The organism is Stenotrophomonas sp. SbOxS2, from assembly GCF_013416715.1.
GTDB lineage: Bacteria > Pseudomonadota > Gammaproteobacteria > Xanthomonadales > Xanthomonadaceae > Stenotrophomonas > Stenotrophomonas lactitubi.
Window position 1 is genome coordinate 1 of record NZ_JAAVXD010000008.1, and the last position, 56,913, is coordinate 56,913.

Genomic DNA, 56,913 nt, shown 5'->3' on the forward strand with positions numbered 1-56,913 from the left:
TGAAGTGCAGGTGGCCTGAACTCCCTTTGGGAGTGTCCAGAAGTACTTGACCACCACAGGTTTACGGCGTGTCCTGCAAAGGCCCACCCGTCCCGCCCATCACGTATCAATCAAAGCGCAAACGGAACGCTCGAAAAACCTTATTCCGCCAGCATCGCCGTCAGCTTCTCCCGCGCCGGGCCGGCCAGCTTCGGGTTGTCCAGCGCAAAGCGGATCGTCGCCTCGACCAGCCCCAGATGGGTGCCGCAGTCGAAACGGGTGCCTTCGAAACGATAGGCATCGACCTCGTCGGTCTTCAGCAGTTCAGCGATCGCATCGGTCAGCTGGATTTCGCCGCCGGCACCGGTCCGGGTCTGCTCAAGCAGCTCGAAGATCTTCGGGCTCAGCACGTAGCGGCCGACGACCGCCAGATCGCTCGGCGCGTCTTCCGGCTTCGGCTTCTCCACGATCTGCGAGATACGCCCCTTGCGGCCATCGAACGCCTCGGTGGCGACGATGCCGTAACTGGCCGTCTTGTCGTGTGGCACGTCTTCCACAGCGATGACGCTGGCGCCGCTGGCCTCGTTGAGGTCGGCCATCTGCTTCAGTGCACCCGCGCCGCGGTTCCAGATCAGATCATCCGGCAACAGCACAGCGAACGGCTCGTCACCGATGACCGCCTTGGCGCACAGTACCGCGTGGCCCAGGCCCAGAGCCTCGGCCTGGGTGACGAAGATCGCGCGCACGCCTTCCGGCAGCACATGGCGGATCAATTCGAGCTGCTCGTGCTTGCCCGCGCGCTCGAGCTTCTGCTCCAGCTCGTAGGCCTTGTCGAAATAGTCGGCGACAGCGTGCTTGTAGCGATTGGTGATGAACACCAGGGTGTCACAGCCCGCTTCGATCGCCTCATCCACGGCGTACTGGATCAGCGGCCGATCGATGATCGGCAGCATCTCCTTTGGCACCGTCTTGGTCGCCGGAAGAAAACGCGTGCCCAGACCTGCTACTGGAAATACTGCCTTGCGAATGCGCTTGCTCATTGGTGCCTGCTGGCCTCACGTGCCGGAAAGGGCACAACCTTAGCGGAAGAAATGTAAGCATCCTGTTCGATTGGCGAGAATTCCGGCATGGTCGCGAACAGGATTTCCTGGATCGTATCGATGTCGTACCTGGCAATCGCCTCGCGCAGCTTGGGCACGTTGCCCAGCACGACGTCACGCGAGAACGCACGTACGCCGGCTTCCAGGATCTTCGGGTGCGCGGTCGGCCGGTAGTCCTCGTCGGAATAGAACAGCGTCTCGTGCAGCTTCTCGCCCGGGCGCATGCCGGTGTAGATGATCGGGATGTCCTTGTAGGGCTGCTTGCCCGCCAGGCGGATCATCTGTTCGGCCAGCACCCGGATCGGCACGGGCTCGCCCATGTCCAAGGTATAGATCGCGCCGTGCGACGCCGACGCGGCCGCCTGCAGGATCAGCTGGCAGGCCTCGGGAATGGTCATGAAATAGCGGCTGACCTCCGGGTCGGTCACCGTAACCGGGCCGCCCTTGAGGATCTGCTCGCGGAACAACGGCACCACGCTGCCGGCCGACGCCAGCACGTTGCCGAAGCGCACGGTCACGAAACGGGTGTGCGTGGACTTCTGGTCCAGGCTCTGGCAGATCATCTCCGCATAGCGCTTGCTGGCGCCCAGCGCATTGACCGGGTCCACCGCCTTGTCGGTCGAAATGAACACAAAGTGCTCGACGCGGGCTTCCAGGCAGGCGCGGGCCACGTTCTCGGTGGCCAGGATGTTGTTGCGCACGGCTTCGCGCAGCTGACGCTCCAGCACCGGCACATGCTTGTAGGCGGCCGCATGGAAGGCGGTGTCGACCGGGTGCAGCGACAGCGCATGACGGATCACCGCAGGATCGCCACAGTCACCGAGCACGGCTTCGATCTCGACATCGGGGAAGCTGCGGCGCAGCTCGCCCTCGATGGTCAACAGCAGCAGTTCACTGATCTCCAGCAGCACGATACGACCGGCACCATGGCGCGCGCACTGGCGACACAACTCGGACCCGATCGAGCCACCGGCACCGGTGACCATCACCGTGCGCCCACCCAACCAGCCGCGGATGAGGTTCCAGTCCGGCATGATCGGCTTGCGCCCAAGCAGATCTTCGATGGCCACTTCCTTCAACTGGCCCGGCAGCGACTGACCCTGCAGGATGTCGCTGAGCTTGGGCACCGTGCGGAACGGAATGCCGGTGCTCTCGCAGATGGCCACCACGCGCTGCATGCCGACGGCATCCAGCGAGGGCATGGCGATCACCAGCAGCTTGGCCGCGGTCTCCCGGGCCACCGCCGGTGCGTCGTCCAGCGTGCCCAGGATCGGCAGGCTCTGCAGCTTGGCGCCACGCAGGTGCGGTGCATCATCGAGCAGGCCAACCGGCTCGAAATTGCCGGATCGGCGCAGGTCGCGCACCAGGGTCTCAGCGGCTTGGCCGGCGCCGAGAATCAGCACGCGGCGCGCGGACGAATCGGACTGCAGCGACTGGTAGTCCTTCCACGCCCGGTACAACAGGCGCGGCGCGCCCAGCAGTGCCGACAGTGCGAACGGATAGATCACCAGCACCGACATCGGCACGCCGTTGAAGCGCTTCCAGGCCAGCACCAGAACAATGGCGATCAGGCCGATGAAGCTGGCCTTGAAGATGTTCAGCAGGTCGCTGACGCTGGCGAAGCGCCACAGCCCGCGATAGAGGCCGATACGCCAGAACACCAGGCCCTGCAGCGCCAGCACCAGCGTGGTGTCCACGTTCCACAGCGGCAATGCGGGAGCGTCGGCAAGGATCGAGTAACGACCTGCATGCAGCAGCTGCCAACAGGCCCATACCATGAACAAGTCGTGGCAGACGATGGCCGTACGCGGCATCAGACCGAGGATTCTGTCCCGCCAGGGTGAAGACATAGATCGAGTAATTCCTTATCGGTGGCGCAATCCATTGCGCAGGAGGAGCCACAGCAGGGTCAACGCGGCAAACCACGCGACCGCTACGGCAGCCTCCCACCTCGGCTGCAAATTGGTGCAGATATTGAACACTGTAATACTGAACAGGCCCAAAACAAAGTACATCCCTGTCACCTGGGCATGGCTGGCTCCTGCCTGGACCGCGCGCTGGTAGACGTGCTGGGTGTGGGGTTCCATCCAGCGTTGCCCGGAAAGCATGCGCGCCAACAGCGTGAAGCCCGCGTCCACAAGGAAGGCGGACAACGGCAGCAGCAGCAGGATCCAGTTGATGTCGGTGTGCACTGCAGCGACGGCCAGCACCACCGCCACGGCATAGCCCAGCGCGCCACTACCGACATCACCCATGAAGATCCGGGCCTGCGGAAAATTGAATGGCAGAAAACCCAGGCACGCCAGGCCAAGCACGATGGCCACCAGCGAATAGGGCCAGGGCAGCACCATCGCGAAGCCCAGCGCAACGATGACTGCCTGGCTGCTGGCAATCCCGTTGATCCCATCCATGAAGTTCCAGATGTTGATCAGCGAGGCGGTGAAGAACAGCACCAGCAGGCTCAGCAGCCAGCTGCCCCCGTGCATCTTGACCAGTCCCGCCAGCAAGGCGGCGGCGAGGAAATGCACCAGCAACCGGCGCATGGCCGGGAGCGGCCGATGGTCATCCCACCAGCCAATGCCGGCAACCAGCGCCAGGCCAAGGCTGGCGACAGCCAGGCTGACTGCAGCGTCCGGCCAGACGCAAGCGGCCACGGCCGCCGCAACCAGCAGACTGATCACGATGGCGATACCGCCACCACGCGGGGTGGCGACGCTATGGCTGCGGCGCTCGCCGGGCTGGTCCAGCAACTGCCTGCGCAGTGCGTACACGCGCGCCGCCCAGGTCAATGCCGCGCTGAGCAGGGCCAGGCCCAGCAGCGCGGCCATCACAAGCCACGGCATGGTTCAGAGCACCGCGTAATTCAACAACGGCTTGACCGTGCCCCACTCCTTGCAGCTGGGGCATTGCCAGTGGTGGGTACGCGCGCCGAATCCGCAGCGGGTGCAGCGGTAGGCAGGATTGCGCACCAGCAACTGGTCGGTGATGTGCTTGAGGTCGTGCAGGGTCGCGGTGGAATCTGCGCCCTCGGCCAGGGTGAGGTCGATCAGTGCCGATTCGCCACGCACCGACGGGCGATCCTTGAGCTGGCGGCCAAGATAGGCGCGGGCAGGTGCGACACCCTCCTGCTCTTCCATCAGGCGGGTCAGCGCCAGCACCGGGGCGATGCCGCGGTAGTGCTCGGTCATCTCGGACAGGAAGGCGCGCGCGCCGCCCAGGTCACCGACCTTGCGGTAGTTTTCCATCAGCGCCGGCAGTACTTCCGGCAGGTACTCCGGATCGTTGCGGGCAGCACGCTCGAAGGCGCGCACGGCGGCCTCGGCGTTGCCTGCATCGGTTTCCAGGCGGCCCTCGATGATGCCGGCACGGACCGACATCGCATCGGCCTGGTAAGCGCGGGCGATGGCCGCCCTCGCCTCTTCCAGCTTGCCAGCGCCACGGAAGCGCTCGGCAAGCTCGCATTCGAACTGCCCGATCAGCTTGCCCATCGGCTCGCCGGTGACATCTTCGAAGCGGGTAGCGTTGTCGATCGCCTTTTCCCAGTCACGCTCGGCCTGGTAGATGCCGATCAGGTGCTTGAGCGCCTGCGGTGCGCGCTGGTCCAGCTGCGCCAGTTCGGTGAACACCGTTTCGGCACGGTCCAGCAGGCCGGACTTCATGTAGTCCTCGCCCAGTGCCAGCAGGGCCTGCACGCGCTGCGCGTCACTCAGGTCCTGGCGGTTGACCAGGCCCTGGTGCAGACGGATCGCGCGGTCCACTTCACCACGGCGGCGGAACAGATGGCCCAACGCGACCTGGGTCTCGAAGGTTTCCTTGTCCAGCTCGGCGATGTGCAGGAACAGTTCGATGGCCTTGTCCGGCTGCTCGTTGAGCAGGTAGTTCAGGCCACGGAAATAGGTGCTGGACAGGTGGCTGACCTGGTTGTCACCGTGGCGTTGACCGCCGCGGCGTCCGATTACCCAGCCGGCCAGCGCCGCCAACGGAAGACAGAGGAAGAACCAGAACCACTCGGAAACGAATTCCATCTTCGATCAACGTCCATCAAAAGATTGGGAGGGGGCCACCGGCGCCGACGGTGCAGCCGCCGACTTGTTGGCACGGCGCAGCTGGCTGTAGAGCGGAATGACCACGCTTACCAGCACCAGGCCAGCACCGACCACGACACCGATCAGCAGGGCGGCAATCAGCGCCACGCCGACGGACGTGTTCAATTGGGTAAACAGCAGGTTGATCGACATGGCCGTCATGTTGACCGCACCGATGATCAGACCAAGGATGAGAACCGCCAGCAGGACCAGCAGACGAAAAACTTTCATGCGACAGCTCCATTGGCAGGAGGCCGTAGCTTATCCGACTCGTGGTGGGATTCGCACGAAGTCGCGCGACGGATGGCTCAGGCCGGATCTGCGTCCAGCGGCAGCACACTGCTGACCCGCTCGCGCAATTCCTTGCCTGGCTTGAAATGAGGGACATGCTTGCCCGGCAGGGCAACCGATTCGCCGGTCTTCGGGTTGCGACCCAGGCGCGGCGGACGGTAGTGCAGCGAAAAGCTGCCAAAGCCGCGGATCTCGATGCGATCGCCGGCCGACAGTGAGCCCCCCATCATTTCCAGCAATGACTTGACCGCCAGATCGACATCATCGGCCTTCAGGTGCGCCTGACGGCGCGCGAGGATTTCGATCAGTTCGGATTTGGTCATTACCGGCTCACATCAGGGGCATCTCAGCCTGAAACGGCCCGGGCAGTGCCCGGGCCGTCCAGGAAACAACGAACAGCGTAAGGCCGATATTACTCGGACTTGTTGCCGTTCAGCTGTGCACGCAGCAGCGCGCCCAGCTGGGTGGTGCCGCTGGAAGCCGAAGAGGACTGGTATTCCTCCAGCACTTCGCGCATTTCAGCGTCGTCCTTGGCCTTGATCGACAGCTGCAGGGTACGACCCTTGCGATCCATGCCCACGAACTTGGCTTCAACCTTGTCGCCGACCTTCAGGTGCTGGGTCGCGTCGTCGACGCGCTCGTTGGCGATGTCGCGAGCTGCAACATAGCCTTCGATGCCGTCGGACAGCTCGATGATCGCACCCTTGGCGTCGACTTCCTTCACCACGCCTTCGACCTTGGAGCCCTTCGGATTGGTCGCCATGTACTGGCCGAACGGATCCTGCTCCAGCTGCTTGACGCCCAGCGAAATGCGCTCGCGCTCCGGATCGACGGCCAGGACCACTGCGTCCAGGTTGTCGCCCTTCTTGAAGTTGCGAACGATGTCTTCGCCAGTGGTCGCCCAGCTGATGTCGGACAGGTGAACCAGGCCGTCGATGCCGCCGTCCAGGCCGATGAAGATGCCGAAGTCGGTGATCGACTTGATCTGGCCCGACACCTTGTCACCCTTCTTGTGGGTGGCAGCGAAGGTTTCCCACGGATTGGCGGCAACCTGCTTCATGCCCAGCGAGATGCGGCGACGCTCCTCGTCGACGTCCAGGACCATGACTTCAACTTCGTCACCGACCTGCACAACCTTGGACGGGTTGACGTTCTTGTTGGTCCAATCCATCTCGGAAACGTGCACCAGACCTTCGACGCCCGGCTCGATTTCGACGAATGCGCCGTAATCGGTGACGTTGGAGACCTTGCCGAACACGCGGCTGTTGGCCGGGTAACGACGGGCGATGTTATCCCACGGATCTTCGCCCAGCTGCTTCAGGCCCAGCGAAACGCGGTTGCGCTCGCGGTCGAACTTCAGCACGCGCACGTCCAGCTCGTCGCCGACGTTCACGACTTCGGACGGATGGCGCACGCGCTTCCATGCCATGTCGGTGATGTGCAGCAGGCCGTCGATACCGCCCAGGTCCACGAATGCGCCGTAATCGGTCAGGTTCTTGACGACACCCTTCAGGATCGCGCCTTCCTGCAGCTTGTCCATCAGCTGCTCGCGCTCTTCCGAGTGCTCGCTTTCGACGACAGCGCGGCGCGAGACCACGACGTTGTTGCGCTTGCGGTCAAGCTTGATGAGCTTGAATTCCAGCTCCTTGCCTTCCAGGTAGGCCGGATCGCGCACGGGGCGCACATCGACCAGGGAACCCGGCAGGAAGGCGCGGACATCCTTGATGTCCACGGTGAAACCACCCTTGACCTTGCCGCTGATGCGGCCGGTGATGGTTTCGTTCTTTTCCAACGCTTCTTCCAGCTCGTCCCACACCATCGCGCGCTTGGCCTTCTCGCGCGACAGGACGGTTTCACCGAAGCCGTTCTCGATCGAGTCGAGGGCGACCTTGACGATGTCGCCTTCGGCAACATCGATTTCGCCAGCGTCGTTACGGAACTGTTCGATCGGCACGATGCCTTCCGACTTCAGCCCGGCGTTGATCACCACGACGTCGCCGCGGACTTCAACAACGGTACCGCTGACGATGGCGCCCGGCTTCAGCTTGGCCAGGTTGGCCTGGCTGGCTTCAAACAGTTCGGCAAATGATTCGGTCATTAGATTTACTCTGTTGGACACATGGGTCGGCTGGCTTCCCTTCAGGGAATGGCTGCCGCCCGCCTGTTGGTCGACCCCGGAAATGCAGGTCGTGTGTGGAAGTAGGAAAACCGCCACGCATCATTGCGCGACGGAGCTTTTACAGCACTGCAAATGCGCGACCTCCACCGATGCTGCTGGCAGAGCTCCCGCGCGAACGGATCAGGCAGCCGGAACCGGAAGCAGATCCATCACTCTGGCAACGACATCTTCGATGCCGATGCCTGTGGTGTCGATGAGGACAGCATCGTCTGCCGGCTTCAGGGGCGCCACGGTACGCTGAGCATCACGGGCGTCGCGGGCCATGATCTCGCGCAGGAGGTCTTCAAAGTTAACAGAAACCCCCTTGTCTTTCAACTGCTTATGCCGGCGCTCGGCGCGCTCCTCGGCACTGGCGGTCAGGAAGACCTTATAGGGGGCGTCGGGGAAGATGACGGTGCCCATGTCGCGGCCGTCGGCGACCAGCCCCGGCTCCATCCTGAATGCGCGCTGGCGCTCCTTCAGGGCGGCCCGGACCTCGGGAATGGCGGCAATGGCCGACGCCAGCGCTCCGGTGGTCTCCAGCCGCAGCTCGTCGGTGGCATCGGTGCCATTGACCAGGACCCGCATGGCATCGCCCTGCTCGACGAACTGGACATGGGTATCAAAGGTGCAGCGCACCAGCGCGGAGGCATCGGAGGTGTCGATGTCGGCCCAGCTGGCCGCCACGCCGACGGCGCGGTACAGAGCGCCCGAATCCAGGTAGTGCCAGCCCAACCGGCGCGCCACGATGCGGCTGATGGTACCCTTGCCAGCCCCTGATGGGCCGTCGATGGTCAGGACGGGAACGAGTGGATTCATGGGGGTCCTTGCGCGTGTGAAGGGGGCATTCTAGCCCCTGCCAGACACCCCGCAACGGGCCATTTGTGCAACCACTTGAAACCATGGGGAAAAGCCCGGTAGAATGGCGGGCTTGAACGAGCGTCAACTGCCGATTGTCTTTCGCATATCGCGGCCACGCTCCACCCGAACAACTACTGTTTACGCCGAGGTATGCCATGAAAGTTCTGTCCTCCCTGAAGTCGGCGAAGGCCCGTCACCGTGACTGCAAGGTCGTGCGTCGTCGTGGCAAGATCTTCGTCATCTGCAAGTCGAACCCGCGTTTCAAGGCGCGTCAGCGCTAAGCCCAACGGTCCTTGTGACCGCGGCTGGCCCCACGCGGGGCCGACCCGATGCAAAAAGCCGCCTTCGGGCGGTTTTTTGTTTATGCGGTTTTTTCCTGCCGTTTTTGCTGTAATCGCTGTTCTTGACCACTGGGGAGTAGATCGAGATGACGCGTTACCTGTGCACCCTGGCCGTACTGGCCACCCTGGCTGCCGCCACCCCGGCGCTGGCCGATACCCTGCTTGTCGACCGCGCCCGCGAAAAGCCGGCCGGCGCCCTGCCCGTCCGCGGCCAGAGCATGCAGCAGGTGCAGTCCCAGTTCGGCGCGCCGGCAGAGCAGCTGCAGCCGCGCGGCGGACAGAAACGGCAATGGCCGACCATCCACCGCTGGGTGTACCCGCAGTTCACCGTCTACTTCGAGAAGCAGAAGGTGATCGACGTGGTGGCAAACCAGGCGGATCCGAACGAAATCGGCCCCAAGCCGCCGATCCGTTGACCCCCATGCCCGCCACCGGCGGGCGCGTGTAGCGAGACCATGAACCAGACCCTTCGTTTTCCTGCCGAATGGGAAGCCCAGAGCGGCGTCCTGATTGCCTGGCCCACCGCCGACACCGACTGGGCCGAGCGCCTGGGCCAGGTGGAAGAGACCTACATCGCCCTGGTTGCGGCGATCACCCGCTTCCAGCCGGTGCTGATCTGCGTGGCCGACGATGACGTGGAGACCTATGCCGAGATGCGGCTGCGCTCCAACCGCATCGACATGGACAAGGTCCACTTCACCACCGCCGCGTACGACGATACCTGGCTGCGTGATTCGGGCCCGATCACCCTGCGCCGCGCCGACGGCAGCTTCCAGCTGCTGGACTTCCGCTTCACCGGCTGGGGCGGCAAGTTCGATGCCACCCTCGATGACCAGCTGGTCGGCGTGCTCGACCAGGCCGGCGTGTTCAACGACGCGACGGTGCGCAGCATTCCGTTCGCACTGGAAGGCGGCGGCATCGAGACCGATGGTGAAGGCACCCTGCTGACCACCTGGAAGTGCCTGCACGAACGCCATCCCGACCGTGACCGCGACAGCCTGAGCGCCGACCTGGCGAACTGGTTGCAGCAGGAACGCGTGCTGTGGCTGGATCATGGCTATCTGGAAGGCGACGACACCGACGCCCATATCGACACCCTCGCCCGCTTCGCCTCGGCCGACAGCATCGTCTACCAGGCCTGCGACGACGCCAGCGATTCGCACTACGCCGAACTGCAGGCGATGCGTGCCGAGCTGGCCGCACTGCGCACGCGCGAGGGCCAGCCGTACCGCCTGTTCCCGTTGCCGTGGGCAAAGCCGGTAATCGATGAAGGCCGTCGCCTGGCTGCTTCGTATGCCAATTACCTCATCGTCAACGGTGCGGTGCTGATGCCAGCCTATGGCGACCCGGCCGACGACCTGGCCCGCGATGTGCTGGCACAGGCCCACCCCGGCCGCGAGATCGTGCAGGTGCCCTGCCGCTCGCTGATCTGGCAGAACGGCAGCCTGCACTGCATCACCATGCAGCTGCCCGCGGGGCTGTTGAAGGCATAAAGCCACGCGGTAGCGCCGGGCCATGCCCGGCGAGCGCAGCGGCATCTGGAAAATCCGCCGGGCATGGCCCGGCGCTACCGGTTGCGTGCACCATTCAGCAGCCAACACGCTGTCATGCCGCATCCGCGTTAACATGCGGGTTTTCCCCCGCAGGATCGCCCCGCATGAACTCGCGCAGCCCTCTTACCGTCGCCCTGATCCAGGAGCGCAACCACGGTGATGCCGCCGCCAACCTGGCGGTGATCGAAGCGCGTGTTGCCGACGCTGCGGCACAGGGCGCGAAATTGGTGCTGCTGCAGGAACTGCACAACGGCCCCTACTTCTGCCAGCACGAATCGGTCGATGAATTCGACCTGGCCGAGCCGATTCCGGGCCCGAGCACCGAGCGCCTGGGCGCGCTGGCGAAGAAGCACGGCGTGGTGCTGGTCGGCTCGCTGTTCGAGCGCCGCGCTGCCGGCCTGTACCACAACACCGCCGTGGTCTTCGAAAAAGACGGTACGTTGCTGGGCAAGTACCGCAAGATGCACATTCCGGACGACCCGGGTTTCTACGAGAAGTTCTACTTCACCCCAGGCGACATAGGCTTCAAGCCGATCGACACCTCGGTCGGCCGCCTTGGCGTGCTGGTGTGCTGGGACCAGTGGTACCCGGAAGCGGCGCGCCTGATGGCGCTGGCCGGTGCGGAACTGCTGCTCTACCCCACCGCGATCGGCTGGGACCCGGATGACGTGCAGGACGAGAAGACCCGCCAGCGCGACGCCTGGGTGCTGAGCCACCGTGGCCATGCCGTGGCCAACGGCGTGCCGGTGCTCAGCTGCAACCGTGTGGGTCATGAAGCTTCGCCGCTGGGCGCCTCGGGCATCCAGTTCTGGGGCAACAGCCACGTGCTGGGCCCGCAGGGCGAGTTCCTGGCCGAAGCCGGCACCGACGCGACGATCCTGATGTGTGAGGTTGACCTGCAACGCAGCGAGCACGTGCGCCGCATCTGGCCGTTCCTGCGCGATCGTCGCATCGACGCCTACGGCGATCTGCTCAAGCGCTACATCGACTGACCCGGAGCCCGCGCATGGCCGTACTCATCCGTGATGCCGGCCCTGCCGACATCGCTGCGATCACCGCGATCTACGCGGTGGAAGTGACCGACTTCGTCAACACCTACGAGTACGAGATTCCCGACCAGGCCGAGATGCTGCGCCGCATGCGCGACATCATCGACCGCGGCTTCCCCTACCTGGTGGCCGAGGTCGACGGCCAGGTTGCCGGCTACGCGTATGCCAACACCTACCGCACGCGCATCGCCTACCAGTGGACCGTTGAGAATTCGGTCTATGTCGATGCACGCTTCCAGGGCCGTGGCGTCGGCGCCAGCCTGCTGCAGGCACTGATCGATGCCTGTACCGCGCGCGGCCATCGACAGATGGTGGCGGTGATCGGCGAACCGACCAACACTGCTTCCATCAAGCTGCACGAACGCTTCGGTTTCCAACTGGTGGGCGTGTTCCGTGGCCTCGGCCGCAAGCACGGCCGCTGGCTGGACACCGTGCAGATGCAGCGCGCGCTCGGCGATGGCGCCGATTCCGCTCCTTCCAATGAATGATTCCATGACCGAAACCCTTCCCGAAACCGGCGACGATCTGTTTGCCGGCCAGCCCGTGCGCGTCGTCGAACGCGATGGCGTGCGCTACACCCTGCTGGGCACTGCCCACGTTTCCCATGCCAGCGTCGAGGCGGTGGAGAAAGCCATCGACAGTGGACGTTTCGATGCGGTGGCGGTCGAGCTGGACCCGCAGCGCCTGCAGGCACTGAGCGACCCGGACACGCTGGCCAAACTGGACCTGGTGGAAGTGATCCGCAAGGGCCGCGTCGCGTTGTTCGCCGCCAACCTTGCGCTGTCGGCCTACCAGCGCCGCTTGGCCGAACAGCTCGGCATCGAGCCGGGCGCCGAACTGAAGCGTGCCGTGGACCTGGCGCGCGAGCGCAATCTGCCGGTGCACCTGATCGACCGCGAAGTGGGCCTGACGTTCCGCCGCGCTTCGCAGCGACTGGGCTTCTTCGGCAAGCTGAAGCTGGTGGCCGGCCTCGGCGCCGGCCTGTTCTCGTCGGAGGACGTGGGCGAAGACGAGATCGAGAAGCTGAAGCAGGGTGACATGCTGGAATCGAGCTTCGGCGAATTCGCCAGCGAGAGCCCGGCCCTGTACGAAACGATCATCGGCGAGCGCGACCGCTACATGGCGACACGTCTGCGTGAAGCGCATGATCCGCAACAGCGCGAAGTGCTGGCGGTGGTCGGTGCCGGTCACCTGGCCGGCCTGGCGCGTTACCTGGAAACCGATACCGAGGCGCCCGCGCCGTTGCGCGAGCAGCTGGAAGCGGTGCCGAAGAAGCGCAACATCCCGTGGTTCACCCTGGCGATCCTCGCCATCGTGGCCACCGGCATCGGTGTCGGCTTCTATCGTGGTGGACTGGGCGTGGGCACCGAGCTGCTGGCGACCTGGGCGATGTACACCGGCGGTCTGGCCGGCCTGGGCTGCCTGGTGGCCGGCAGCCACCCGCTGAGTATCCTCACCGCGATCGTGGTGGCGCCGTTCAAGCCGTTCCGCCTGAGCATCCCCACCGGTGCGTTCGCGGCACTGGTGGAGGCGCGCCTGCGCAAGCCGACCTACGAGGATTTCCTCAAGCTGCGTGATGACGCGCAGTCGTTGAAGGGCTGGTACCGCAACCGCGTCACCCGCGTGGTGCTGACCTTCATGCTGACCAACCTGGGCAGCATGCTGGGCCTGTGGCTGACTGCAGGCAAGGTGTGGAGCAAGGTGGCGAGCTGATCGCGGCACCTCGCCGGGCATGGCCCGGCGCTACCGGTAGGTGCCAACCTTGGTTGGCACGACATTTACACGATATGGCAATGAAAAAGGGGGAGACCGCCCCACTACGACCGGTCTCCCCCCACCACAAACACGTTGTGTCGTGCATTACAGCCGGGCAGCGCCCGGCTCTACCCTCTCCAGCCCACGGGCGCGCTGGATCAGGCGCACCACCGCATTGCGCAGGTCATCCAGCACCGCGTAGATGGTCGGCAGGAACAGCAGGCTGACCACAGTGGAGAAGGCCAGGCCACCGGCAATCGCACGCGCCATCGGTGAGTACTCCGGCCCGTTGCCGAACATCTGCGTATCGGTCAGCGAGATCGGCACCATCGCCAGGATCGCCGTGCCCATGGTCATCATGATCGGGCGCAGACGCTCGCGCGAGCCTTCGACCAGCGCCTGGGTACGCCCCATCCCGCCCCGGCGCAGATTGTTGATGTGCTCGATCATCACGATGCCGTTGTTCACCACCACGCCCATCAGCACCAGGATGCCGATGAAGGACATGATCCCGAACGAGGTGCCGGTGATCCAGAACAGCCAGAACACGCCGAAGATCGAGAACAGCACGCCGCTCATGATCGCCGCCGGGAACAGCAGCGATTCGAACACCGCGGCCATCACCACGTAGATCATCACCAGCGCGATCAGCAGGTTGAACACCATCTGCTGCATCGCCTCGTTGTCATCACCGTAGTCACCGCCGTCGAAGGTGAAGCCGTAGCCGGCCGGGAAGTTCATCGGCTTGAGCACCGCTTCCATGGCCTTGCGGCCGTCCGGCGCGGTGACCTTCTCGGCAAGGTTGGCCTTGATGGTCAGCGTGGTCTGGCGGTTGGTGCGACCGATCTGGGTCGCCGATGAACCCACATCGACGCTGACCAGGCTCAGCAGCGGCACGCTGCGGCCATCGCCGGTGCGCACGCTGAAGCCTGCGAGGTCTTCGGGGCTGCTCTGTTCGGCGCCGGCAAAGCGTACCCACACCGGCACTTCGTTGTCGCCACGACGGAACTCGCGCATCGGCGCGCCACGCAGCGCCAGGCCGACGAAACTGGCCACCTGCTCGGCATTGAATCCGAACGCCGCCGCACGCTCGCGGTCGACATGCACTTTCAGCTCGCCGCCCTTCTCGCCATTGTCGATGCGCACATCGCGCAGCTCGGCGCGCTGTGCCAGCAGCGGCAACACTTCCTGGCCGATCTCCTGCAGCATGGCACTGGAGTCGCCGACCAGCTGTACCTGCACGCCCTGGTTGCCGCCACCGCCGCCACCATCACCGCCCTGGTTGCCGACGAAGTAGTCGGTACGGGCAGACTTCGGCAGGCCCTTGCGCAGCTCCTCCTGCAGCGCCTTGATGTCCTTGGCGTACTTCTCGTCCAGAGTGACGACGGTCGAACTGCCTTCCTGTTCGCTGTACCAGGAATAGACCTGCTGCACGTGCAGGCGCTCGCGGTTCTCCTCGACCCAGGCTTCGACGCGGGCCACTTCCTCGGACATCTGCCGGTAGGTGTAGGCGCCCTTCCACATGTAGCCGATGAAGATGTCCTTGCCACCATCACCACCGAACATGTCGATCTTGGTCAGTTTCATCGGCACCAGGCTGACCAGCACCACCAGCAGGATGCCCAGCAGGCTCCAGCCACGATGGCGCAGCGACCAGTCCAGCAGCCGCGCGTACTGGCGCTGCAGGCGCGCGATCACGCCGGTCTGCGAATGCACCAGCTTCGGCGTGGCCATGCGTGCGGACAGCATCGGGATCAGGCTGACCGCCACCAGCCACGAGGCCAGCAGCGAGACCGAGATGGTGATCGCGATCTGCGCCATGAAGATGCTGATGTTGTTGGTTTCGCCGAACAGGTTGGGCACGAACACGATGCAGTGGCACAAGGTGCCGGCGCTGAGCGCGATGGCAACGTTGCGGGTGCCGATGATCGAGGCCAGGCGTGGCTGGTCCGGCAGCCGCTCGCGTTCCTGGTAGATGCTCTCGACCACCACCACGGCGTTGTCGACCAGCATGCCCACGGCCAGCAGCAGGCCCATCATGGTCAGGATGTTGAGGGTGACGCCGGCGAAGTACATGAAGCCGAGGGTGATGGTGAAGCAGATCGGAATGGCCAGGGTCACCATCAGCGTGGAGGGCCAGTGGCGCAGGAAGAAGAACAGCACCGTCACTGACAGGATCAGGCCGACGCCGCCGGCCTCGGCCAGTTCCAGCAGGGACGAGGTCACTGCCTTGCCCTGGTTGTCGATCACCTTGATCTGCACATCGCGCATCGAGTCCTGCGCGCGGATCGCTTCAACCTCGGCAAGCGCGCCGCGTGAGACGTCCACCAGGTTGGCGCTGCGTTCCTTGTAGATGTCCAGGCCGACGGCAGGATTGCCATCGAGGCGGCGGCCGTAGCTCATCCGCGCCGGCTTCAGCCGCACATCGGCAATATCACCCAGGCGCAGGCCCTTGGCATTGATGACCAGGTCACGCATTTCCTGCAGGTCGGTGATCTCGCCTACTGGCTGTACGCGCACGCGCTGGCCGTTGTCATCGATCTGCCCGGCCGAGATCGAGAAGTTCAGCGTGCGCAGGCGATCACTCAGCTCGTTGATGCTCAGGCCGTGGGCGTTCAGGCGGTTCGGATCGATCGCGATCTCCACCTCGTTCGGCGGCGCGCCGGTGATCTCGACCCGGGCCACGCCCGGGATCCGCTCGATACGCCGCTTGAACTCGCGGTCGAGCATGTCATAGGCAGTGGTCAGGTCGGTGGTACTGGCCAGGCGCACCTTCAGCACCGGTTGGTCGCTGCTGGACCACTTGAACACGTTGTAGCGCTGCACGTCGTCGGGCAGATCGCTGCGGATCGCATCGATACGCTCGCGCGCGTCGGAAGCAGCGATGGCGATATCACGATCCCAGTCGCTGAACTCGATGAAGATCGACGCGGCTTCGGACGTCGCCGAGGAGCGCATGCGCTTGATGCCGGTCATCGTCGCCAGTGACTCCTCCACCGGGCGGATGATGGTCCGCTCGACTTCTTCTGGGGTGGAGCCGGTATACGGAATCTGCACGAACAGGAACGGTGCGGAGATGTCCGGCAGCGCTTCCAGTGGCAGCCGGAACGAGGCGATCAGTCCGACCACCACCAGCGACACGAAACACATGATGGTGGTGACCGGCCGACGGATGGAGAACTCGGCAATGCTCATGCCGGTTCCTCCGCGCCCGCTGCACTGCCCTCGGCGCCGCGCAGGCCCTCACCGGCATGCTTGCGGCCACGTTCGCGGTAGTAGGCATCACCGCGCCGATCCATCAGGTCGTACACCACCGGGATCACCAGCAGGGTCAACAGCGTCGACACCAGCAGGCCACCGATCACGGTGATCGCCATCGGTGCGCGCACCTCGGCGCCCTCGCCCATTGCCACCGCCAGCGGCAGGAAGCCGAACAGCGTGCACAGCGTGGTCATGATGATCGGCCGCAGGCGCGAGCGGGCGCCTTCCACCAGCGCCTCGTGCTTGGCCACGCCGGCCTCGCGCAGCTGGTTGACCTTGTCGATCAGGATGATCGCGTTCTTGGTGACCAGACCGACCAGCAGGATCAGGCCGATGAACACCACCACCGAGATCGGCTTGCCGGTCAGCATCAGTGCCAGGATCGCGCCCACCAGCGCCAGCGGGATGGTGAACAGGATCACGAACGGATGCAGCAGCGATTCGAACTGCGAGGCCATCACCAGGTAGACGAGGAAGATCGCCAGGCCGAAGGCGAAGATCAGCGACTTCGCTGCCTGTGCCAGTTCCTCACCCTGGCCACCGATGTGCAGGCCCACGCCGGCGCCCAACGGCTGTTCGGACACCATCTGCTGCACTTCGCGCATGGCCGCGCCAAGGTCGATGTCGCGCAGGTTGGCCGAGACCACGGCAACCCGGGTCTGGTCGGCGCGATGGATCTCGCTCGGGCCGGTGGTGGCGACCACATCAGCCACTGCGTCCAGGGTGACCGGACGGGTGCTGCCCGGATTGACGATCAAGCGGCGGATGCTCTCCACACTGGCACGGTCGGTTTCCTGTGCGCGCACCAGCACGTCGATCTTGCGGTCACGGAAGCTGTAGCGGGTGGCCACATCGCCGCGCACCTTCTTCACCACCACGTCGGCGATCTGGCGGGTGGTCAGGCCCAGCGCACCGGCACGCTCCTGGTCGAAGCGGATCTGGATTTCCGGGAAGCCCTCTTCCACGGTCGACTTGACGTCAGCGTAGTGCGCGTTGCCACGCAGCAGCGCCGCCAGGCGCTGGCCCGCCACTTCCAGGGTGGCCATGTCCTGGCCGCGCAGTTCGATCTCCAGCGGCGTGGAGAAGCTGAACAATGCCGGCCGCGCGAAGTCCACCTGCGCACCCGGGTGCTGACCCATGGTGTCGCGCAGGCGCTCGGTGATCTCCGCTTCGGTCTGCGGATTGCCGCCGCCTTCCATCACGATGGTCAGCTTGCCGATGTTCTCTCCACTTTCGGTCGGGCTGGCATCCAGGCGGGTACCGCTGCCGCTGACGCCGTACAGCGATGCCACGCCTTCGCCCTTGCCGTGTGCCAACTGAAGCTCGCGCACCAGCGCATCGGTCTGCTTCAGCGGCGTGCCCGCCGGCAGCTTCACCGTCATTTCGAAACGGTCCTGCGCCAGCTGCGGGATCAGGTCGGCGCCGAGCATCGGCACCAGTGCCATCGTGCCGACGAACGCCAGTGCCGCCAGGCCCAGCACCTTGCCGGGGTGGGCCAGCGCGCCGGGCAGCAACCGCAGGTAGCCGCGCTCGGCACCGGCGTACGGCTTCATCGCGATGTCGCTGGCCTTCCGCATCACCGGGCCGACCACCGCAGCCACGCCGCGGCAGAGGCGCACCACCAGCCACGCCAGCGCGTAGAAGCTCCAGCGCATCGTTGCCATCACACCACGACGGCCGAGCGCGACCGGCTTCTGCCAGCGGCTCTGCGGCTGCCACGGCTCGGCCGCAGCTTCTTCCGGGAATGCCAGCGGCGGCCGGCCCTTCAGCGAGCTCAGCATCGGAATCAGGGTCATCGACACCAGCAGCGAGATCGCGATGGCGATGGCCACGGTCAGCGCCTGGTCGCGGAACAGCTGGCCGGCGATGCCGTCGACGAACACCAACGGCAGGAACACCGCGATGGTGGTCAGGGTCGAAGCGACCACGGCCATGCTCACTTCGCGGGTACCGGCGATGGCCGCCTGCAGGATGCCGAGGCCGCGTTCGCGCGCCTTGGCGATGCTCTCCAGCACCACGATCGAGTCATCCACCACCAGGCCCGTGGCCAGTGCCAGGCCGCCCAGCGACATCACGTTCAAGCTCAGCCCGAGCTGGCCCATGAAGAAGAACGTGGCGATGATCGAGACCGGCAACGACAGGCTGATCACGAACGTGCTCCAGCCGTCGCGCAGGAACAGGAAGATGATCAGGATCGCCAGCAGGCCACCGATCACCGCGTCCTTCTTGACGTCGGCGATGGCATGCTCGATGAAGCGCGACTGGTCTTCGATGGTGGTCAGTTCGGCATCGGCCGGGAACGTTGCCTTGATCTGCTCAAGCCGCTTGCGCAGCGCCTCGGCGGTGGCAACGGTATTGGCATCGCCTTCCTTGTAGATCGCCAGTTCGACCGATTCCTTGCCGCCCAGGCGGATGACCGCTTCGCGCTCCTTGTAGCCCTGGCGCACGGTGGCCACGTCCTTCAGGCGCACCGGCACACCGTTGGCGACCACGCTGGAGCCGCCGCTCGACGACGCGCTCTGGGCGGCCGACGCAGCAGCAACCGCCGCAGCCGAGCCGGTCGAGGCCGCAATGTTGAACATCTGCTGCAGCGCCGAGTCGGCCGCGCTGCCATTGGATGCCTGGGTGGTGACCAGCAGGTTGCGGATCTCTTCCAGGTCGGCGAACTGGTTGACGGTACGCACCAGGAAGCGCTGCGAGCCCTCCTCCAGGCGCCCGCCGGAAATGTTGATGTTCTCTTCCTTCAACCGCTTGATGACGGTGTCGATCGGCAGGTTGAGCTGGGCCAGTTTCTGCTGGTCGATGTCAACCTGGATCTCGTCTTCCAGGCCACCGCCGACCTTGACCGCCGCCACGCCGGTGACCGGCTCCAGCTTCTTCTTCAGGTCTTCGTCGGCATAGCGGCGCAGACCGGTCAGTTCACGGATCGCTTCTTCGTCGGTCGCGGGCGCGGCCTTGGTCGACAGCACCAGGCGCATGATCGGCTCGGTGGAGGGATTGAAGCGCAGCAGCACCGGCGCCTTGGCTTCCAGGGGCAGGTTCAGCGCTTCCATCTTGTCGCGCACTTCCAGGCTGGCCTGGTCCATGTTGGTGCCCCAGGCGAACTCGAGCACCACATCACTCTGGCCGGTGCGCGAGACCGACTTCAGCTTGCGCAGGTTCTTGACCACGCCCACGGCTTCTTCAACCGGCTGGGTGATCAGGGTTTCGATTTCAGTCGGCGCCGCACCGGTGTACTCGGTGCGCACGGTCAGCGTCGGATAGCTCAGGTCGGGCAGCAGGTTGACCTTGAGGTTGCCCAGCGCGATCAGGCCGAACAGCAGCAGGGTGACCGTGCACATGGCGATGGTGACGCGACGGCGGGTGGCGAACTCCACCAGGCCGCCACGCATGCCTGCGGCGGCGCCGTCGCTCCCTGGCGAGGCACCGGGGTCGTGGCCGGACGCGGTCATTGCGTGCTCCCGGCCTTCTCTGCCGGCTTGGCCAAGGTGGCTACCGTCTTTGCCTTGGCCTTCGGATCGGCGATCACCTGCACCGCCGTGCCATCGCGCAGGGCGACCTTGCCGGCGGTGACGATCTGGTCGCCAGCGGCCAGGCCCTCACGGATTTCCACCCACGGTCCTTCGGCATAACCGAGCTTGACCGGCACCCGCGCGACCTTGCCCTCGCGCACCCGGAACACCGCCGGCTCACCATCGTCCAGCAGTGCCAGGCGCGGCACCACCAACGCATCGGCACGCTGGTCGTAGTCGATGCGGATGCGGCCGAACATGCCCGGCTGCAGCGACTGCGCGGCGCCATCGAAGGCGCTGACCACGCGGAAGGTGCCGCTGCCCGAATCCACTACCGGCGCGATGCGGTCGACGACACCGGTGAAGGTCTGGCCCGGCAGCGCATCGGCCGACAACGTGACCGGCTGGCCTGCGCGCAACGTCGCCAGCTCACGCTCGGGCACGTTGAGGGTGGCTTCCAGCCGCGAGTTGTCGACGATGCGGAAGATCGGCGTGTTGATCTGCACGAAGTTGCCGGTCTTGATCGAGCGCGAGGCGATCACGCCGGAAATCGGTGCGACCACGGTGGTGTACGACAGTTCCAGCGTGGCCAGGCGGTACTGGGCGCGCACGTTTTCCAGGTCGTAGCGCAACTGGTCGACGCTGGCCGCACTGACCAGCTGCTGGGCGACCAGCTTCTGCGCACGCTGATAGTCGTTTTCCAATTTGCGCATCTGCGCTTCGCTCTGCGCTACGGCCAGGCGCGCGCGGTCCGGATCCAGCCGAACCAGCGGCTGCCCGGCGCTGACCCGCTGCCCTTCCTCGACCAGCACTGCCAGGGCAACGCCCGAGGTCTTGGCAACCACCTGCGATTCGGCGCGCGGCTCCAGTGCTGCGGTTCCGGTGTAGCTGGCGGCCACCGCGCGATGGCTGGCCACGGCCACTTCCACCGGCACCGCCTCGACCTTCTTCTCGTCCTTGGTCTCGGCCGCCTTGGCCTCGTTGTTGGGCCCAGCGGCGCAGCCGCTCAGCAGCAGGGAGGTGGAGAGCAGCAGCGCGGCAGCGCAGAGTCCGCTGCGGGGGCCGGGCAGGAAGGTTTGGTGCGACATCGTCAGATCCCTGGAGGATGCGTGGGCAGGTGTGGTAGCAAAGTAATGCACCACTTCACGGCAACACCATATCCCAAAGGTCATGGTGTCTTCACGCCGCCGGTCGGGCCGACCCCATTTCAGCTAGATGAAACCTGAGGCTATACTCGGGTCGTTCCGTACCCCACGCCGGAACGACCAGACCCGAATCCCCGGAAAAGACACCATGCGCCCGCAGCCGCTCGCCGCTTGTCTCGCTCTGGCCGTCCTCCTGCCCCTCGGGGCCGCCGCACAGCCCGCTCCTGCTTCTGCTCCTGCAGCACCCGCCCCGGCACCGGCTACGGCCCCTGTGCCGGCGGCCGCCACGCCCACCGGCAGTTTCGACAATGGCCGTGTGCTGGCCTATACCTGCCAGGGGTGCCACGGCATCACCGGTTACAAGAACGCCTACCCCAGTTACCGGGTACCGAAGATCGGTGGCCAGACCCAGCAGTACCTGACCCAGGCCCTGACCGAGTACCGCCAGGGCAAGCGCCGGCATCCCACGATGCAGGCGCAGTCGATGAGTTTCAGCGAACAGGAGATCGCCGATCTCGCTGTTTACCTGTCCACCGTCAAGTAAGGCCCGCCCATGTCGAAAGCCGCGCATCCCCTGCGTCACGCCATCGCCCTGTCCGTCGCCCTGCTGCTGGCGGCCTGCTCGCAGTCACAGGTGGAGAACAGCGAGAAATCCGCCGGCGATCCCGGCCATGCCAGCGGCGAGCACGGATCGTCTTCATCCGCTGGCCTGCCTGCCGGGCGTGAAGCCGCCGGTGAGGCCCGCGCCAAGGTCAAGAGCAAGGCCACCAGCCAGAGCTGCATCGATTGCCACGGTGCCGACGGCAATGCGCCGATCGATCCGACCTACCCGAAGCTGGGTGGGCAATACGGCGATTACCTGGCGCACGCGCTGCAGGCCTACCGTGCCGGTGACCGCCAGCATGCGTTGATGACACCGCAGGCGAAGGACCTGAGCGATCAGGACATCGCCGATCTGGCGGCGTACTTCGGCAGCCGCACGAGCCAGTTGCGGGATCTGCACGGGGTTAAATGACCGCGCTGCGCGGATCGTGACTGCTGCTGCAATCTGATGCGTTCATGAGCGTTACTTTTCTTTGCGCGCAAAGAAGAAAAGTAACCAAAAGAAACGCTCCGCCATCCGCGAGCCGGTGCTACGCACCGGTACCCTGCGGTGCTCGGCTCGCTACAAGGCGGAATCAGATCAGAAGCCACAGCCGCTCGCCAAGGCGAGACGGCCGTGGTGGCAGTGGTGGCCGATCAGCCTTCCAGCTCTTCCCAGCGCGCGTACGCGGCGTCCAGTTCGGCCTGCACCTTGGCCAGCTGCTGGGTGTGCGCGGTCACTTCGGCGCTGCTGCGCGTGTAGAACGACGGATCGTTCATCGCTGCAGTCAGGCCTTCAACATCGCCTTCGAGCTTTTCGATCGTCTTCGGCAGCTGTTCCAGCTCGCGCGCTTCCTTGTAGGCAAGCTTGCGCTTGGGCGCAGCCGGTTCCGCAGCCGCAGCCGCCACCGGCGCAGCGGCAGCGGGCTTGGCCGCGGCAACCACCGCAGGCGCTGCGGCCACGCTGGCCGCGTAACGCTGCCAGTCGCTGTAGCCGCCCACGTACTCACCGATCACGCCATCGCCTTCCATCACCAGCGTGGAGGTCACCACGTTGTCGATGAAGTCACGATCATGGCTGACCAGCAGCAAGGTGCCGTTGTATTCGCCCAGCAGCTCTTCCAGCAGCTCCAGGGTTTCCACGTCCAGGTCGTTGGTCGGTTCGTCCATCACCAGCAGGTTGGACGGCTGCGCGAACAGCTTGGCCAGCAGCAGGCGGTTGCGCTCGCCACCGGACAGGCGGGTGATCGGCGCGCGCGCACGCTCGGGGGTGAACATGAAGTCCTGCAGGTAGGCATGCACGTGCTTGCGCTTGCCGTTGAACTCGAGGAAATCGCGGCCTTCGGCCACGTTCTCGATCGCGCTCCAGTCTTCGCGCAGCACCGCACGGTACTGGTCGAAGTACGCAACCTGCAGGTTGGTGCCGGCGTTGACCTCACCCTTCTGCGGCTGCAGTTCGCCCAGCAGCAGCTTCAGCAGCGTGGTCTTGCCACTGCCGTTGGGGCCGATCAGGCCGATGCGGTCGCCACGCAAAATGGTGGTGGAGAAATCACGGACCATCGTGCGATCGCCGAAGGCGAACGAGATGTCCTTGATGTCGATGACCTTCTTGCCCGAGCTCATGCCCTGGGCCGCTTCCATCTTGACGTTGCCACTGAGGTCGCGGCGTGCGGAACGCTCGTTGCGCATCGCCTTCAGGCGGCGCACGCGGCCTTCATCACGGGTGCGGCGGGCTTTGATGCCCTGGCGGATCCACACTTCTTCCTGCGCCAGCAGCTTGTCGAATCGCGCGTTTTCCTGCGCCTGCGCATTGAGGCGTTCTTCGCGACGGCGCTCGTAGTTGGCCCAGTCACCCGGCCAGCTGGTGACCTGGCCGCGATCGATCTCGACGATGCGGGTGGCCAGCGCGCGCAGGAAGCGGCGGTCATGGGTGACGAACACCACGCTGCCGTTCCAGTTCTTGAGGAACATTTCGAGCCAGTCGATGGCTTCGATGTCCAGGTGGTTGGTCGGTTCGTCCAGCAACAGCAGGTCGGGGCTGGATACCAGCGCACGGCCGAGCAGCACGCGGCGCTTCATGCCGCCGGACAGGCGCGCGAACTCCGCGTCGCCATCGAGATCGAGCTTGGTCAGCGTTTCGCTGACGCGCTGGTCCAGGCCCCAGCCGTTGGCGGCATCGATCTTCGCCTGGACGTTGCCCAGCGCTTCGCCATCGAATACTTCGGCGTGGCTGAGGTGATGGAATTCGGCGAGCCATTGGCCCAGTTCGCCCAGGCCATCGGCGACGACGTCGAACACGCTGCCGGCGGCGCCGTGCGGCACTTCCTGCTCCAGGCGAGTCACGCGCACGCCCTGCTGCACGCGCACTTCGCCGTCATCGGGCTTGTGGTCGCCGGACAGCAGCTTGAGCAGGGTCGATTTGCCGGCGCCGTTGCGGCCGATCAGGGCAATACGCTCGCCCGGCTCGATCGACAGTTCGGCTTTTTCCAGCAACAGCGGGCCGCCGACGCTGAAGTCGACGTTTTGCAGAGTAATCAGAGGCATCCGACCATTGTAGCGGGTTGCGGGGCTTGGCCGGGCGGCGCCCGGCCCCCGCGGGGCAACGGCCGCAGCAACAGCAACAGCCTGAAGCGGGCTTGCAGTGGGATGGCCGGGTGATGTGGGGCTGCAGGACACGCCGTAAACCCTCCATGGGGGCTCGATGGCGCCATCCATGGCGCCAACGGTCCTGCAGCCCCACATCACCCCGCCTCAGACAGTTTCCCGCGATCTGTCGGAATCGCATGGCCTGCTCTTGGTGGGTGTCGACCTTGGTCGACACGTAGATCCACGCCATGCCTAGATGATCGCTGCAGGATCCATCAATGGATGCAATCGACTGGATTGCGGCGGATTACTCCACTTCCCCCAACAACGCCTGCAAACCCGGCAACCATCGCTTGCCGGGGTGGCGTACCAGCCACAGCGTGCGCTGCAGGGCGGGTAGCGGGGTTTCCAGAATGCGCAGGCGGCCCAGGGCCAGCGGTTCTTCCAGGGCGTGGCGGGACAGGCAGGCCAGGCCGAGGCCGGCGATGGCGGCCTGCTTGATGGCTTCGGTGTTGCCCAGCTGCAGCGCCTGCGCGAAGCCGCGCAGATGCGGCAGCAGCGCCTGTTCAACGGCCTCGCGGGTGCCTGAACCGGGTTCGCGCAGCAGCCAACGCGCTGCGCGCAGTTCATCCAGCGACCAGCGCGGAGGCGCATCCGCCGCTGCCACGATCACCAGCGGGTCCTGCTGCCAGGAAGTCACCTGCAGCCCGCGCTCGTGGCACGGGCCTTCGATCAATCCTGCATCCACGTCCAACCGTTGAACGGCCGCCACCACGCCTGCGCTGTTGTCGATGCGCAGATCGACCTCGGCCTGCGGCGCCTGCCGCAGCAGTTCGGCGATACGCGGCGGCAGCAGGTAGTTGCCGATGGTGGTGCTGGCCGCCAGTACCAGCCGCAGTGGTGCGCCTTGGGCCGGGTCACCGCCCGCCGCCAGTTGCCGCTCCAGATCGGCGGCATTGACCAGCAGCGCCCGCGCCGGTTCCAGCAATGCCCGGCCGTGGCCGTTCAACGCCAGGCGACGGCCGATGCGGTCGAACAGCGGCGTGCCGAAATGCGCCTCCAGTTCCTGCAGCGCGGCGCTGCTGGCCGATTGCGAGAGGGCGATGGCCTGGCCGGCAGCCGTGGTGCTGCCGTGATCGGCGATGGCGACGAAGACCTGCAGCTGGCGAAGGGTCAGGCGCACATTCAACCTGCTAGATAGGTAATTTTCACCAATATTATTCGTTTTACAGGTCACTGGGGCGAGCGCACGCTGGCATGGCCTCTCCAGACCCTTCAACTGCCATGAACGCCCCCGCTCTCTCCTCCTGGTCCCTGCCTGCCCTGCGCCAGCGCTGGCAGCCACGGGTGCCCGGCCTGCTGCTGGTCGGCCTGGTCGCGGCCGCTTCGCTGTATCTGGCCGAGCTGCCCTGGCTGCAGGCGCACGGCCTGAGCGCGCTGACCGTGGCGATCGTCGCTGGCATCGTGGTCGGCAACACGTTCTATCCACGGCTGGCCCCTGCCAGCGCGGCGGGCGTCGGCTTCTCCAAGCATTGGCTGCTGCGCGCGGGCATCGTGCTGTACGGCCTGCGGCTGACCTTCCAGGACATCGGCCACGTCGGCGTGGCCGGCGTGCTGATGGACGTGCTGGTGGTGGCGAGCACCTTCGGCCTGGCCTGCTGGCTGGGCGTGCGCGTGTTCAAGATGGAGCGCGAGGCCGCCATGCTGATCGGTGCCGGCAGCGCGATCTGCGGTGCGGCCGCCGTCATGGCCGCCGAACCGGTGGTGCGCGGCCGTGCTGCGCAGGTGACGGTGGCGGTATCGACGGTGGTGGTGTTCGGCACGGTGGCGATGTTCCTGTATCCCGCGCTGTACGCGCTGGTGCAGGCACATGGCTGGCTGGCGATGGACACACAGCAGTACGGCCTGTTCACCGGCGCGACCGTGCACGAGGTCGCACAGGTGGTCGCCGCCGGACGCGCGGTGAGCGAGCCGGCCGCCGATACCGCTGTCATCACCAAGATGGTGCGGGTGATGCTGCTGGCACCGTTCCTGATCGCGCTGCCGCTGGGGCTGGCGCGTGGCGGCAAGGCGGCGGCGGACGGTGGCAAGGCCCGGATCGTGGTGCCGTGGTTCGCGTTCGGTTTCGTGGCGGTTGCCGGCCTCAATTCGCTGCACCTGCTGCCGGCCGGGCTGCAGGCAGGACTGGTGCAGCTGGATACGGTGCTGCTGGCGATGGCGATGGCCGCACTGGGCCTGACCACCCACGTCTCGGCCCTGCGCCAGGCCGGTCTGAAGCCGCTGCTGCTGGCGCTGATCCTGTTCGTCTGGCTGTTGTTCGGCGGCCTGGCGATCCACCAGGGTGTGCTGGCGGTGCTGGGCTGATCGACCCTCCCCGCTTGCCGGGATCATCGGCAGGTCGTACAAGACCGTACCCTGCGCTGCACCGGATGGACGCCATGAGCATCAATGACTTTCCAAACTTCCGCTACCACCCGGACCCGGTTGCGACGGGCAACGTGGGGCCGTCCTCGGCTGCCTGCAGGGTCTGCCAGCAAGCGCGTGGATACGTGTACCTGCGCGATGCCATCCACGCAGGGCGCGAAGATTATTCAGAGCAGATCTGCCCTTGGTGCATTGCCGATGGCCGTGCAGCGTCGGCACTGGGTGTGGCATTTGCCTGCAGTCTGGACGTCGACCAAGAAGTACCCGAAACCGCTTTGGAAGAGCTGTCCCTGCGCACGCCAGGCTATGTCAGCTTTCAAGGGGAAAAATGGCTGGCACATTGCAGCGATGTCTGCCGCTTCCTGGGCGACGCCACCATGGAACAGGTGAGTCAGGCCTCGGCAGCGACCATCGCGGCATGGTGCACGACCAATGACGCCGACAAAGCGGTTTGGCTGGAGCTCGCCAGCGACTACGTGCCCGGTGCAGATATCGGCTTCTACACGTTCGAGTGCCTGCACTGCGGCCTGATCCAGTTCCATGTTGACGCGGCCTGAGTCTCCTCCTGCTCCTGTCCAACGTGGATCGTTAGACTCGGGGCATGCCCGTATCTCCCACACTGCTGCCGATCCCGTTGCGCCTGCTGGATGATCGCTATGGGCCGGGCAACGTCGACGAAGCCGAAGACACGCTGATCGGGATCGTGCAGGCGGTGATGGGCGAGCAGGCGACCTGTTCGTTCGACTTCGATACACAGCACGCCAACCCGTGGTTCCACCAGCTGCTGCTGGAGCCCACGGCTGCGGGAAAGCCGGCCACCCCGGAGCAGTTGCAGGCGATGGCTGATCGGCTGGTGGCCCTCGGACTGGCCTGAGGGGACGCTCGGCCAAGGTGCCGACCAAGGTCGGCCGCTACCGGGCGCCCCTCAATCGTGAACGGCGGCGGGACCGGGCGCGCGCACAGGTACAATGCGCCATGACTGACTTCTCGACCCTGCCGCTGAGCCCGGCCCTGCAGCCCGGCCTGGATGCCCTCGGCTACACCACCCTCACGCCGATCCAGGCGCAGAGCCTGCCCGCCATCCTCGATGGCCGCGATGTCATCGCCCAAGCCCCGACCGGCAGCGGCAAGACCGCCGCCTTCGGCCTGGGCCTGCTGCAGTCCATCGACCCCAGCCTGATCCGCGTGCAGGGGCTGGTGCTGTGCCCCACCCGCGAGCTGGCCGACCAGGTGGCCAAGCAGATCCGCAAGCTGGCCACCGGCATCCCCAACCTGAAGCTGCTGCTGCTGACCGGCGGCACGCCGCTGGGCCCGCAGCTGGCCTCGCTGGAAAGCCACGATCCGCACGTGGTGGTCGGCACGCCCGGCCGCGTGCAGGAACTGGCGCGCAAGCGCGCGCTGAATCTGGGCGCCGTGCGCACGCTGGTGCTGGACGAAGCGGACCGCATGCTCGACATGGGCTTCGAAGAACCGATCCGTGAGATCGCCGGCCGCACCCACCGCGATCGCCAGAGCCTGCTGTTCTCGGCCACCTTCCCCGACACCATCCGCGCCATGGCCCGCGACCTGCTGCGCGATGCCGTGGAAGTGACCGTGGAAGGCGCCGACCAGGCGCCGGCCATCCGCCATCTGTTCTGCGAGGTCGAACCGGCCCACCGGCAGAAGGCGCTGGCTGGCCTGCTGCTGAAGTACACGCCCGAATCGGCCGTGGTGTTCTGCAACACCCGCAAGGACGTGGACGAAGTGGCCAACTCGCTGCAGCAGTTCGGTTTCTCCGCGCTCGCCCTGCATGGCGACATGGAGCAGCGCGACCGTGAGGAAGTGCTGCTGCGCCTGGCCAACCGCAGCTGCAACGTGCTGGTTGCCAGCGACGTCGCCGCACGCGGGCTGGATGTGGAAGAGCTGGCCGCGGTGATCAACTACGAGCTGCCGACCGACGTCGAGAGCTACCAGCACCGTGTCGGCCGTACTGGTCGTGCCGGCGCCAGTGGCCTGGCGATCAGCCTGGTGGCAGGCCGTGAAAAGAACCGCGCAGACGCCATCGAAGCGCAGCGCGGCGAGCCGCTGGATTGGCAGAAGACGCCGCTGGCGACATCGCGCCCGGCCGAGCTGCCGCAGGCGGCGATGCGCACCCTGCGTATCGATGGCGGCAAGACCGACAAGCTGCGCGCGGGCGACATCCTCGGCGCACTCACCGGTGACGCCGGCCTGTCGGCCAAGTTCATCGGGAAGATCGCGATCTTCCCGACCCGTTCCTACGTGGCGATCGCCCGCGAGCAGGTCAACAAGGCGGTGGCGAAGCTGGAAGCCGGCAAGATCAAGGGCCGACGATTCCGCGTGCGGATGATGTGATTGAAGGAGCGCTGCCAATCGCGGTTGGCAGCGACATGACCTGGTAGTGGCCAACCTTGGTTGGCCCATCCATCCGGTGCCAACCAAGGTTGGCAACTACCGGTTTGCCGCGACTCGCTCGGGTAGATGCCAACCTTGGTTGGCACCTGCGAAATCAGAACACCAGTTCGGTGTGCAGCGGCAGATCCGCTTCCCAGCGGCCACGGCCACCCAGGCCGTCCAGCTCGACCAGCACGCCGGCGCCGACGACTTCCACGCCCAGGCGGCGCACCAGCGACAACGCAGCAACCAGCGTACCGCCGGTTGCCAGCACGTCATCGATGATCGCCACGCGCGCACCGGCCGGCAACGCGTCGGCATGCACTTCAATGCAGTCGCTGCGGTATTCCAGGGTGTATTCCTCGCGCAGCACCTTGCCCGGCAGTTTGCCCGGCTTGCGCACCGGCACGAAGCCCACGCCCAGTTCCAGCGCCATCGCCGCACCGAGGATGAAGCCGCGCGATTCGATGCCGACCACCGCGTCCAGCTTCTGATCGCGCCAGCGATCAGCCATCGCCACGATCGCGCCACGGAAGTCCTCGCTGTGAGCGAGCAGCGGCATGATGTCCTTGAACAGGATGCCCGGCTTCGGGAAATCAGCGATGTCGCGCAGGCGCGAGGCCCAGGCGGGGACGGCCACGGTGGCGTCGGTCATTGCAGCTACCAGCTTGTATGGCGGCATAGGGTAACCGGTTCGCCCGTGGCCTGCCCGTTCCCGGCACCACTGCGCCGCTGCGCCGCTGCGTTCCACCGATGGCGCCGTGGAGCATCACACCAAAATCGCACATGCGTGCGATAATCGCCCTAACCGGTCATTCACCCAGCCTGCGGCATAAGCAGGCCGACGCCTGCCCGCCGTCACGGCCCGCAGCCGCCAGGGATACCGTTGGCCCCCGCCACGCTTGGCGCGCGCGGGGCTTCCCCGCCTCCGCGCGGGTTTTTCGCAATGAGGTTCATGCAACGTGGACGAGACGACGAGAGTTCCGGCCCTGTGCCGTGTGCTGGTGGTCCTGCTCGGCATCCTGGTGACCCTGTTCGGCCTGGCTCTGCTGGTCGGCGGTGTTCGCTTGGCACTGCTGGGGGGCAGCTGGTATTTCCTGCTGATGGGCGCGGTGTCAGCGATTGCCGGCGTACTGCTGGTGATGCGCCGGCCGAACGGTGCCCTGCTCTACGGTCTGGCTTTCGTGGCCACGTTGCTGTGGGCGCTGGTGGATGCGGGCTGGAATTTCTGGCCGTTGGTGTCGCGGCTGGTGATGCCGGCGGTGCTGGCCCTGCTGGTCGCCCTGGCCTGGCCGGTGCTGCGCCGCAGCCGAGGCCAGGTTGCCGGTCGCGGCGCCTATGGGGTGGCGGCCGTGCTGCTGGTTGGCCTGCTGGGCACTGCGGTGTCGGCGTTCCAGCCGCGCCCGGTGCAGACCGCACAGGGCACGCCGCCACCGGTGGTGCCGGTGGCCAAGGGTGCTGAACAGCGCGACTGGATGCACTGGGGCAACACCACCGCCGGCACCCGCTTTGCCGCGCTGGACCAGATCACCCCGGCCAACGTGAAGGAACTGCAGGTTGCCTGGACCGCGCGCACCGGCGATGTGCCGGAAAGCAACGGCTTTGGTGCCGAGGACCAGAACACCCCGCTGCAGATTGGCGACAGCCTGTTCCTGTGCACGCCGCACAACCAGGTGATCGCCATCGATGCCGACTCCGGCAAGCAGCGCTGGGCCTTCGACCCAAAGGCCACCGCGCCGAACTGGCAACGCTGCCGCGGGCTGGGCTATTTCGACGCAACCACCGCACCGTCTGCTGCAGATGCAGCAGCTCCGGTACCCGCGCCGCTGCCGGCCAACGAGACGGCCAGCACGGGCCCGGCGCTGTGCGAGAAGCGCATCCTGATGACCTCCATCGATGCGCGCCTGTTTGCGCTGGATGCGAAGACCGGTGCGCTGTGCCCGGACTTCGGCAGCAACGGCGTGGTCGACCTGAAGGTCGGCATGGGCGAGATCAAGCCGGGCTTCTACACCCTCACCGCCGCACCGTTGGTGGCGGGCGAACTGATCGTGGTCGGTGGCCGTGTGGCCGACAACATCGAAGTGGGTGAGCCGTCCGGCGTGGTGCGTGCCTACAACGTGCGCACCGGCGCACTGGCCTGGGTCTGGGATCTTTCCAGGGAAACCCCGGATGTGCCGCTGGATCCGTCGATCCACTACACGCGCGCCACGCCGAACGTGTGGACCTCGATGGCCTATGACCCGCAGCTGGGCCTGGTCTACCTGCCCACCGGCAACACCACCCCGGACCAGTGGGCCGGCGAGCGCACCCCGCAGGATGACAAGTACAGTTCGGCAGTGGTCGCGCTGGACGTGGCCACCGGCAAGGAGCGCTGGGTCTACCAGACCGTGCACCACGATCTGTGGGATTACGACCTGCCCGCGCAGCCGACCCTGACCGACGTGCCCGACGGCAAGGGCGGCACGCTGCCGGCCCTGCTGCAGATCACCAAGGCCGGGCAGATCTTCATGCTCAACCGCCAGACCGGCGTGCCGATCAGCGAAGTGCGCAACATCCCCGCGCCGCAGGGCAATGCGCAGGGCGAACGCTATGCCGCCACCCAGCCGCTGTCGGTGGGCCTGCCGCAGATCGGCGCGCAGACGCTGACCGAGTCGGACATGTGGGGCGCGACCCCGATCGACCAGATGCTGTGCCGCATCCAGTTCAAGCAGTTCCGCTACGACGGCATGTACACGCCGCCGGGCGAAGACCTCGCGCTGCAGTGGCCCGGCTCGCTGGGTGGCATGAACTGGGGCAGCGCCTCGGTCGACCCCACCACCGGCTACCTGTTCGTCAATGACATGCGCCTGGGCCTGTGGACCAAGCTGATCCCGCGTGCGCAGATGACCAGCGGCGACGGTGGCGTGGAGATGGGTGCGGCCTCGCAGACCGGCACGCCGTACGGCTCGCTGCGCGACCGATTCCTGTCCAAGCTGGGCATTCCCTGCCAAAAACCACCGTTCGGCACGATGTCGGCGATCAACCTGGCCACCCGCCAGCTGGTCTGGCAGGTGCCGGTGGGCACGGTGAAGGACACCGGGCCGATGGGTATCAAGATGGGCCTGCCGATTCCGATCGGCATGCCGACCCTGGGCGGTTCGCTGGCCACGCAGTCGGGCCTGCTGTTCTTCGCCGGTACGCAGGATTACTACCTTCGCGCCTATGACAGCCGCACCGGCGAGGAAGTGTGGAAGGCCCGCATGCCGGTCGGCAGCCAGGGCACGCCGATGACCTACGTCTCGCCGAAGACCGGTCGCCAGTACGTGGTGATTTCCGCCGGTGGCGCACGCCAGTCACCGGACCGTGGCGACTACGTGATCGCCTACGCGCTGCCCGAGCGCAAGTGACCGGCGCCACGCGGCGCAGCCTCGCAGGCTGCGTCGCGTGGGTACCGGTTGCTGGTTCGAGCCCTTACCATGCGAGGTCGAACCCGATGAAAGCTGCTGCCATGCCTGTCGTTCCTCCCAGCCGTCGACCCAAGCGCCCCCCTGCACCACCGCAGGATCGCGGCCTGGCCCATGAGCTGATGCAGCAGATCCAGGACAACCAGGGCGATCCGGACTTCATGACGTCGCTCGGCCGCGGCCTGGCCGTGCTGAGCGTGTTCTCGCAGCACCCGCGCGAAGTGACGATGTCGCAGATCAGCAGCGATACCGGCATTTCCCGCGCTGCGGTACGGCGCGTGCTGTACACGCTGGAAAAACTTGGCTACGTGGGTGAGCAGGGCCGCGGCTACGTGCTGCTGCCGCGCGTGCTGGGCATGGGCGGCGCCTATGTCGCGTCGTCGTCGATGACCGCTGCTGCACAACCGGTGCTGGATGCCCTGCGCGATGCCGTGCACGAATCCTGCTCGCTGGGCGTGCTTGATGGCGATGACATCCTGTACGTGGCGCGCGCGGAAACGGTACGCATCATGTCGATCGGCCTGCGCGCGGGCAGCCGCCTGCCAGCCTACTGCACCTCGATGGGCCGCGTGCTGCTGGCCTCGTTGCCGCGCGACACGCTGGAAGGCTACCTTGAACGCAACCCGCTGCGGCCGCGCACCGAACGCACGGTCACCCGCATGGATGACTTCCTCGACCTGCTGGAAAAGGTGCGCCGCGAAGGCGTATCGCTGGTCGACCAGGAACTGGAGATCGGCCTGCGCTCGATCGCCGTGCCAGTGCGTTCGCGCAGCGGCGATGTCGTGGCCGCGCTGAACATCGGCACCCAGGCGGGCCGTATCGGTCTGGGCGTGATGCAGACCCAGCTGTTGCCGCGCCTGCGCGAAGCCGCACAGCGGTTGGGCACGTTGTTGAATTGAGGCAAAGCCGCCGGGCATGGCCCGGCGCTACCGGGGCCGCGCTGTGGTAGCGCCGGGCCATGCCCGGCGGATTCCGTATCAGCGCTCGGACGCCTGCTCTTCAAGGATCGGCTTGGCCAGCGCGAACGCGTGGTTGGCCGCAGGCACGCCGCAGTAGATCGCGGCCTGCAGCAGCGCTTCCTTGATTTCCTCCGGCGTCACGCCATTGTTGCGGGCGGCACGGATATGCAGCTTGAACTCCTCGTCATGGCCCAGCGCCACCATCATCACGATGGTCAGCAGCGAGCGCGTATGCCGCGGCAGGCCGTCGCGCGTCCACACCGTGCCCCACGCCGTGCGCGTGATGAATTCCTGGAATTCGGTGGTGAAGTCGCTGCGCGCCTGCAGCGAGCGTTCGACGTGTGCCTCACCCAATACCTGGCGGCGCACCGCAAGGCCGGCTTCGTAGCGTTCCTGTTCGTCCATCGTGATCTACCTGTTGTGCGGAATCAGTGCTGCGCCGAAAGATGCGCGGCCAGTGCGGAAGTGAATGCCTGCGGCGATTCCAGGTTGCAGATGTGGCGGCCAGCGACGCCGGCATAAGCGCCCTGCACCACGCTGCCTGCAATCGCCTGCAGGTCGGCGGATGGGCACACCGGGTCATCCTCGCCGGCAATGGCCAGCAGCGGCACGCCAATGCGGCCCAGCGCATCACGGAAGTCGGCCGTGCCCACGGCGTTGCAGCAGCCGGCATAGCCCGCCACGCTGGTGGCGAGGAAGCGCTGCAGGATGTCTTCCACCTGGCTGGCATGGGTCTGCGCGAAGGCGGCGGTGAACCAGCGTTCGCGGGTGCCATCGACCAGCGGCAACAGGCCATCGTGCTGGACCTGGGCGATGCGTGCCTGCCAGCTTTCAAGCGTGCCGATCTTCGCTGCGGTGGCAGCCACCGTGAGCGTGTGCAGCCGGCTGCCGGCATGCACGCCCAGCCACTGCCCGGTCAGGCCGCCGATCGACAGCCCGCAGAAATGGCTGCGTTCGATGTCCAGGTGGTCCCACAGGGCCAGTACATCGGCGCCCAGATCGTCAATGCTGTACAGCCCTGGCGGTGTGCTGGACTGGCCATGGCCGCGACGGTCATAGCGCAGGATGCGGTACTGCGAGGCGAGCGCATCCACCTGCGGCTGCCACATGCCCAGATCGGTACCCAGCGAATTGCAGAAGGTCAGCCAAGGACCGTCGGCACGGCCCTCGGTCTGGTAATGCAGGCGATGCTGCGTAAGGTCGAGGAATGGCATGCGTGCTCCAGCGTTGAACGTAGGGATCAGCCGCGCGCGAGCACGCGGTCGATCCAGGTATCGGCCATGCCGCGCCAGCTGTCGGCAGCGAACAGGGCATCCAGATGTGCGGCGGAAAGCTGCGTGGTGACCTCGGGCATCTGCCCCAGCACCACGCGCAGGTGCTGCGATTGCGCAAGCGCCTGCCTGGCCGCTTGTTCCACCAGGGCATGTGCGGCGGGCTTGCCGATGCGCTCGCCCAGGGTGACCGCAACGGCTTCGGCGTAAAGCAGGCCACCGTGGCTGTCCAGATGCTGCTGCATGCGTTCACGGTCCAGCTGCAGGCCCTGCACCACCACAAGAACCTGGGCCAGGCTGCCGGCACACAGGCGCACGATCTCGGGCACGGTGTCCCATTCGGCGTGCCATTGGCCCGCTGCGCGCTCGTGCGGCTGCGGCATGGCAGTGAACAGCGTGGACAGCAGGCCGGGGACGCGCGTGGAGGCGGCGATGGCAGCCACGCAGCCCACCGGATTGCGCTTGTGCGGCATCGCCGAGGAACCGCCCTTGCCCTCGCCCGCCGGCTCGAAGGCTTCGGCCACTTCGGACTGCATCAGCAGCACGATGTCGGTGGCGATCTTGCCGAGGCTGCCGGTCAGCAGGGCGAACACGCTGCCGAACTCGGCAACGCGGTCACGCGCGGTATGCCAGGGCAATGCCGGCAGCGGCAACTGCAGCTCAGCAGCCAAGGCTTCGGCCACATCCAGCCCGCGCGTCTGCAGCGACGCCAGGGTACCGGCGGCGCCGCCGAACTGCAGCACCAGGGTGTCTGCGGCCAAGGCAGCCAGACGACGCTGGCTGCGTTGCAGGGCATCGAGCCAACCTGCGGCCTTCAGACCGAAGGTCACCGGCACCGCCTGCTGCAACAGCGTGCGCCCGGGCAGACCAGTGCCACGCTCGGCCTCGGCCAACTGCGCCAGCGCCGTGCACAGCACCTGCAGGCGCGCCTGCACCTGGCTGACTGCCGCGCGCAGCTGCAACACCGCGCCGGTATCGATGATGTCCTGGCTGGTGGCGCCCCAGTGCACCCAGCGCGCGGCCTCGGCATCGTTCGCCTTGACCTGCGCGGTGAGTGCCTTGACCAGCGGAATGGCCGGATTGCCCGCCAGGGCAGTGGCTGCCGATAGCGACGGCAGCGAATACAGATCAGCACTGCAGGCCGCTTCGATCGGTGCCTGCGCGGCGGCGGGAATCACCCCACACTGCACCTGCGCGCGCGCCAGGGCGCGTTCGACATCCAGCATCGCCTGCAGGCGCGCCTCATCGGTGAACTCAGCGTCGACAGCGGGGTCGCCGAACAGACCGCCCAGCAGCGTTGGGGAGTGGCTCATCGGTGCAGTCCATCATGGGTGACCACAGCTTACCCGCGCTCGCAGAACGCGGGCGTGGAGTGGCCGGAAGGCGCGCCGGGCGCGCCGGGCGCGCCGGGCGCGCCGGGCGCGCCGCGATCAGTAAGCGAAGAACACCGTCTCATCCGGGCCCTGCATGCGCACGTCCCAGTGGTACAGCCCCTTGCCCTGCGCCTGCGCGATCAGGGTGTGACGGCGTTCGACCGGCACCAGCGCGAGGATGCCGTCCTCGACGTTGCTCGCTTCGTCACTGAAGTAGATGCGTGCACGGGTGGCCTGCAGCAGGCCGCGCATGAACACCAGCACCACCAGGTGCGGTGCCTGCGGCTCGCCACGCAGGCCCGGCACGCGGCCCGGCTTGACGGTGGTGAAGGCAAAGCGGCCCTGGTCGTCGGTTGGCACGCGGCCCCAGCCATCGAAGGCCGGATCGTGGTCGTCACGGCGCGGGTCTTCGCCGTGGGCGTAGATGCCTTGTGCGTCGGCCTGCCAGATTTCCAGCACGGCATCGGATACCGGCACGCCATTGCCATCAAACACCTGGCCCTGCACGTCCACGCGCTCGCCCTGCGCAGTGGCCGGAGCGATCCCGGTGCGGTACAGCGGTTCCAGACCCAAGCGGTAGTACGGGCCCACGGTCTGCCACGGAGTGGATTGGAAACTCATGGTCTTACTCCCAGACGGTCATCTTGCGACCGCGCAGCACGATGTCGAAGCGGTAACCCAGTGCGAATTCGTTGACGGTGTTTTCCCAGTCGAACGAGGACACCATGCGCTCGCGCGCCTTGGTGTCATCCAAGCAGTTGTAGATCGGATCGAACGCCAGCAGCGGATCGTTGGGGAAATACATCTGCGTGACCAGACGCTGGCCGATGCCATCGCCATGCAGCGAGAAATGGATGTGTGCCGGGCGCCAGGCGTTGTAGTGGTTGCGCCACGGATACGCACCCGGCTTGATGGTGGTGAAGCGGTAGCGGCCTTCGCTGTCGGTCAGCACCTGGCCGGTGCCCGTGAAGTTCGGATCCAGCGGCGCATCGTGCTGGTCACCCTTGTGCAGGTAGCGGCCGGCGGCATTGCACTGCCACACCTCGACCACGGTGTTGCGCACCGGGCGGCCGTTCTCGTCCAGCACGCGGCCGCTGACGATGATGCGCTCGCCCTGCGGCTGCCCGGGGAAGCCGGCGGTCAGGTCGGCGGCATGCTCCCCCAGGGTGATGCGGTTGATGCTCGGACCGGTCACTTCCGAGAGCGTCACCGGGATGGCGATCGGGTCGGTTCCCGGGCCGCGCAGCGCAGTGGAGGCGTACGGCAGGTGGATGCGCGGCGGCTGGCTGCCGGGGTACGGCTTGCGGTAGCCGCGCAGTTGGGTGGGATCGCTCATGGCGTACTCCTGTTGGCGAGCGGCCGGAAGCCGCAGCTGTCTTGAGATTACGGAATCAGGGGATGGTTCACACGCGCTCGATGGCCAGGGCCACGCCCTGCCCCACGCCGATGCACATCGTGGCCAGGCCACGGCGGCCACCGCTGGCCTCCAGCTGGCGCAGCAGGGTCAGCGCCAGGCGCGCGCCACTCATGCCCAGCGGGTGGCCCAGGGCAATGGCACCGCCGTTGGGGTTCACGTGCGCGGCATCGTCGGCCAGGCCCAGTTGGCGCATGCAGGCCAGCCCCTGCGAGGCGAAGGCCTCGTTCAGTTCGATCGCATCGAAATCGGTGATGGTCAGGCCCAGCCGTGCCATCAGCTTCTGGCTGGCGGGCACCGGCCCCATGCCCATGATCGCCGGCTCCACGCCGGCACTGGCAAAGCCGAGGATGCGCGCACGCTGGGCCAGCCCCAGCGCCTTCACCTGCGCACCTGAGGCCAGCAGCAGCGCAGCGGCGCCATCGTTGATGCCCGACGCATTACCGGCGGTCACCGTGCCCGGCTGCCGGAACAGCGGCTTCAGTTTGGCCAGGGCCTCGGCGGTGGTGTCGCCGCGTGGGTGTTCATCGCGGTCGACGGTCACGGTTTCGCCGCGTTTGCGGCCCGGTACGTCCACCGCCACGATCTCACCGTCGAAGAAGCCGCGCGCCTGCGCGGCGGCCGTGCGCTGCTGGCTGCGCAGGGCGAATGCATCCTGGTCCTCGCGGCTGATGCCGTAGCGCTCGGCCACGTTCTCGGCGGTCTGGCCCATGGTCTCCACGCCGTGCAGTTCGCGCAGGCGCGGGTTGATGAAGCGCCAGCCCATGGTGGTGTCTTCGATCTGCTGGTCGCGGGCAAACGGCGAGGCTGCCTTGCCCATCACGAACGGCGCGCGCGACATCGATTCGACGCCGCCAGCAATGGCCAGGCCCAGCTCGCCTGCCGCAATGCCACGAGCCACGGTACCGATCGCATCCAGGCCCGAACCGCACAGGCGGTTGATCGTGCTGCCGGGCACGCTCACCGGCAGGCCGGCCAGCAGCAGGCTCATGCGCGCGACGTTGCGGTTGTCCTCACCGGCCTGGTTGGCACAGCCCAGGTAGACATCCTCCACCAGCGCCGGGTCCAGCTTCGGGTGGCGCGCCAGCAGTGCCTTCAGCGGAATCGCACCGAGGTCGTCGGCGCGCACGCCGGACAACGCGCCGCCGTAGCGGCCGATCGGGGTACGGATGCCATCGACGATATAGGTCTCGTGCAGGGGCATATCAGGCTCCCTCGGCCAGTGCCAGCGGCAGGCCGGTCAGTTCACGCAGTTGATCGATGTCCACGCCCTCGACCATTTCCAGCACGGTCGCGCCGTCAGCGCCGAGGTCGAACACCGCCACATCGGTATACACGCGCGACACGCAGCGCAGGCCGGTCAGCGGATAGCTGCATTCGGCCACCAACTTGCTTTCACCCTGCTTGGTGAACAGGTCCATCATCACAAAGACCTGCTTGGCCCCGATGGCCAGGTCCATTGCACCGCCAACGGCGGGAATCGCGTCGGAGGCGCCGGTGCTCCAGTTGGCCAGGTCACCGTGTGCCGACACCTGGAAGGCGCCGAGCACGCAGATGTCGAGGTGGCCGCCACGCATCATCGCGAACGAATCGGCATGGTGGAAATAGCAGCCACCGGTGAGCAGCGTGACCGGCTGCTTGCCGGCGTTGATCAGGTCAGGATCTTCCTGGCCGGGCGCCGGTGCCGGGCCCATGCCCAGCAAGCCGTTTTCCGACTGCAGCAGTATCTCCTTGTCCGCCGGCAGGAAGTTGGCCACTGTGGTTGGCAGGCCGATGCCCAGGTTGACGTAGGCCCCTTCGGGAATATCGCGCGCCACGCGCGCGGCCATCTGTTCGCGGCTGAGCTTGTTCATGCCTGCACTCCTTCTGCGGCCACCGGTACCACGCGCTGCACGAAGATGCCCGGGGTGACCACGGCCTCCGGATCCAGCTCGCCCAACGGCACCACCTCACGCACCTGCACGATGGTGCAGCGTGCGGCCATCGCCATCAGCGGGCCGAAGTTGCGTGCCGTCTTGCGGTACACCAGGTTGCCCCAACGATCGCCGCGATCGGCCTTGATCAGCGCGAAATCGGCATGCAGCGGGTACTCGAGCACGTAGTGGCGACCGTCAATCTCGCGCGTTTCCTTGCCCTGGGCCAGCTCGGTGCCATAGCCGGTGGGCGTGAAAACCGCGCCCAGACCGGAACCGGCCGCATGGATGCGCGCGGCCAGGTTGCCCTGCGGTACCAGCTCCAGTTCGATCTCGCCTGCGCGGTAGGCCGCGTCGAAGTGCTGCGAATCGGCCTGGCGCGGGAAGGAGCAGACGATGCGGCGCACTCGCTTGTGCTTGATAAGCGCAGCCAGGCCGGTATCGCCGTTGCCGGCATTGTTGTTGATGATCGTCAGCTCGCGCGCACCCTGTGCAATGAGCGCATCGATCAGCTCGTCGGGCATGCCGGCCGTGCCAAAGCCGCCGATCATCACGGTGGCGCCATCATGGATATCGGCCACCGCTGTTTCCACGCTGGCCACGCTCTTGTCGATCACTGCATTGCTCCTTGCCCTGGCTGCCGGCGGTCATCACCGCCACGCTGCAGGGCCACTGCGAAGGGAAAACATGACCCGGACATGGTCGCCATGGCACGCCGCGCGGTCAATGCGATATTCGGCCAGTCGATTCGATAATCGCACATTGAGTGACGTGCTCCGGCCATCGGTTCAACGCCGGTTCTGGCCCACGCCCACGCGCAGGCCGAGGCACGCCCATGCCGCCAGCAGCAGCGGCACAGCGCACAGCACGTACAACGAGGACGGCTGCCAGCCACCATCGACCAGCACACCCACGGTGAGCGGCGAGAGGATCGCGCCGACCCGGCCGATGCCGATGGCCCAGCCCAGGCCGGTGGTCCGCACTTCGGCGGCGAACACCACTGGCGCGGCCGCATACAGACCGGCCATCGCTGCGAACAGTGCCGCACCGATCACGAAGGCCAGCGGGAAGGCCACGCCCAGCTGCGTGTTGAAGGCCGCAAAGCCCAGCATCGAGACCATCGCCAGCAGCAGCGCGCCGGCCGTCAGCCTGGACAGCGACCAGCGCGAGGCCAGCCAGCCGAACAGGCTGCCGCCAACGATTCCCCCGAGGTTCAACAGCACGCCACCGGTGATGCCCTGCTGCGCCGACACGCCGGCCGAGACCAGCAGCTTCGGCGTCCAGCTCAGCACGAAATAGAACGCGAACATGTGCAGGAAGAACGCCAATGCGATCAGCAGCGCGACGCGGCGCAGGTCACCCACGAACAGCGCGGCATAGCCCTGGCGCTGGCCGTCGCGCACCGGCGCTGGCGGCAGCGCCTGCAACTCCGGCATGCGCATGCGCGAGAGCAGCGCGTTCAGGCGTGGCAAGGCATTGGCCGGGCGACGCGCGACCAGGAAATCCAGCGATTCGGGCAGGCATTTGAGCACCAGCGGAATGCACAGCAGCGATGCCACTGCGCCGATCAGGAACACGCTGTGCCAGGCCCAGTGCTCCAGCATCCACGCAGCCAGCAGGCCGCCGGCGGTCGCACCGATCGGGTAGCCGGTGGCCTGCAGCGCGACTGCGGTGCTGCGCCACTTGGCGTTGGCGTACTCGGCGGTGATCACCCCCACACCGGCCAGCATGCCGCCGATGCCGATGCCGGTGTACACGCGCAGCGCACCCAGCTGCCAGGAGTCGGCGGCCAGCGCGGACAGCGCCATGCCACTGGTGAGGATCAGCAGGCAGCAGACGATCATCGGCCGCCGCCCCCAGCGGTCGGCCATCGGCGCCAGCAGGAACGAACCCAGCGCCATGCCGACCAGGCCGGCACTGAGCATCAGCCCCAGCACCTTGCCCGACAGTTCCCAGTCCGCCGACACGTGCGGCGCGGTGAAGGCCATGACCATCACGTCGAAGCCATCGAGCATGTTCAACAGCACGCAGATGGCGATGGCGGTCCACTGGAAGGGACTCATCCGTTCAAGGACAAGCGACGGTGCGGCGGCGGAGGCGTGGCTCATTGTGCGGTTTCCTGCAACTGCGTGATGCGATGGAACGTTCGGCGGGAAAGGTCTCAGTGACCGGCCTGGCTGGATGCATGGATGACCTGCAGGACGTCCTGGAGGCGATCGACCTCGACCTGGCCCGGCGCCGACGGGGTGCCGATCATGCCGAAGGTCAGGGCCTGGCCGAAGGTTTCGCCGGCCAGGCGCGAAACCACGCCGGTGCCGCCCATCGACATGGTCAGCAGCGGCTTGTCGCTCTGCTGGCGCACCTGCCAAGTGGCGTCCAGCAGGGCCAGCACATCGCCGGCGTCGCGTGGCATCACCGCGATCTTCAACACGTCCGCGCCCATCGCCTGCTGCTTCAGCAGGCGCGCGACGATTTCCTCGCGCGGCGGCGTGGCATGGAAATCGTGGCTGGACATCACCACCTTCACGCCCGCCTGGTGGGCCTGCGCCACCAGCGCCTGCACCACCTTCGGATCGCGGAACATCTCTACGTCGATCAACTGGGCGACACCACCGCGCAGCAGCGCGGCGTAAAGCTTGCCGTAGTCGGCATCGCTGATCGGCTTGGCGCCCCCTTCGGCCTTCGTGCGGAAGGTCACGATGACCGGCTTGCCATCCACCGCGGCCTGGATGCGCTTGCCCAGCGCGACCAGCGCCTTGCCATCGGTGGCGATGTCCAGGTAATCGATGCGCCACTCGGCGATGTCGGTGGCATTGCTGGCGGCGATGGACGCGGCCTGCTGCAGCGCGATATCCGCGGTGGCACCGGTGATCGGCACGATTGTGCGCGGGCTGCCCTCGCCGATGCGTAGTTGGCCGACCTGCAGCACCGCCGGTGGGGGCGCGCCCAGGGCCAGCAAGGGGAAGGAGGCGAGCACGCCGGCGAGGACAACGGAAGCGAGCGGAATGTTCATCGCAGTCACCACGGCATGGAAGAAGCGCGCAGCCATCAGAAGGTCACCTTGGCCTGGACACCCACGGCCCAGGCGTTGTCGGTACCGCTGTAATTGAACGTGCCCGGGTTGACGATGTACTGCAGGTCCGGGCGGATCATCAGCCAGGGCTTCACCTGGAAGCTGTAGGACAGCTCGAACAGCTCCTCGGCCTGGCTGAGGTTGTACATCGGCGAATCGGTGGGCACGCCCCCGGCAGCCAAGGTGGCGCGCCGCGCATCGACCAGGCGGTCGTTGATGTCAGCGCCCACGTAGCCCAGCGCGATGCTGTCCTGCGCGCGCGCGCCGATGCCCTGGTAGACGCCGCCCAGCGCGTACCAGCGCTTGATCTGCGCGGTATCGGTGTCGGACACCATGTACTGCGCGAAGGCGGTCAGGCCGCGGCTGGGGTCGGCCGATTCCTGGGTCAGGCGCTGTTCGGCCAGCACGTAGGCGCCGTGGCGCCCGGTGGTCGGCGAGGTATCCAGGCCGCGCTGGTCCACGCGCGAAGTGTCGTAGTAGCCACCGAACTTGTAGACGCCGGCGTAGCGGCTGCCCTTGGCCGGCGTCCAGGTCACCTCCACCGGAAACAGCGAACCGGTGGTGCCCGAAACGAACGGACGGAATGCGTTGCGTTCGATGTTGCCGCCCAGGTTCGGGTTGACCTGGAACCAACCCGTGCGCACGTTCACCGCCGGGCTGATCTGCTGGGCGAACTCGCCGCCCCAGCGTGCCATCGGGTAGTTGTACCAGCCGCTGTTGCCGGACATCGCCAGCGGGTGGGCGCAGAACGCGGCGTTGACGAAGTGGGTCAGCAGGCTGTGCAGGCCGAACTGGTTGCCCATCGCGTAGTAGCCCAGCTTGTAGTACGACCGGCCGGCATTGAAGGTCTGGTCGTAGCTCAGTTCGGTCAGCCGCGTGTACTGGCCGCCATACGCCTCCTGGATCGGGAAGCGGTTGCCGACGAAATCCACCGAAGTGCTGCGGCCGCGACGGTCGTTGAGGGTGAAGTGGAACGCACCACCGTCCCAGCCAGCCAGCTTGCCCATGTCCAGGTCCATGCCCACGCGCACCTGCTGCGCGTAGCGCGCACCGGTTTCGCCGTAGCCGCCATCGACCACGCCCATGGCCTCGCCCACGTAGTCGCCGCGGAAGGCAACGCCGCGCTCGAACAGATCGGTGCGGGTGCCGCCCCAGTCGCCGGTAAGGGTCTTGCCTTCATAGCGGTTGCTGGACTGCGCGCTGGCCACGACTGGCAGCAGCAGGGCGGCCAGCATGCCCAGGGAAACAGGTTTCGCAGGATTCATGATCGCGGTCTCGTGGAGGTGGTCAGCGCAGCGACAGCGGCGCACTCAGGGGGGAGGTCGCGCCCTGCGCCGAGGTGACCGTGGCGGTCAGGCTGCCGGCAGCGGCAGCGTCGGTCCCTGCACCGAGTGGAAAGGTGAAGCTGCCCTGCCCCTGCGCGTCGGTGCGTGCTTCCACGCTGCCCAGCACCCACTCCGCCTCGTTGCCGGCGGCGGCGCGGTTGCCGAACACTTCCACCTGGTAGCGGGTATCAGGCACACCCTGGAAACGACCGGTCAGCTGGCGCTGCGCACCCTTGCCCTGCACTACGGTCAGCTGCGGCGCGGCCTGGCCGAGGTTCGGCAGTGGCTGGCAGCCGGCCTGGCCGGCAGCGGTGCAGATGCGCGCACGCTTGGACGCATCGTTGTCCACGCCACGCCCACGGGAGCCGACGAAGCTGGCGTGCTCCAGGCCCGGCACACCGAACACGATGGCGCCACGTGGCTGGCCCTTCACGCAGGCGCCGCCGGCTTCGCAACGCTCGATCGGCAGGCCGTTGCCGTAGATGCGGTTGCCGGTGAAGCGGTTCGGCGCACTGACCGGCTGCGGGCGCACGCCGATGCCGATGCCATTGCCGGTGATGGTGTTGCCGTCGACCACGTTGCCGCTGCCGGTGATGCTCAGGCCCAGCGAGTTGCCGGTAAAAGTGTTTGCCGCGATGTAGTTGCGGTTGCCCCAGTTGATCTGAAGGCCATCGGAGTAATCGACGAAGCGGTTGTGGACCACGCTGTTGTCGTTGCCCCACAGGATCTCGATGCCCTGCGAGGGTTCCGGGTTGGCACTGGTGGACTGGAACAGGTTGTCGGCGACCAGGTTCCAGGCCGCGCCTCGGGTCAACTCGAGGCCGTCGCCGTTATCAAGGAACAGGTTGCGCACGATGCGGTTGTGCACGGTGGTGATGGCGGTGGACTGGCCCTTGCCGTCATCACCGGTGAGCATGATGCCGGCACCGCCCTTGTTGGCGACGATGCGGTTGTCATGGATCTCGTTGTGGCTGGAGCGGTTGACCAGCACGCCGATGCAGAAATTGCGGATCTCCAGGCCGGCCAGCTCCACGCCCTGGGTATCGCGCAGGACCAGCCCCGGCAGCGTGGTGGTGCGCACGTTGGTACCCGACTGGCCGGGTTCGGCGCCCGGGCAGGCATCGGTGCCGGTGCCGGTGACGTAGGCCGAGCCATCAATAGCGACGTACTGGCCATCGCGTGCCCACGACGTGCCGATGATCTGCACCGGGCCCTTGATTTCCGGCAGCGGCGAGGCGGGCTTGATGACATAGGGCGCGGTGCCTACGGTGTCGATCTCGATGCGGTAGCGGCCGGGTGCGCCGTTGGCGGTAGTGATCGCCCAGCGCAGCGAGCCGGCGTTGGCGTCGTCGGCGTAGCGGTCCACGCGCAGCACCTGCGGGGCCTCGCGCGGCGGTTCTGCCTGGTAGGCCAGCGCCAGCGACGGCAGCATGGCAAGCAGGGACAGGGAAACAATGGACAGACGACGGCGCATGCGATCACTCCGCACAGGTGAAGGAGAATCCTGCGGTCTTCCCCTGCACCTGGCTTCAGCACCGGACCGGCTGCTGCCCTCGCCCCGCCAGGGGTGGATCGCTTGGACTGCTGTGAAACTGTGGAAGTGAAATTAGGTTTATCGCACTGCACCATTCAAGTGCGGTAATCGACTGCGCGTGCGAATATCGCACTGAATGGGTACTACCTTCGTTGTAGGGCATGTTGTTTGCCGGGCTTGGAGCCCTGCACCTGCTTGGAGCCAGAGCAACAGATCTCGAAACAGATCGGGGGGCAGATCCGGCAGATCGCGGCCAACTGTCGAAGGAGGCGCACTGTGGGTTTGCGGGGTGTGAGCGGCATGGATGCCGCGACCAAGCCTCCATGGATGGGTTTACGGCGTCCCCGCAAACCCACAGTGCCCCGCCATTCCACAGGATCCCCGCTGTTGCTGTTGCTCCGGCCTCGGCGGGTGCAGGGCGCAGCCCTGCAAAAGAAAACCCTACGAACTGCAGGACAGCATCGAACAGCCGGCGCGATTGTCGGCCCACGCCGGGCGCTTGCCGGCGTAATGCTCCAGCCCCGGGCGTTCGGTGTACGGATCACGCAGTACGTCCTGCAGGGCGTGCACCCCGCCCAGGTCGCCCTGCTCGGCGCGGTCGATTGCTTCCTGTGCCAGCCAGTTGCGCAGCACATACAGCGGATTGGCTGCGCCCATCTTCGCGAACCGCTCTGGTGCCGACAGTGGATCGGCACGCAGTCGGGCCGCGTAATCCTGCAGCCACTGCTGCAGAGGTTCCTGCACCGCGTGCTGCCGCTCGGGGTCGTAGAAGACTTCGGCCAGTACCCCCGCATCGGGTGCATTGGCATCGATGCGCATCAGCGCACGCCATGCCAGGGTCATGTCCATGCCACCGTCCTGCATCAGCTGCTGCCAACGCTGGTAGAGCTGCAGATCGGCATCGTCAGCCGCTGCCAGACCCAGCTTGGCCGCCACATCGCGACGGGTGCAGGCGACAAAGGTCGCCTGGTAGGCGGCCAGCCCTGCCTGCAGCGGCTGCACGTCGGCGAACAACGGCGACAGCGCCTGTGCCAGACGGCTGAGGTTCCAGTACGCCACCTGCGGCTGGGTGCCGAAACGATAGCGACGCCCCTGCGCATCGGTGGTGTTCGGCGTCCAGTCCGGATCGAAGTCTTCGACCCAGCCATAGGGGCCGTAGTCCAGGGTCACGCCGAGCACCGAGAGGTTGTCGGTGTTCATCACCCCATGCACGAAACCGACGCGCATCCAGTGCGCGATCATCTCTGCGGTGCGCACGGCGATCTGTGCGAACCAGTCGCCATAGAGCGCTTCGCCCTGCCCTTTCAGTTCCGGGAAATCGCGGGCGATGCAGGCGTCGACCATCTGCTTCAACAATGCGGTCTCGCCACGTGAAGCAGGCAGTTCAAACGAACCAAAACGCAGGAACGAGGGCGATACCCGGCAGACGATCGCGCCGGGCTCCGCACGCGGATGACCGTCATAGAACATGTCGCGCACCACGTCCTCGCCGGTGCCGACCAGCGACAGGGCGCGGGTAGTCGGCACGCCGAGGTGATGCATCGCCTCGCTGCACAGGAATTCACGGATCGACGAGCGCAGCACTGCACGGCCATCGGCGCCACGCGAGTACGGCGTTGGCCCGGCGCCCTTCAACTGCAGTTCCCAGTGCCTGCCATCGGCGCCGATCAACTCGCCCAGCGAGATGGCGCGACCATCACCCAGCTGCCCGGCCCAGTGCCCGAACTGGTGGCCTCCATAGTTGGCCGCCCACGGCTGCATGCCCGCATACAGCGCGTTGCCAGCGAACACCTGGGCGAAGCCTTCATCATCGACCTGCGCAGGATCGAACCCGAGCATCGCGGCAACCTCCGGCGACCACGCCAGCAGCACCGGCGCTGCTACAGGTGTCGGCATCACCGGCGACCAGGCCGCACCCAGCACTTCGCGTCGGCGCGGGCCGGACTCGGGATCGCCCGGCAGCAGAGTCAGCAGGCGGTTGTCGAACTGGGGAGCCGTGGTATCCATGAGCACAGCATGGGGGCGGCGACGGCCGTCCTCAATCGCCGCGCAGGGCCTGCAATGCGCCACCGTGCGCCTCGGCACGCTGGTAGGCCGGACGCTCGCCGATGCGCTTGAGGAAGCCACGCAATGCCGGCTTGTCGTCCAGTCCGCCGCCGCGTGCGGCCGCTGCCTGGATCGGGAAGCTCATCTGGATGTCCGCGGCGGTGAAGCGCTCGCCGGCAAACCACGGGCTTTCGGCCAGACGCCGTTCCATCCAGTCCAGATGCAGGCGTCGCTGCGGGCCGACGAAACCGCGCTCGGCCTTGTCGGCGATGCTGCGGGCGATCGGCCGCGCGAAGAACGGCATCGGCGCGCTGCGGATGCGGCTGATCACCAGCGTCAGCAGCATCGGCGGCATCGCCGAGCCTTCGGCATAGTGCAGCCAGTAGCGGTAATCGATGCGCTCTTTGCCATCGGCCGGTACCGGCGACGGCGACAGCTGGCGATGCACGTCGTAGCGGTCAACCAGGTAGTCGAGGATGGCGCCGGATTCGGCGAGGATGAGATCGCCATCCTGCAGCACCGGCGCCTTGCCCAGCGGATGCACCTGGCGCAGTTCCGGCGGCGCCAGCATCGTCTTCGGGTCGCGCGGGTAGCGGCGCAGCTCGTAGTCCAGCCCCAGCTCCTCCAGCATCCACAGCACGCGCAGCGAACGGGAGTTTTCCAGATGATGGACGATGCGCATGGGGACGATGCGCATGGGGACGATCCTTGGGGAGGACTGCATCGTACCGTGCCAGGTGCATGCCCTTTGTAGAGCCGAGCCTGGCTCGACGCTGCAAGAAGCCCATAACGAAAAACGCCGGGAGCTTTCGCTCCCGGCGTTCTGGCTACCAAACGGTAGCAGACGGATTAGACCGCCTGCACCTGGTCAGCCTGCATACCCTTCTGACCCTGGACGGCGACGAAGGTAACCTTCTGGCCTTCCTGCAGGGTCTTGAAGCCGGTGCCCTGGATCGCGCGGAAATGCACGAACAGGTCCGGGCCGCTTTCCGGGGTGATGAAGCCGAAGCCCTTGGCGTCGTTGAACCACTTGACAGTGCCGGTCTGACGATCAGACATATTTACTAACTCCTGAAACACATGTTGAAAAAAATCGCAGCCACCGGGTATCGGGGCCGAGACTGAGTTGCAGGCGTTGGTAAAGCGGATCGATGAGCGGATCGTGAGATCAACTGCACCAGGCCACGATTCACGGTGACCCTAGCAAACACAGTGGGCCAGACGATACGCGTGTTTTGAGTAAAAAGCGATAGCCTTGATATTCAGCGACAAATGGCCGGTCCCTAGGCAGGGCAAGGGGTTGCACCAGATCGAGGCTAAACCCGGGCCCCCATTCAGGTTTTTCCTACCCTACACTGGGTAAATGACTGAAGCTGAAACCCGAGCTGAACCCCTGCTCCCCCGCATCTGGGTGGACGCAGACGCCTGCCCCGTCGTCATTCGCGACATCCTGTTCCGCGCCGCTGAACGGGTCGGTGTGGAACTGACCCTGGTCGCCAACCAGTGGATCCGCACCCCACCCTCGCGCTGGCTGCGTTCGATCCAGGTGCCGCAGGGACTGGACGTGGCCGACAGCGCCATTGTCGAACGGGTGGCCGCCGGCGACCTGGTGGTCACCCAGGACATCCCGCTGGCCGCCCTGGTGCTGGAGAAGAAGGGGGTGGCCCTGAACCCACGCGGCCAGCTGTACACCCCCAACAACATGGCCGAGCGGCTGTCGATGCGCAATTTCATGGAAGAACTGCGAGGCGCGGGCGTGCAGACCGGCGGACCGCCTCCTCTGGGCGCGCGCGACCGCCAGCTGTTCGCTGCCGAGCTGGACCGCTGGCTGGCGCGCCGCCCGAACAGGTGAATCCAGCTGCACCTCAGCCGGAAACGCTCAAGGTGCGCGCACTGCGGAAGCTGCGCCGCTGGCCCGTAAGCGGATCATCGAAGGCCAGTGCCTGCGCCAGCAGCTGCAACGGCGGCTCGCCCTCACCCTGCGGCCGGTCCTGCAGCTGCGGGTAGAACCCGTCGCCCAGGATCGGCGCACCGAGCGCAGCCATATGGACGCGCAGCTGATGCTTGCGTCCGGATTCCGGCACAAGCCGGTAGCGCCAGACCGGGCCGTGCGCATCGATGACCTCGATACGGGTCCGCGCATTCGGTTCGCCGGGACCTTCGACCATACGGAAGAACGGCTCCCCTGGCTGCAGCCGGCTGTGCCGCTCCAGCGGAAACCGCAGATCGGGCAAGGCCTGTGCCAGCGCCTCGTAGGTCTTCTCGATGCGGCGCTCACGGAACAGGCGCTGGTAGGCGTCGCGCGTTTCCGGCCGGGTGGAAAACAGCACCAGGCCGGCCGTCAGCCGGTCCAGCCGATGCAACGGCACCAGATCGGTGTTGCCGGTGCGTTCGACCAGGCGCGCCAACAGGGTTTCGCGCACGAAGGCACCGGCAGGCGCGGTCGGCAGGAAGTGCGGCTTGTCAGCCACCAGCAGGTGCGCATCGTGATGCAGGATGGTCTCCACGAAGGGAATCACCGGCTCGTCGGCCACTTCACGGAAGTAGCGGATCTCCAGCCCCACCTGCCACGGCATGTCGGCCGCCAGCGCCCTGCCCTGCGCGTCCTGCACCCGCCCCCGCGCGAAGCGGCTCTCCCACTGCAACCGGTCGATGCGCGGGAAGCGCGCGCACAGCCCCTCCAGCAGGGAAACCCAGTTACCGGGCGGCAGCTGCAGTCGGCTGGGCGTGGTCATGGCGCGGTCGTGGCGCTGTCGATCTGCAGCCGGCGCGGACGTGAACGGGACATACGACAGGGCAAGCCGGAAGAATCAGGGCGGCCAGCGTGCCACCGATCACGCCCTGCCGACACCCCCATACCGGACACCCCCGGGGCAAACCTCTATCATTGACGGTCTTTACCCCTCTGGATCTTCATGGCCCTCACCGCCACCATCCGCAAGGCCGAACTGCAGATCAGCGACATGGATCGCGGCTACTACGCGACCCACAACCTGACCCTGGCCCAGCATCCGTCTGAAACCGACGAACGCCTGATGGTGCGCCTGCTCGCCTTCGCGCTGAACGCTGGCGACCGCCTGGAGTTCGGCCGCGGCCTGAGTACCGACGATGAGCCGGACCTGTGGGAACACGACTACACCGGCGACATCCTGCAGTGGATCGACCTCGGCCATCCGGACGAGTCGCGCATCCGCAAGGCCAGCAACCGCAGCCGACAGGTGCAGGTGGTCAACTACGGCGGCAATGCGTCGGACATCTGGTGGCAGAAGCAGAGCAAGGGCCTGGCACGCTTCGACAATCTGTCGGTGGTCGACCTGGACGGCGGATTCGTCGATCTGTGGGGCCAGCAGATCCAGCGCGCGATGCGCTGGAGCGTGCTGATCCAGGACGCCGAAGTGCAACTGCTCAACGATCAGATGCAGCTGGACGTGATCCCCAACTGGCGAAAGCGCGCCAAGGCATGAGCACGATCCGCTGCGACGTGCTGGTGATCGGTGCCGGCGCGGCCGGGCTGATGACCGCGATCACGGCGGGCCAGCGAGGCCGGCATGTGCAGGTGATCGACCACGCCAACAAGATCGGCAAGAAGATCCTGATGTCCGGCGGTGGCCGCTGCAACTTCACCAACACCGGCACCACCCCGGCCAACTTCCTGTCGGCCAATCCGCATTTCTGCAAGTCGGCGCTGGCGCGTTACTCGCCGTACCACTTCATCGAGATGGTCGAGCGCCACGGCATCGCCTATCACGAAAAAGAGCTGGGCCAGCTGTTCTGCGATGTGTCATCCAAGCAGATCGTGAAGATGCTGGTGGACGAGTGCCAGCAGGCCGGCGTGCAGATCCGCACGCAGTGCAGCGTGGAGCGCATCGAGCACGGCACTGACGGCTTCCGCGTGCACACCACGCACGGCCTGTTCCATTGCGCCTCGCTGGTGGTGGCCACCGGCGGCCTGTCCATTCCCAGTCTTGGTGCAACCGGGTTCGGCTATGAGATCGCGCGCCAGTTCGGCCACCAGCTGCTGCCCACCCGCGCCGGCCTGGTGCCGTTGACCCTCAGCGGCACCCACCAGGAGCGCCTGGCCGAGCTCAGCGGCGTCGCCCTGCCGGTCGAGGCCAGCTGCAACGGCACGAGTTTCCGCAACTTCATGCTGCTGACCCATCGTGGCGTCAGTGGCCCGGCCATCCTGCAGATTTCCTCGTTCTGGCAACCCGGTGACGCGCTGTCGCTGGATCTGCTGCCCGGCCAGGATGCCGCCGGATGGCTGCGCCAGATGAAGCGCGAACGACCCGCCGCGGAACTGCGTACGGTGCTGGGCGATGTGCTGCCCAAGCGGCTGGCGCAGCGCCTGTGCGAGCACTGGCTGCCTGACCGCCCGGTACGTCAGCTGGACGAGCCGGACCTGCGCAAGGCAGCACAGGTGCTTTCAGCATTCCCACTGGTGGCCAGCGGCACCGAGGGCTACCGCACCGCCGAAGTCACCCTTGGCGGTGTCGATACCAACGAAGTCTCTTCGTCGACGCTGGAATCCAAGCGCGTGCCTGGCCTGCATTTCGTCGGCGAGGTGCTGGACGTGACCGGCTGGCTGGGCGGCTACAACTTCCAGTGGGCCTGGGCCAGCGGGCACGCAGCCGGCTGCGTGGTGTGAACCGCATCGCCGTTCCGGGCACGCAAGCGTTGCGCGCATGGACGCGCCGCCACGCATCGTGTATCTAGATTTGCAGATTGGGGAGCAGTGCATGCAGAACGCGAACGACATCACCATCCGCCTGCTGATCGTCGATGACAGCGGCGAGAACGCCGAAGCCATCGTCAGCACCCTGCGCAACAGCGGCATCGCCGTGCGCCCATGGCGCCCGCAGGACTCGGCCGAGCTGTCGCAGGTACTGGCCAGCCAGGCGATCGACCTGGTGCTGGCGGCGCCCTCGCAGAGCATCCCGCTGCCACTGGTGGCCCAGCACATCGCCGCCAGCGGCAAGGACATCCCGCTGGTGCTGCTGGCCGAGCGCATCGACGAGGACGAACTGGTACAGGCCAGCAGCAACGGGGTTCGCGCCCTCGCCCTGCGCCAGCGCGCCGAACACCTGCTGGCGGTGGTCCGCGACCAGTGGGTCGACCTGCAGGCACGCCGCGGCCTGCGCCGGATCGAAGCGCAGATGCGCGAGACCGAGCGTCGCTGCGACGCGCTGATCGCCTCGTCGCGTGAACCGATTGCCTATGTCCACGAAGGCATGCACATCCGCGCCAACGATGCCTACCTGGAGATGTTCGGTTACGAGGATTTCGAGGAGGTCGAAGGCATCTCGCTGCTGGACATGGTCGCCGCCCAGCACGTGGATGATTTCAAGCAGCTGCTGAAGTCACTCAGCCGCGGCGAAGCGCCACCACCGCAGTACCAGCTCGACGCCCGCCACCAGGACGGCAACGCTTTCCCGGCGACGATGGAGTTCACCGCAGCCACCTACGAGGGCGAATCCTGCCTGCAGGTGGTGTTCCGCCGGCGCATGGAATTCGACCCGGAGCTGGCACGCGAGGTCGAAGACCTGCGCCAGCGCGACCAGGTCACCGGCCTGCTCAACCGCCCGACCTTCATGCTGCAGGTCGAGGACGCGGTTGCACAGGCCGGGCGCAGCGAGGGGCAGTTCGGCCTGCTGATGGTCGAACCGGATCATTACGCGCGCCTGATCCCCGATATTGGACTGGCCTCGGCCGACGCCCTGATCGGCGCCCTCGCCGCCTTGCTGGCCGAGGTCGTTGGCGAGGATGCGCAACTGGCCCGCTTCGGCGAACACAGTTTCGCCGTGCTGCAGTCCGGTCCCTATGCACAGACCGTGGCACTGGCCGAGCGAATCCGCGAAGCCTACGCCGCGCACGTCTTCAGCATCGGCGCGCGCTCGGCCACGGTGACCGTCAGCATTGGCGGGGTGCAGGTGGGCGAGAAGATCGCCAGCATCGGCCAGGTGCTGGCGCGCGCCAGTGAATGTACACAGGCCGCTGCCGCGCTCGGCAATACCTGCCGTATCTTCGACCCGGCCGCTGTCGATCGCGTGGAAGAAGAGCGCGTGCAGCGCTGGGTCGCGCGTATCCGCGAGGCCTTGGCAGGCGATGGCTTCCAACTGCATTACCAGCCGGTGCTGAACCTGCAGGGCGAGTCGCTGGAGCTGTATGAAGCCTACCTGCGGCTGGAACACAACGGAGAGTTGCTGAGCCCGACCGCCTTCCTCGGCATTGCCGAAGAACACGGCCTGCTGGCGGACATCAACCGCTGGGTCGTCTCGCAGGCGATCACGGTACTGGGCGCGCGTGCGCGCGAGGGTCATCCGACGCAGATGCTGGTGAAGGTCACGCCGGAATCGTTCGACGATCCGAAGATGATCGCCACGCTGCGCCAGCAGTTGCAGGCACACGGCGTACCGGGCGAACGCCTGTGGCTGCATGCGCCGGAGTCAAAGGTGTTCACCCACCTGCGCAGCGCCCAGCAGTTCCTGGCGGAAGTAGCACCTCTCGGCTGCCGGATCGGTCTGGAGCAGTTCGGCTCGGGCCTGGATTCGTTCCAGCTGCTGGCCCACTTCCAGCCGCAGTTCCTCAAGCTCGATCGCGGCTTCACCAGCGACCTGGCCGCCACCCGCGAGAACATCGACCGGGTCAGCCAGATCACCGCACGCGCACAGGAAGCCGGCATCCGCACCATGGCCGAGTTCGTCAGCGACGCCAACTCGATGACACTGCTGTTCAGTGCCGGCGTGGATTACGTGCAGGGCGATTTCGTCGGCCCGGCAGCGCCGGCGATGAACTTCGAGTTCGGTTGATGCCTCTCTGTAGAGCCGAGCCATGCTCGGCTGCAGGGTCCAAGCGAAGAGCAGCCGAGCATGGCTCGGCTCTACATAATCAAGAAGGCCGGCTTGCGCCGGCCTTTTTCCATCAGGTCAGATCGACCAGATTGGCGATCTTCACGTCCGGGTTGACGTCGGCTTCGTAGTCGACGCCTTCGACACCGAAACCGAACAGACGCAGGAAATCGGCCTTGTAGCCGGCCAGATCGCTGATCTCGTACAGGTTCTCGTTGGTCACCTGCGGCCACAGCGCCAGCACCTCACCCTGCACCTCGGCCGCCATTTCCTTGTAGTCGGCGCGCAGGCGACCTTCTTCATCGATCAGCGCGACGGTGTGGCCCTCGCCATCAACCAGATCGTGCCGCAGGCGATCGACCGCCACGCCATCGGCCTTGGCGCCGTACAGGATGTCGTACAACACGTCGAGCTGCTCGATGCAGCCTTCGTGAGTGCCCTTCTCCTTCATCACCTTGAACAGCAGCGACAGGTACAGCGGCATGGTCGGAATGGCCGAGCTGGCCTGGGTCACCACTGCCTTCAGCACCGACACGCGCGCATCGCCGCCGATCTTGGCCAGCTTCTCGCGCAGGCCCAGCACCTTGTCGTCCAGATCCTTCTTGGCGGCACCGATGGAACCATTCCAGTAGATCGCCTGGGTGATCTCTTCGCCCACGTAGGTGAAGGCCGTGGTGGTGCAGCCATTGGCCAGCACGCCGGCATCGGCCAGCGCGTCGATCCACATCTGCCAGTCCTCACCGCCCATCACCGCGACGGTGCCGGCGATTTCTTCCGGAGTCGCCGGCTGCAGGTGGGTCTCGGTCAGCACTTCCTTGTCGGTATCCAGGCCACGCAGGGTGATCGGCTCGCCGATCGGCTTCAGCGTGGAGCTGATGATCTCACCGGTCTTGGGGTGCTTGCGGCGCGGCGCAGCCAGGCTGTAGACCACCTGATCGACCTGGCCGAGATCGGCCTTGATCATCTCGATGGCCTTCGCCTTCACCTCGTCGGAGAACGCATCGCCGTTGATGCTCTTGGCATACAGGCCCGCTTCGTCGGCGTACTTGTGGAACGCCGCCGAGTTGTACCAGCCCGCCGTGCCCGGCTTGGTTTCACTGCCCGGACGCTCGAAGAAGATACCCAGGGTTGCAGCGCCACTGCCGAAGGCGGCGGTGATGCGCGCGGCCAGGCCGTAGCCGGTCGAGGCGCCGATCACCAGTACGCGCTTGGGGCCGTTCTGGATCGGCGGACGCGCACGGATGTAGTCGATCTGCTGCTTGACGGCGGCGTCGCAGCCGGTCGGATGGGTGGTGACGCAGATGAAGCCGCGGACGCGCGGTTTGATGACCATGAAGACCTCGGGTTGGCAGATGCGGCGCACGGGGCGCTCAGCAGGAATACGGGCACGCGTGTGCGCGCGAACCGCAGGATCGTAGTGCGCAGGGGCCGATTGCACAACCGACGCTGGCGTAGGGTGGTGGTGTTCTGCAGGGTTGCACCCTGCACCTGCAGAGGCAACGACAACGGCCGAAGCAACGTCAAAAGCTGGGGTACTGAGGGATGGCGGGGTGGGTCCGGTTGCGGGGGACGCCGTAAATACGTCCCTGTAGGCTTGGCCGCGGCATCCATGCCGCGGACACCCCCGCAACCGGACCCACCCCGCCTTCGACAGTCTTCCGCGATCTGTCGGAACAGCTCTTGGGGTCAGATCCGTTTTCCGAAGGAAAACGGATCTGACCCCAGAATTGTTTCGATATCTGACAGATGTGTCGACCAAGGTCGACACCTACCCACAGCCGTGGGGATCTGTCAGAGGTGGGGCGGTGTCGGATTGCGGGGTGTCAGCCGCATGGATGCGGCTGCCAAGCCTACAGGGACGTACTTGCGGCGTCCCCGCAATCCGACACCGCCCCGCCCCACCACGGATACTCGCCTTTGACGTTGACGTTGCTCTGGCCTCTGCAGGTGCAGGGCGCAGCCCTGCCAACAAAAAACCCCGCTTGCGCGGGGTTCTCTGTGTACTGCGTGCAGCGGAGGCTTACGGACGACGCTCCAGGGCTTCGATGTCCTTGGCCTTGGGCAGCAGATCCTGCTTGGTCACGCGCAGGGCACCCACGGTCAGCATCGGCACGGCGACCAGGATCGAGGACAGCACCACGATCACCGCACCGATCATGTGCGTCTCGGCCAGGCCTTCCATCGAGCTGCCGCCGTACAGGTACAGCGCCAGCGCAGACAGGAAGAACATCACCGCAGTGATCACCGTACGCGACAGCGTCTGGTTGATCGAACGGTTCAGCACTTCCATCGGCTCCACGCGCAGGCTGCGGAAGTTCTCGCGGACACGGTCGAACACCACGATGATGTCGTTGATCGCAAAACCCATCACCGACAGCAGGCCGGCCAGCACGGTCAGGTCGAACTCGCGGCCGAGCAGCGACACGTAGGCCACCGTCACGATCAGGTCGAACATGGCCACGATGCTGGCGGTGACCGCGAACTTCCATTCGAAGCGCACCGCGATGTAGATCAGGAAACCCGCCAGCATGAAGATGGTGGCGTACAGGCCATTCATCGCCAGGTCCTTGCCGATCTGCGGGCCAACAAACTCGTTGCGCAGCACGGTGGCCTGGTTGTCCGCCGAAGAGACCGCCTTGACCAC

The 56,913-nt window shown here is 66.2% G+C and carries 50 protein-coding genes (1 of these 50 only partly in view); 18 read left to right on the forward strand and 32 right to left on the reverse strand.

From position 1 onward, the window contains the following. Window positions 1-140: 140 nt before the first annotated feature. The 8 genes from galU to cmk form a co-directional block, all read right to left on the reverse strand. Window positions 141-1,019 carry a UTP--glucose-1-phosphate uridylyltransferase GalU gene (gene galU / locus HFK18_RS18915; RefSeq protein WP_100552310.1) on the reverse strand — a complete coding sequence of 293 codons (879 nt, stop codon included), beginning with the start codon at window positions 1,017-1,019 and terminating at the stop codon, window positions 141-143. Further along, entirely contained in the window at window positions 1,016-2,929 is a 1,914-nt protein-coding gene (locus HFK18_RS18920) for a nucleoside-diphosphate sugar epimerase/dehydratase (protein WP_165780973.1), read from the reverse strand. The genes galU and HFK18_RS18920 overlap by 4 nt, the downstream gene beginning before the upstream one ends. Window positions 2,930-2,944: 15 nt before the next feature. After that, window positions 2,945-3,922: a glycosyltransferase family 4 protein gene (locus tag HFK18_RS18925; protein WP_180167481.1), complete on the reverse strand. Its 978-nt coding sequence runs from the start codon at window positions 3,920-3,922 to the stop codon at window positions 2,945-2,947. A gap of 3 nt (window positions 3,923-3,925) precedes the next feature. After that, window positions 3,926-5,104, reverse strand: coding sequence for a lipopolysaccharide assembly protein LapB (gene lapB / locus HFK18_RS18930; protein WP_032977571.1), 1,179 nt, complete (start codon window positions 5,102-5,104; stop codon window positions 3,926-3,928). Between the two features lie 6 nt (window positions 5,105-5,110). Beyond that, window positions 5,111-5,395, reverse strand: coding sequence for a lipopolysaccharide assembly protein LapA domain-containing protein (locus HFK18_RS18935; protein ID WP_025875021.1), 285 nt, complete (start codon window positions 5,393-5,395; stop codon window positions 5,111-5,113). Window positions 5,396-5,472: 77 nt separating this feature from the next. Next, window positions 5,473-5,778, reverse strand: a complete 306-nt coding sequence (locus HFK18_RS18940) for an integration host factor subunit beta (RefSeq protein WP_005409286.1) — start codon at window positions 5,776-5,778, stop codon at window positions 5,473-5,475. A gap of 89 nt (window positions 5,779-5,867) precedes the next feature. Continuing rightward, complete coding sequence (gene rpsA / locus HFK18_RS18945; RefSeq protein ID WP_025875032.1) at window positions 5,868-7,553, reverse strand: 30S ribosomal protein S1; 1,686 nt, start codon at window positions 7,551-7,553, stop codon at window positions 5,868-5,870. A gap of 201 nt (window positions 7,554-7,754) precedes the next feature. Next, complete coding sequence (gene cmk, locus HFK18_RS18950; protein WP_032977572.1) at window positions 7,755-8,432, reverse strand: (d)CMP kinase; 678 nt, start codon at window positions 8,430-8,432, stop codon at window positions 7,755-7,757. Window positions 8,433-8,629: 197 nt separating this feature from the next. Between cmk and ykgO the strand changes: the two genes are divergently transcribed. From ykgO to HFK18_RS18980, 6 genes are all read left to right on the forward strand, one after another. Then, window positions 8,630-8,755, forward strand: a complete 126-nt coding sequence (gene ykgO, locus HFK18_RS18955; protein WP_005409283.1) for a type B 50S ribosomal protein L36 — start codon at window positions 8,630-8,632, stop codon at window positions 8,753-8,755. Between the two features lie 146 nt (window positions 8,756-8,901). Beyond that, the gene (locus HFK18_RS18960) at window positions 8,902-9,231 is read left to right on the forward strand and encodes a hypothetical protein (protein WP_089240526.1); all 330 of its coding nucleotides are present in this window, start codon (window positions 8,902-8,904) and stop codon (window positions 9,229-9,231) included. A 39-nt stretch (window positions 9,232-9,270) separates the two neighbouring features. Beyond that, window positions 9,271-10,308 (forward strand): agmatine deiminase family protein, encoded by a 1,038-nt coding sequence (locus HFK18_RS18965; protein ID WP_180167482.1) that lies wholly within the window; start codon window positions 9,271-9,273, stop codon window positions 10,306-10,308. Between the two features lie 164 nt (window positions 10,309-10,472). Next, window positions 10,473-11,360 carry a carbon-nitrogen hydrolase gene (locus HFK18_RS18970; RefSeq protein WP_025875046.1) on the forward strand — a complete coding sequence of 296 codons (888 nt, stop codon included), beginning with the start codon at window positions 10,473-10,475 and terminating at the stop codon, window positions 11,358-11,360. 14 nt (window positions 11,361-11,374) lie between these two features. Then, window positions 11,375-11,905 (forward strand): GNAT family N-acetyltransferase, encoded by a 531-nt coding sequence (locus HFK18_RS18975; RefSeq protein WP_180167483.1) that lies wholly within the window; start codon window positions 11,375-11,377, stop codon window positions 11,903-11,905. Next, the gene (locus tag HFK18_RS18980; RefSeq protein ID WP_180167484.1) at window positions 11,898-13,130 is read left to right on the forward strand and encodes a TraB/GumN family protein; all 1,233 of its coding nucleotides are present in this window, start codon (window positions 11,898-11,900) and stop codon (window positions 13,128-13,130) included. Before HFK18_RS18975 ends, HFK18_RS18980 begins: the two co-directional genes overlap by 8 nt. A gap of 147 nt (window positions 13,131-13,277) precedes the next feature. Here the strand turns inward: HFK18_RS18980 and HFK18_RS18985 are convergent, their stop codons facing one another. Genes HFK18_RS18985 through HFK18_RS18995 form a run of 3 tightly spaced genes read right to left on the reverse strand, consistent with a single transcriptional unit; the run spans window position 13,278 to window position 21,033 of the window. Beyond that, complete coding sequence (locus HFK18_RS18985; protein ID WP_180167485.1) at window positions 13,278-16,367, reverse strand: efflux RND transporter permease subunit; 3,090 nt, start codon at window positions 16,365-16,367, stop codon at window positions 13,278-13,280. Then, window positions 16,364-19,825: an efflux RND transporter permease subunit gene (locus HFK18_RS18990; protein WP_257216352.1), complete on the reverse strand. Its 3,462-nt coding sequence runs from the start codon at window positions 19,823-19,825 to the stop codon at window positions 16,364-16,366. The genes HFK18_RS18985 and HFK18_RS18990 overlap by 4 nt, the downstream gene beginning before the upstream one ends. Window positions 19,826-19,881: 56 nt before the next feature. Continuing rightward, the gene (locus HFK18_RS18995) at window positions 19,882-21,033 is read right to left on the reverse strand and encodes an efflux RND transporter periplasmic adaptor subunit (protein ID WP_180167487.1); all 1,152 of its coding nucleotides are present in this window, start codon (window positions 21,031-21,033) and stop codon (window positions 19,882-19,884) included. Between the two features lie 205 nt (window positions 21,034-21,238). On the opposite strand from HFK18_RS18995, the gene HFK18_RS19000 reads away from it, so the two are divergent. Then, window positions 21,239-21,634 (forward strand): c-type cytochrome, encoded by a 396-nt coding sequence (locus HFK18_RS19000; protein WP_089240512.1) that lies wholly within the window; start codon window positions 21,239-21,241, stop codon window positions 21,632-21,634. Between the two features lie 9 nt (window positions 21,635-21,643). Next, window positions 21,644-22,105: a cytochrome c gene (locus HFK18_RS19005; RefSeq protein ID WP_099821251.1), complete on the forward strand. Its 462-nt coding sequence runs from the start codon at window positions 21,644-21,646 to the stop codon at window positions 22,103-22,105. Between the two features lie 224 nt (window positions 22,106-22,329). On the opposite strand, the gene HFK18_RS19010 is transcribed toward HFK18_RS19005, so the two are convergent. Next, window positions 22,330-24,216 (reverse strand): ATP-binding cassette domain-containing protein, encoded by a 1,887-nt coding sequence (locus HFK18_RS19010; RefSeq protein ID WP_180167488.1) that lies wholly within the window; start codon window positions 24,214-24,216, stop codon window positions 22,330-22,332. A 349-nt stretch (window positions 24,217-24,565) separates the two neighbouring features. Next, window positions 24,566-25,441, reverse strand: a complete 876-nt coding sequence (locus tag HFK18_RS19015; RefSeq protein WP_180167489.1) for a LysR family transcriptional regulator — start codon at window positions 25,439-25,441, stop codon at window positions 24,566-24,568. Window positions 25,442-25,542: 101 nt separating this feature from the next. Between HFK18_RS19015 and HFK18_RS19020 the strand changes: the two genes are divergently transcribed. The 4 genes from HFK18_RS19020 (at window position 25,543) to dbpA (ending at window position 29,034) form a co-directional block, all read left to right on the forward strand. Continuing rightward, the gene (locus HFK18_RS19020; RefSeq protein ID WP_180167490.1) at window positions 25,543-26,622 is read left to right on the forward strand and encodes a YeiH family protein; all 1,080 of its coding nucleotides are present in this window, start codon (window positions 25,543-25,545) and stop codon (window positions 26,620-26,622) included. A gap of 74 nt (window positions 26,623-26,696) precedes the next feature. Beyond that, a complete protein-coding gene (locus HFK18_RS19025; protein WP_180167491.1) occupies window positions 26,697-27,239 on the forward strand; it encodes a CbrC family protein in 543 nt (180 codons plus the stop codon). A gap of 44 nt (window positions 27,240-27,283) precedes the next feature. Next, entirely contained in the window at window positions 27,284-27,556 is a 273-nt protein-coding gene (locus HFK18_RS19030) for a hypothetical protein (protein WP_180167492.1), read from the forward strand. Window positions 27,557-27,657: 101 nt separating this feature from the next. After that, window positions 27,658-29,034 carry an ATP-dependent RNA helicase DbpA gene (gene dbpA / locus HFK18_RS19035; RefSeq protein ID WP_089240500.1) on the forward strand — a complete coding sequence of 459 codons (1,377 nt, stop codon included), beginning with the start codon at window positions 27,658-27,660 and terminating at the stop codon, window positions 29,032-29,034. A 154-nt stretch (window positions 29,035-29,188) separates the two neighbouring features. Here dbpA and HFK18_RS19040 read toward each other — a convergent pair whose 3' ends face one another. Then, window positions 29,189-29,728, reverse strand: a complete 540-nt coding sequence (locus HFK18_RS19040) for an adenine phosphoribosyltransferase (RefSeq protein ID WP_180167493.1) — start codon at window positions 29,726-29,728, stop codon at window positions 29,189-29,191. Window positions 29,729-30,035: 307 nt separating this feature from the next. On the opposite strand from HFK18_RS19040, the gene HFK18_RS19045 reads away from it, so the two are divergent. Then, the gene (locus tag HFK18_RS19045; RefSeq protein ID WP_180167494.1) at window positions 30,036-32,459 is read left to right on the forward strand and encodes a membrane-bound PQQ-dependent dehydrogenase, glucose/quinate/shikimate family; all 2,424 of its coding nucleotides are present in this window, start codon (window positions 30,036-30,038) and stop codon (window positions 32,457-32,459) included. 101 nt (window positions 32,460-32,560) lie between these two features. Beyond that, window positions 32,561-33,415, forward strand: coding sequence for an IclR family transcriptional regulator C-terminal domain-containing protein (locus tag HFK18_RS19050; RefSeq protein WP_180167495.1), 855 nt, complete (start codon window positions 32,561-32,563; stop codon window positions 33,413-33,415). Window positions 33,416-33,493: 78 nt separating this feature from the next. On the opposite strand, the gene pcaC is transcribed toward HFK18_RS19050, so the two are convergent. The 15 genes from pcaC to HFK18_RS19125 all read right to left on the reverse strand — a co-directional run bounded on the left by pcaC (window position 33,494) and on the right by HFK18_RS19125 (window position 48,483). Continuing rightward, a complete protein-coding gene (pcaC, locus tag HFK18_RS19055) occupies window positions 33,494-33,880 on the reverse strand; it encodes a 4-carboxymuconolactone decarboxylase (protein ID WP_180167496.1) in 387 nt (128 codons plus the stop codon). A 23-nt stretch (window positions 33,881-33,903) separates the two neighbouring features. After that, a complete protein-coding gene (gene pcaD, locus HFK18_RS19060) occupies window positions 33,904-34,689 on the reverse strand; it encodes a 3-oxoadipate enol-lactonase (RefSeq protein WP_180167497.1) in 786 nt (261 codons plus the stop codon). Between the two features lie 26 nt (window positions 34,690-34,715). Continuing rightward, window positions 34,716-36,059, reverse strand: coding sequence for a 3-carboxy-cis,cis-muconate cycloisomerase (locus HFK18_RS19065; RefSeq protein WP_180167498.1), 1,344 nt, complete (start codon window positions 36,057-36,059; stop codon window positions 34,716-34,718). A gap of 117 nt (window positions 36,060-36,176) precedes the next feature. Further along, window positions 36,177-36,740, reverse strand: a complete 564-nt coding sequence (gene pcaG / locus HFK18_RS19070; protein ID WP_180167499.1) for a protocatechuate 3,4-dioxygenase subunit alpha — start codon at window positions 36,738-36,740, stop codon at window positions 36,177-36,179. Between the two features lie 4 nt (window positions 36,741-36,744). Beyond that, window positions 36,745-37,455 carry a protocatechuate 3,4-dioxygenase subunit beta gene (pcaH, locus tag HFK18_RS19075; protein ID WP_180167500.1) on the reverse strand — a complete coding sequence of 237 codons (711 nt, stop codon included), beginning with the start codon at window positions 37,453-37,455 and terminating at the stop codon, window positions 36,745-36,747. A 67-nt stretch (window positions 37,456-37,522) separates the two neighbouring features. Then, window positions 37,523-38,731, reverse strand: a complete 1,209-nt coding sequence (gene pcaF, locus HFK18_RS19080; RefSeq protein ID WP_180167626.1) for a 3-oxoadipyl-CoA thiolase — start codon at window positions 38,729-38,731, stop codon at window positions 37,523-37,525. Window positions 38,732-38,738: 7 nt separating this feature from the next. Beyond that, entirely contained in the window at window positions 38,739-39,386 is a 648-nt protein-coding gene (locus tag HFK18_RS19085) for a 3-oxoacid CoA-transferase subunit B (RefSeq protein WP_025875091.1), read from the reverse strand. Further along, window positions 39,383-40,063 carry a 3-oxoacid CoA-transferase subunit A gene (locus HFK18_RS19090; protein ID WP_180167501.1) on the reverse strand — a complete coding sequence of 227 codons (681 nt, stop codon included), beginning with the start codon at window positions 40,061-40,063 and terminating at the stop codon, window positions 39,383-39,385. The genes HFK18_RS19085 and HFK18_RS19090 overlap by 4 nt, the downstream gene beginning before the upstream one ends. Window positions 40,064-40,234: 171 nt before the next feature. Beyond that, the gene (locus HFK18_RS19095) at window positions 40,235-41,554 is read right to left on the reverse strand and encodes an MFS transporter (RefSeq protein WP_180167502.1); all 1,320 of its coding nucleotides are present in this window, start codon (window positions 41,552-41,554) and stop codon (window positions 40,235-40,237) included. A gap of 53 nt (window positions 41,555-41,607) precedes the next feature. Next, window positions 41,608-42,495 (reverse strand): type I 3-dehydroquinate dehydratase, encoded by an 888-nt coding sequence (gene aroD / locus HFK18_RS19100; protein WP_180167503.1) that lies wholly within the window; start codon window positions 42,493-42,495, stop codon window positions 41,608-41,610. Continuing rightward, window positions 42,495-43,784, reverse strand: coding sequence for a carbohydrate porin (locus HFK18_RS19105; RefSeq protein ID WP_180167504.1), 1,290 nt, complete (start codon window positions 43,782-43,784; stop codon window positions 42,495-42,497). The genes aroD and HFK18_RS19105 overlap by 1 nt, the downstream gene beginning before the upstream one ends. 22 nt (window positions 43,785-43,806) lie before the next feature. Further along, complete coding sequence (locus HFK18_RS19110) at window positions 43,807-45,318, reverse strand: NosD domain-containing protein (RefSeq protein WP_180167505.1); 1,512 nt, start codon at window positions 45,316-45,318, stop codon at window positions 43,807-43,809. 501 nt (window positions 45,319-45,819) lie between these two features. Continuing rightward, complete coding sequence (locus tag HFK18_RS19115) at window positions 45,820-47,385, reverse strand: YdiU family protein (protein WP_180167506.1); 1,566 nt, start codon at window positions 47,383-47,385, stop codon at window positions 45,820-45,822. A gap of 31 nt (window positions 47,386-47,416) precedes the next feature. After that, window positions 47,417-48,106 carry a glutathione S-transferase gene (locus HFK18_RS19120; RefSeq protein ID WP_180167627.1) on the reverse strand — a complete coding sequence of 230 codons (690 nt, stop codon included), beginning with the start codon at window positions 48,104-48,106 and terminating at the stop codon, window positions 47,417-47,419. A gap of 167 nt (window positions 48,107-48,273) precedes the next feature. Continuing rightward, window positions 48,274-48,483, reverse strand: coding sequence for a cold-shock protein (locus HFK18_RS19125; RefSeq protein ID WP_025875108.1), 210 nt, complete (start codon window positions 48,481-48,483; stop codon window positions 48,274-48,276). A gap of 304 nt (window positions 48,484-48,787) precedes the next feature. On the opposite strand from HFK18_RS19125, the gene HFK18_RS19130 reads away from it, so the two are divergent. Further along, entirely contained in the window at window positions 48,788-49,276 is a 489-nt protein-coding gene (locus tag HFK18_RS19130) for a YaiI/YqxD family protein (protein ID WP_099821241.1), read from the forward strand. Between the two features lie 13 nt (window positions 49,277-49,289). Here the strand turns inward: HFK18_RS19130 and HFK18_RS19135 are convergent, their stop codons facing one another. Then, window positions 49,290-50,159: a pseudouridine synthase gene (locus HFK18_RS19135; RefSeq protein ID WP_180167507.1), complete on the reverse strand. Its 870-nt coding sequence runs from the start codon at window positions 50,157-50,159 to the stop codon at window positions 49,290-49,292. Window positions 50,160-50,339: 180 nt separating this feature from the next. Here HFK18_RS19135 and HFK18_RS19140 point away from each other — a divergent pair, with 180 nt between their 5' ends. The 3 genes from HFK18_RS19140 to HFK18_RS19150 all read left to right on the forward strand — a co-directional run bounded on the left by HFK18_RS19140 (window position 50,340) and on the right by HFK18_RS19150 (window position 54,230). Further along, window positions 50,340-50,888 (forward strand): YaeQ family protein, encoded by a 549-nt coding sequence (locus HFK18_RS19140; RefSeq protein ID WP_033830883.1) that lies wholly within the window; start codon window positions 50,340-50,342, stop codon window positions 50,886-50,888. After that, window positions 50,885-52,069, forward strand: a complete 1,185-nt coding sequence (locus tag HFK18_RS19145; protein ID WP_180167508.1) for an NAD(P)/FAD-dependent oxidoreductase — start codon at window positions 50,885-50,887, stop codon at window positions 52,067-52,069. The genes HFK18_RS19140 and HFK18_RS19145 overlap by 4 nt, the downstream gene beginning before the upstream one ends. Window positions 52,070-52,160: 91 nt before the next feature. Then, complete coding sequence (locus HFK18_RS19150) at window positions 52,161-54,230, forward strand: EAL domain-containing protein (RefSeq protein ID WP_180167509.1); 2,070 nt, start codon at window positions 52,161-52,163, stop codon at window positions 54,228-54,230. 112 nt (window positions 54,231-54,342) lie between these two features. On the opposite strand, the gene fabV is transcribed toward HFK18_RS19150, so the two are convergent. Beyond that, a complete protein-coding gene (fabV, locus tag HFK18_RS19155; protein ID WP_180167510.1) occupies window positions 54,343-55,602 on the reverse strand; it encodes an enoyl-ACP reductase FabV in 1,260 nt (419 codons plus the stop codon). Window positions 55,603-56,289: 687 nt separating this feature from the next. Then, on the reverse strand, window positions 56,290-56,913 hold the 3' portion of the coding sequence (gene secF, locus HFK18_RS19160) for a protein translocase subunit SecF (protein WP_180167511.1). Its footprint extends 357 nt past the window's final position; only the last 624 of its 981 coding nucleotides appear in the window; the start codon falls outside the window, past its right edge — the gene reads right to left on this strand; the stop codon is at window positions 56,290-56,292.

Bases quoted from the DNA above. Each gene is read 5' to 3' on its own strand.
- HFK18_RS19130 (WP_099821241.1), top strand. From the start codon at position 48,788: ATGACTGAAGCTGAAACCCGAGCTGAACCCCTGCTCCCCCGCATCTGG.
- HFK18_RS19120 (WP_180167627.1), bottom strand. From the start codon at position 48,106: ATGCGCATCGTCCATCATCTGGAAAACTCCCGTTCGCTGCGCGTGCTG.
- HFK18_RS19105 (WP_180167504.1), bottom strand. From the start codon at position 43,784: ATGAATCCTGCGAAACCTGTTTCCCTGGGCATGCTGGCCGCCCTGCTG.
- HFK18_RS19150 (WP_180167509.1), top strand. From the start codon at position 52,161: ATGCAGAACGCGAACGACATCACCATCCGCCTGCTGATCGTCGATGAC.
- HFK18_RS18970 (WP_025875046.1), top strand. From the start codon at position 10,473: ATGAACTCGCGCAGCCCTCTTACCGTCGCCCTGATCCAGGAGCGCAAC.
- HFK18_RS19050 (WP_180167495.1), top strand. From the start codon at position 32,561: ATGCCTGTCGTTCCTCCCAGCCGTCGACCCAAGCGCCCCCCTGCACCA.
- HFK18_RS19115 (WP_180167506.1), bottom strand. From the start codon at position 47,385: ATGGATACCACGGCTCCCCAGTTCGACAACCGCCTGCTGACTCTGCTG.
- HFK18_RS18940 (WP_005409286.1), bottom strand. From the start codon at position 5,778: ATGACCAAATCCGAACTGATCGAAATCCTCGCGCGCCGTCAGGCGCAC.
- HFK18_RS19145 (WP_180167508.1), top strand. From the start codon at position 50,885: ATGAGCACGATCCGCTGCGACGTGCTGGTGATCGGTGCCGGCGCGGCC.
- HFK18_RS19000 (WP_089240512.1), top strand. From the start codon at position 21,239: ATGCGCCCGCAGCCGCTCGCCGCTTGTCTCGCTCTGGCCGTCCTCCTG.
- HFK18_RS18960 (WP_089240526.1), top strand. From the start codon at position 8,902: ATGACGCGTTACCTGTGCACCCTGGCCGTACTGGCCACCCTGGCTGCC.
- HFK18_RS18975 (WP_180167483.1), top strand. From the start codon at position 11,375: ATGGCCGTACTCATCCGTGATGCCGGCCCTGCCGACATCGCTGCGATC.
- HFK18_RS19010 (WP_180167488.1), bottom strand. From the start codon at position 24,216: ATGCCTCTGATTACTCTGCAAAACGTCGACTTCAGCGTCGGCGGCCCG.
- dbpA (WP_089240500.1), top strand. From the start codon at position 27,658: ATGACTGACTTCTCGACCCTGCCGCTGAGCCCGGCCCTGCAGCCCGGC.
- HFK18_RS19125 (WP_025875108.1), bottom strand. From the start codon at position 48,483: ATGTCTGATCGTCAGACCGGCACTGTCAAGTGGTTCAACGACGCCAAG.
- HFK18_RS19085 (WP_025875091.1), bottom strand. From the start codon at position 39,386: ATGAACAAGCTCAGCCGCGAACAGATGGCCGCGCGCGTGGCGCGCGAT.
- HFK18_RS19065 (WP_180167498.1), bottom strand. From the start codon at position 36,059: ATGAGCCACTCCCCAACGCTGCTGGGCGGTCTGTTCGGCGACCCCGCT.
- HFK18_RS19030 (WP_180167492.1), top strand. From the start codon at position 27,284: ATGCCCGTATCTCCCACACTGCTGCCGATCCCGTTGCGCCTGCTGGAT.
- aroD (WP_180167503.1), bottom strand. From the start codon at position 42,495: ATGGCTGCGCGCTTCTTCCATGCCGTGGTGACTGCGATGAACATTCCG.
- HFK18_RS19005 (WP_099821251.1), top strand. From the start codon at position 21,644: ATGTCGAAAGCCGCGCATCCCCTGCGTCACGCCATCGCCCTGTCCGTC.
- pcaG (WP_180167499.1), bottom strand. From the start codon at position 36,740: ATGAGTTTCCAATCCACTCCGTGGCAGACCGTGGGCCCGTACTACCGC.
- fabV (WP_180167510.1), bottom strand. From the start codon at position 55,602: ATGGTCATCAAACCGCGCGTCCGCGGCTTCATCTGCGTCACCACCCAT.
- HFK18_RS19025 (WP_180167491.1), top strand. From the start codon at position 26,697: ATGAGCATCAATGACTTTCCAAACTTCCGCTACCACCCGGACCCGGTT.
- pcaH (WP_180167500.1), bottom strand. From the start codon at position 37,455: ATGAGCGATCCCACCCAACTGCGCGGCTACCGCAAGCCGTACCCCGGC.
- HFK18_RS18990 (WP_257216352.1), bottom strand. From the start codon at position 19,825: ATGCGTGGCGGCCTGGTGGAGTTCGCCACCCGCCGTCGCGTCACCATC.
- pcaD (WP_180167497.1), bottom strand. From the start codon at position 34,689: ATGCCATTCCTCGACCTTACGCAGCATCGCCTGCATTACCAGACCGAG.
- HFK18_RS19110 (WP_180167505.1), bottom strand. From the start codon at position 45,318: ATGCGCCGTCGTCTGTCCATTGTTTCCCTGTCCCTGCTTGCCATGCTG.
- HFK18_RS18995 (WP_180167487.1), bottom strand. From the start codon at position 21,033: ATGTCGCACCAAACCTTCCTGCCCGGCCCCCGCAGCGGACTCTGCGCT.
- ykgO (WP_005409283.1), top strand. From the start codon at position 8,630: ATGAAAGTTCTGTCCTCCCTGAAGTCGGCGAAGGCCCGTCACCGTGAC.
- pcaC (WP_180167496.1), bottom strand. From the start codon at position 33,880: ATGGACGAACAGGAACGCTACGAAGCCGGCCTTGCGGTGCGCCGCCAG.
- HFK18_RS18920 (WP_165780973.1), bottom strand. From the start codon at position 2,929: ATGTCTTCACCCTGGCGGGACAGAATCCTCGGTCTGATGCCGCGTACG.
- galU (WP_100552310.1), bottom strand. From the start codon at position 1,019: ATGAGCAAGCGCATTCGCAAGGCAGTATTTCCAGTAGCAGGTCTGGGC.
- rpsA (WP_025875032.1), bottom strand. From the start codon at position 7,553: ATGACCGAATCATTTGCCGAACTGTTTGAAGCCAGCCAGGCCAACCTG.
- HFK18_RS19020 (WP_180167490.1), top strand. From the start codon at position 25,543: ATGAACGCCCCCGCTCTCTCCTCCTGGTCCCTGCCTGCCCTGCGCCAG.
- HFK18_RS18965 (WP_180167482.1), top strand. From the start codon at position 9,271: ATGAACCAGACCCTTCGTTTTCCTGCCGAATGGGAAGCCCAGAGCGGC.
- HFK18_RS19095 (WP_180167502.1), bottom strand. From the start codon at position 41,554: ATGAGCCACGCCTCCGCCGCCGCACCGTCGCTTGTCCTTGAACGGATG.
- HFK18_RS19135 (WP_180167507.1), bottom strand. From the start codon at position 50,159: ATGACCACGCCCAGCCGACTGCAGCTGCCGCCCGGTAACTGGGTTTCC.
- HFK18_RS19040 (WP_180167493.1), bottom strand. From the start codon at position 29,728: ATGACCGACGCCACCGTGGCCGTCCCCGCCTGGGCCTCGCGCCTGCGC.
- HFK18_RS18935 (WP_025875021.1), bottom strand. From the start codon at position 5,395: ATGAAAGTTTTTCGTCTGCTGGTCCTGCTGGCGGTTCTCATCCTTGGT.
- cmk (WP_032977572.1), bottom strand. From the start codon at position 8,432: ATGAATCCACTCGTTCCCGTCCTGACCATCGACGGCCCATCAGGGGCT.
- lapB (WP_032977571.1), bottom strand. From the start codon at position 5,104: ATGGAATTCGTTTCCGAGTGGTTCTGGTTCTTCCTCTGTCTTCCGTTG.
- HFK18_RS19140 (WP_033830883.1), top strand. From the start codon at position 50,340: ATGGCCCTCACCGCCACCATCCGCAAGGCCGAACTGCAGATCAGCGAC.
- HFK18_RS18985 (WP_180167485.1), bottom strand. From the start codon at position 16,367: ATGAGCATTGCCGAGTTCTCCATCCGTCGGCCGGTCACCACCATCATG.
- HFK18_RS18980 (WP_180167484.1), top strand. From the start codon at position 11,898: ATGAATGATTCCATGACCGAAACCCTTCCCGAAACCGGCGACGATCTG.
- HFK18_RS18925 (WP_180167481.1), bottom strand. From the start codon at position 3,922: ATGCCGTGGCTTGTGATGGCCGCGCTGCTGGGCCTGGCCCTGCTCAGC.